Below are 57,671 nucleotides of genomic sequence, written 5' to 3'. Positions count from 1 at the left end.
CTGCCTTGATCTGACGATAAAGCTCTTTTGCTGCTGCAGCAGCTATATGCTTTTCGTAGGTGCCGCTTACTCCGATCGCGCCGGGATCTTTCCCTCCATGGCCGGGGTCGAGCATGACAACAGGCTTCGGTGGCTGTGCTTTCCCCGTGATGGCAGGAGCTTTTTTGCCCTTACCTCCATGAGTCCCGTGATGCACGGCGGCGAGCGCTGCCTCACCTGAGAGAAGAGATGGGCTCGCCATAGCCGCTCCGATCAAACCATGCATCTGGCGGCGGGTCGGCTTCAGGAAGGGCATGGAACAACCTTTGGGGAAGGACGGCGACAGCCCATTTTCTGGCATCGCAATGCGGTGTCAACATGGCAAAGCACGAGTCTTGCGCGAGGCCGTATTTTCGGTCATCCTGAAGGAGAAGGATTACGAGACGGTTGATCCGGCGACAGGGACAGGGCTCAGCTCTCCAACGCGCCGCTCCCGTCTTCCGTCATGCTTCGCGCGCCATCATGGTTTGCAAGAGCCCCTCCCTTCCGCCGGCCCACGCCGCAGGAACGTCAGGAGAGGATAGACTTCGAACCCCGGGGCGCAGATGACAACTCGTTGGGGCCGCATGAAATCTGCCAGTCTCGTTTTGTGGAAAACTACCGGATCGGGCGATGCCCGTCTTCCGACGCTGTTCCGCGAGCGCTGGCTTGATGGCTCCTTATTTTTCAAAAGTCCTCGACATTCTGCCGCACGCGCCGGAACAGCCACTGTGTCTCCACAGGGCCTGGAACCGGGCGTGACAAGGGCCGACCGGAGTTTCCCTTTATATGAACAAGCGTATGCTGATCGACACCACCCACGCGGAAGAAACCCGCGTCGTGGTTATGGATGGTGATCGTCTCGAAGATTATGACATCGAAACATCATCCAAGAAGCAGATCAAAGGTAACATTTATCTCGCCAAAGTAATCCGCGTCGAGCCGAGCCTGCAGGCCGCCTTCGTCGATTACGGCGGCAACCGCCACGGCTTCCTGGCCTTCAGTGAAATCCACCCGGATTACTTCCAGATCCCGGTTGCCGACCGCGAAAAGCTGCTCGCCCTTCAGGACGAAGATCTCCGTGCGGATGAGCGCGTCGAGGCCGAGAGCGAGAGCGCCGCTTCCGAAGAGCCCGAGACCGCAGAACAGAACACCTACGATGCGCGCCCCGAAACCGTCGGTGGCGAGCATGACACGGGTGACGAAGGGGCAGCCGCTCGCCGCACCGCCCGCTTCCTGCGCAACTACAAAATTCAGGAAGTCATTCGTCGCCGCCAGATCCTGCTGGTGCAGGTCGTCAAGGAAGAACGTGGCAACAAGGGCGCTGCCCTGACCACCTATGTTTCGCTGGCTGGTCGCTATTGCGTTCTGATGCCCAACGCCCTGCGCGGCGGTGGCGTCTCGCGCAAGATCACGTCTGACAGCGACCGCAAGCGCCTGCGCGATATCATTGCCGAGCTCGAACTGCCGCGTGGCATGGCAATGATCGTCCGTACCGCAGGCGCTCAGCGTCCGGGTCCGGAAATCACACGCGACTGCGAATATCTGCTCCAGCTCTGGGACGATATCCGCAACCACACGCTGTCTTCCGTTGCACCGACGCTCATCTATGAAGAAGCCAGCCTGATCAAGCGCGCCATCCGCGACGTGTTCAGCAAGGACATCGAAGAGATCGTTATCGACGGTGAACCGGCCTGGAAGAACGCGCGCGAATTCATGCGCCTCCTGATGCCGCACAACGTCAACAAGGTGAAACTCTGGCGCGACCAGAGCCAGAGCCTGTTCGGCCGCTATCATGTCGAGGGTCATCTCGACGCGATCTTCTCTCCGACAGCCCAGCTCAAATCGGGTGGCTATCTGGTCATCAACCAGACAGAAGCGCTTGTCTCGATCGACGTGAACTCCGGCCGCTCGACCGGTCAGCGTAACATCGAAGATACGGCCGTAAGGACCAATCTCGAAGCCGCTGACGAAGTCGCGCGCCAGCTGCGCCTGCGTGATCTTGCCGGACTTGTCGTGATCGATTTCATCGACATGGAAAGCCGCAAGCATAACTCCATGGTGGAAAAGCGCCTCAAGGATGCGCTGCGCTCCGACCGCGCGCGGATCCAGATTGGCCAGATTTCTCATTTCGGCCTGCTGGAAATGTCGCGCCAGCGCCTGCGTCCCTCGATTTCCGAGGCGGTTCTTGTCGCCTGCCCGCATTGCCAGGGCACGGGTCATGTGCGCGGCATCGAAAGTGCGGCACTCCACGTTCTGCGCGCGCTCGAAGAGGAAGGGCTCAAGCAGAAAGCTGCCGAGATCAGCGTTCACATCACCTCGGGCATCGCGCTGTATGTTCTCAACAACAAGCGTGAGTGGCTGGGCGAGATCGAACAGCGCCATCGCATGCGCGTCTTCTTCCAGCCGGATGACAGCCTGACACCAGCCGATCTGCGTATCGAACGCCTGCGCGCGCAGGTTCCGGCAGAGCCCCGTGCTCCGCAGGCCCACGCTCAGGTCATTGAGGCAGAACCGCAGGCAAAGGCTATTCCCTCGGTATCGTCTTATGAGGAGCACGATCAGGACGCCGAGATCGGTTCGGGAGAGGAAACTCATCACGAGACCTCGCTCAGCGACAACGCGCGGGAAGAAAGCCGGGAGGATGGGGGCCGTCGCCGTCGCCGTCGTCGTCGTCGCAATGGCCGTCGCTCGGACGACACACGTGACACCCACGAGGCAGCAGAAGCCGCTGTGGAACACCAGGAAGAGCCTGCCGAAGCAACCGCGGCACCTCAGGAAGAGACTTCCACAGACAACGCTGAAGCGCTGATCGTACCGGGACGTCGTCGCATGCGCACCCGTCGCGTGTCGCGTGAAGAGCGCGTTCCTGCCGAGCAGGTCCGCGAGGCTCGTTCCGGTGAAGAACGTCGTGACGACGAGCGTCGCACTACACCTGAAAAGCGTGAGAACCGCTGGGTCGGCCCGACACCGGCCAATCCCTTCGGTGGTGGCTCGTTCGATATCTTCGATATGATCGAACAGGCTGAGTCCCGTCTCGGCAAGCCGTCTGCGGTCAACACGGAGCCAAAGCCGACCGTCACCTCGACGACCGATGCCAATGTGGAAAAGGCAGAAGCCGTTTCGCCCGCTCCTCAGGCCGAAGTGTCACGCACCGGAGCGGAAAGCCAGAAGCCTGCGGGGAGAGGTCGCCCCCGTCGCAAACCCGCCGCTGCAGAGCAGGCTGAACCGGTTCCGACAGAGACGGTTGCAACTGACTCAGCCCCGGTTCCAGAGCCGGTTGCTGTTGCCGAAGCAGATCAGGACAAGCCCGCTCCCCGTCGTCGCGGTCGCCCCCGCAAGACGCCGGTCGCGGCTGTCGTCAGCGAAGGCAAAGCAGAAGAGGTTGCTGCGTCTGAACCCGTGGCCGAGGTAGAGGCACCCAAGCCTCGTCGCGGTCGCCCGGCCACCCGCAAGGTCGCTGAGGAAACGGCAGCCCCGGCAGCGAAAAAGCCGCGTGCGACGAAAGCCAAGCCCAAGGCTGAAGAACCCGCCGCAGCGCAGCCCATCAATGTCGATGAGGTTGCACCGGCGAAGCCGCGCACAGGCTGGTGGAAGCGCTGAGTCAGTCAGCCTTTCATTGAACACAACCAGAAAACGGGGCGGCCTCTACCGCCCCGTTTTTTTATGACTGAGTTTCAGGCATTATCCTTCAGCCATCCAGCGTCGCGAAGCCGGACGACATGGGCACGAGACACCGGCACACTGACATCGTTGACCAGATAAAGACGCAAGGACCTCGGAGCTCCTTCCCATCGTGCAACGGCTTTTCGCGCGACCCACCAGGAGCGATGCACCTGAAAGCCGTCACATCCGGCCTGACGTGCAAGAGCATCGCGAAACAGGCCATGAACGAACGGGAAGGCAGAAATACGAGATTGTCTGTATGGGCTGAGCCAACCCCGAGGTCAGTCGAGCCGGTTCGGGAGAGCCTTCCGAAGCAGCCGGAGTTCCATCTTGTGCCTCTCGCAGGCCACTTCGATCTTCTGGCCCCTTGCCGGGCAGGCTATGAGAGCCTGCCGATCTGCCGGAGCGCGCCAGAATTCAATCGTGTTCTATTCCACTCGGAGTTCAATGCTGCCTTGGTGCGCTTCTTTGACAGAAATTTGGCACCTCAGGTCAGAGCAACCAGGGAATAACCGTTTACCCTTTAGCGGCAGACGCTCCGTGCCCCCGACGCGGCGATATAGGTGCCGGTGAGCGGATCGAAGCAGGCATTCTGAGGACAGGCACTGCCCGACGCCAGACCATCACCGAAGACCTTCGCCCCCATGCGATTGGTCTCCTGCTGCACGGCACCGCAGAGCGGCGTGCTTTGGGGCGCGGAGGGGTCATTGGTCAGGAGCGCTTCATTGGCAGGAGGCGTCTCTGCCGTCATGCCGGGCGCAAAATCCTGCGAGGGCTGACGGGGCGAGATCTGGGCAGCAGACTGAGAGGGGCTGGGCTCTGAACATCCTGCAAGCAGAGCGATCGCGAACAGTCCGGCACTCCAGCCGGCAAGAGAGAAATGCTTCATAACCCGAGTGTCCCCTGTTCTTCCTGTTCCGTCCCGAGAGGATCGAGCCGTCCCTGACGGGCGCCGTCAGCAAAGCGCAATGAGATCGCTCCGCCACGAGGCCGTCCAGAGGCTGTCGTCACCGGTTTTCCGCGACTATCCTGCACCAATGCATAGCCTCGCGCCAAGACGGCCTCTGGCGAAACGGCTTCAAGCCGCCCCGCGATCCCGGCCAGCCTTGCATGATCGAGGCCCAGCCGCGCCGTAAAACTCTCCGTTCCGAGGCGAGCATGGGCAAAACCAGCCCGTTCCCGCTGCATGCGGTGCCTGATCCCTGAGGAAAGCGCGGCACTTGCAAGGCCGAGCCCCGCCTGTTTCTGCCCGAGAAAATGAGCGGCGGAAGGTAAACGCCCTTCCAGCCCCATGAGGCGTTGCCGCGCACGCGATGCCACCATGGGCAAAGCCAGCTCCAGACGCTGACCGCGCTCATCAAGCCGGAAACGCGCCGTTTCGAGCAATGTCGGTAAATCCGGCAGTCGCGCTATCACCTGATCGGCCCGTGCACGGGCGACCTGCAACTGGCGTGACAACGCGCCCGCCAGACGCGCGCCGCGATGAGCAAGATCGGCCACCATCTCCGAACGCAGCGGCACTGCCATTTCGGCAGCAGCCGTCGGCGTGGGCGCGCGCTGATCGGAGACGTAGTCGATCAGGGTCGTATCGGTCTCATGGCCGACAGCAGAGATAAGCGGGATCGGACAGGCAGCAACCGCGCGAAGCACAGTCTCATCGTTAAACGCCATGAGATCTTCGAGCGACCCGCCCCCGCGCGCCACGATCAGGAGATCGGGAATCAAATCGGGACGGCCAGGAACGCGGGAAAATCCCTCGATCGCCGCCGTGATCTGGGCCGCAGCCCCCTCGCCCTGCACGGCGACCGGCCAGACGAGGACCGAGCGGGGAAAGCGACGCGACAACGTGGTCAGAATATCATGCAGCACAGCGCCCCGGCTCGAGGTCACAAGACCGATCAGCCGCGGCAGGAACGGGATCTTCTTTTTACGCTCAGCGTCGAACAGCCCTTCAGCCAATAATTTCTGACGCAGCTTTTCGATTTTGGCGAGAAGAGCCCCCTCTCCGGCAAAGCTCATCTGATCGATCACAAGCTGGTAGCTCGAACGGTCGCCATAGGCCGAGACCCGGCCGGTTGCGATCACCTCAATACCGTTCTCCGGTGCCATCCCCAGACGGGAAACCGAACCCCGCCAGATAACGCCAGAAATCTTACCGCCCTGATCTTTCAGGGAAAGATAGACATGCCCCGAGGGGTACCGCTTGAGCTCGGTAATTTCGCCGCGCACGCGCACACGGGCAAATCCCCCCTCAAGCGTTCGCTTGATGGCGCCCGAAATTTCACTGACCGAATATTCAGGGACGTTACCGCCCGCACTCTGATCGTTTTCGCTCATGAGCGCAGTCTATGCTACGGAACGCGGGCTACGACCAGTCAGAACAGGATAGAATGACGATGCGGGTGTTACTTGTCGGATCAGGCGGACGCGAACATGCTCTGGCAGCCTGCCTCTCACGCTCTCCCGAGCTCGAGGCACTGTACATTGCGCCCGGAAATCCGGGTATGGCCCCTCTCGGCACACTGCTGCCAATCGCCGCCGATGATGTTGCCGCACTCGTCGCCTTCGCAAAAGAACAGCGAATCGATCTTGTCGTCCCAGGCCCTGAGGCACCGCTTGTCGCCGGGCTGACCGATCTTTGCATCGAAGCCGGAATTGCCTGCGCGGGGCCGAGCCAGGCAGCCAGTGCGCTCGAGGGCAGCAAGAGCTTCACCAAGGATGTGGCCGATGCCGCAGGCATTCCCACGGCACGATGGGAGCGTTTTGAAGAACCGGAGGCAGCGCTGGCTTTCGTCCGCCGTCGCGGCGCACCGATTGTTATCAAGGCTGATGGGCTGGCAGCTGGTAAGGGCGTTATTGTCGCCCAGTCTCTCGAAGAAGCAGAAAGCGCCATTATCGACATTCTGACCGATCGCAGCTTCGGCGAAGCCGGGGCGAGCATCGTGATCGAAGAATGCCTTGTCGGAGAGGAAGTATCCCTTTTTGCTTTCTGCTCGGACAACGACGCGGTGCTGATCGGGGCGGCGCGCGACCATAAGCGCATTGGCGAAGGCGATACCGGCCCCAATACCGGAGGCATGGGCGCAATCTCTCCCCCTCCCCAATTCGACCGCAACGCGCAGGAAAAAGCGCTCGACATCATGGTGCGGCCAATGCTGGCCGAAATGGTGCGTCGTGGCACCCCGTTCAGGGGGATCATCTTTGCAGGGCTGATGCTGACAGAGGATGGCCCTAAGCTTATCGAATATAATGTGCGTTTCGGCGATCCTGAGGCCCAGGCGCTTCTGATCCGTCTCGATTCAGATCTGCTCCCTGTCCTGAAAGCCCTCGCCGAAGGACGGCTCGACAACGCCGCGATCCGCTTTACGGACGAAGCGTCGATCTCGATCGTTCTCGCCGCAAGTGGCTATCCCGGCACCCCGACCAAGGGTAGCGCCATACGGGGCATCGACCGTGCAGAAGCCGTTCCGGGCGTCTCTGTCTTTCAGGCGGGAACAGCCCTTAACGAAAATGTTCTTGTGGCTTCGGGAGGCCGTGTATTGACCGTTTGCGCCAAGGCCGAGACTGCAGAGCAGGCACGTGCTCGCGCTTATGAGGGCGTGGCCGCTATCGAATGGACGGACGGCATCTTCAGACGCGATATCGGCCTCTGAATAACCCTCAAACCCAACGCCCCTGAGAAAAAACTCTCAGGGGCGTTGGCTTATTTCGCGTCATGAGGCCATGTCGGACTTTCTTGCCGGACTTGAGTGATGACGCGTTATTTGGAAAGAGACCGAGGGGCCAAATTACGCCGGGTCCATCTGAATTTCTTTTTCAAGCGACGTGTTCGCATAAGAACCTCCCTCTGAAACGCCCCTCATTTCCAACGGGGCATGATCGGTCAGAATCTTCCTCACCTTACTTTTCGGGACATGCGACGGCCCGACCGTCACAACGACCGGCTCATTGCGAGATCGACACTCCCGATAAAGGGCCACTTGACGGGATCGGCTTGAGGATGGCGGCGGATGATCGTTGATAAGCCACGCCCAGGGCTCATCGGGCGATGCAGCTCATTTTCAGGCTGAATGGCCATTTCCGGTTCGGCCCCGGCGACCAGACGATATTGGTGAATGGACGCTGAGGGGATCTCGGATCCCAGAAGGTCATCGACAGCAATTTGTGCATGACGGGCTGTGTCGAATACCGCAGTAATCATCTGCTGCATCATCCTATACTCCGTGTTGTCGTGAAGAAATCATCGACAAAAGAATGATAACCGATCCAGATGACGAATCCCTTTTCTCACATCATCTTGATGCGAGAAAAGTTCATACTCAGGCCTCATCACTGAAGAAACACCACGAATTTTGTGAAAGATAACCCCAGATCAGATTATTCAAGCTTCGGATCGCCTTGATCGACGACCGAGGGGTGTATCGTCGCCCTGATTTCGACTGAAAAATGAAACTGTTAATGGAGACTGAATTACGAGGGGATGCCACTTTGAAGACTTCTACCTTACCCCCTCCGCTCCCAGTCGACGGCCTTAAACGCAATAATGGAGTCGATTGCTTGCGCGGCATCGCCATTCTACTGGTGGTTATCCATCACCTGGCGCTGCGATTTCCTCTTACAGAGACCGACCTTTCCCGCTACCTGCCGCAGCGCCTGCTCAGGGCGCTCACCTGGGATGGCCCCAAAGGTGTCACCCTGTTTTTCGTCATTTCCGGCTTTCTCATCACGACTCATATGGTCCAACGCTGGGGGAACCCGGCACGCCTCGATCTTTACGACTTCGTCAGCCGACGTGTCGCCCGCATCATGCCCTGTCTGATCGGCCTGATCGTCATCATCTCCCTGCTTGGGGCTCTTCGCGTGCCCAGCTTCGTTCCGCTCTCTGCCGGTCAGAGCCTTGGCGGAGCTGCCTTCTCCGCCCTCTTCAAGCATCTCAACGTCTACGAAGCTCGCACCGGCTATCTTCCTGCCTATTGGGACGTCTTGTGGTCCCTTTCGGTCGAAAAGCTGTTTTACCTTGCCTTCCCCCTCGTCTGTCTGACCCTTGGGCGATACCGAGGCGGCTTACTGACCTGCGCCCTTGTGCTTGCTCTGGCGGCTCCGTGGTGCGAATGGATCCTGCGGAACTCTCCGGAAATCTGGCAGGAGAAAGCCTACGGGCCGGGCCTGTGCGCCATTGCGACAGGCGTCGTAACAGCCTTCTCTTCCGCTCCGCGGTCTCGGCAAACAGCCAAAGATCGACCGCCTTCGCCGGGTGGTGCGGCGCAGGCGGACTTTGCGCCTACTTATTTTGGGGCTCTGTCGTATGGTCCCTCTTTTCATGGGCGACGCCACTCTTTTTCAACGCGTCCATCGCTTTGACCTTATGGGCGTTCGCTCGGGACTGGGGGGCGACAGCAACGCGAAGCGGCACAGGGTGGCTCCGCCTCTGGAGCCAACGAAGCTACGAACTCTATCTCAGCCACATGTCGTCATCATGCCTATCGTCGCACTCGCGCACTGGGTGCGCCTCTCCCCAAAAGACGGATGGATTCTTTACCCTGTGGTACTCGTGGCCGCGTTCGCCTTGGGGAGTGCCCTCGACCACTTTATCTCCCGTCCCTGCAACAAGATGCTTCTCGTTCGCCTGAACGCTTTACGCCCCAGGAGCGCCTCTTTGTGAGACGCTGAACCACTCTATTGCACCCAGACTTGCGAAAGCAGCATGTGGTTGAGCAACGAATAATGATATTGGCACGCCTCTCACGACAGTTTTATATAATTGTCGGTAAATTCATTTTCTAAGTTATAATTAAATATAATCTGTATTTACAATGAATTGGATGGAGATTTCCATTTATTTTAAGAAAGCTCCGGATTGGGAAATAGCCATGTTCAGTGATGTCAAAAGCTCGCTCGCATTGTTTTCCGTTTGTCTTGCGGCTCTCATGTTCGGACTTGAGATATCATCGGTCCCGGTCATCCTTCCCACTCTCGAATCAACTCTTGGAGCGTCGATACGTGACATGCAGGGGATCATGGCCTCTTGCACAATTGGCTGTGCCGTAGTGCTGAACGTCTCAGGATCACTGGCAGATCGGTATGGGAGGCGCTTTATTCTCTGCTTGTCCGTCGGTGCGTTCGGAATCACGTCGCTCGCCTGCGGTCTATCAACGAGCCCCTTATCATTGATCATCGCTCGCCTCAATCAAGGTATAGCGGGCGGTGCAATGCTCACATGTGTCGTGGCAACCCTCAATAGCCAGTTTCCAGATGGGGCAAAGCGCTCGCAAGCATTCGGAACCTGGGGCACTGTGTTTGGCGCTGGCCTTGGTTTCGGTCCGATAGTTGGCGGTTTACTCCTCGAATTTTCGAACTGGAGATGGACGTTCCTCATCCACACCGTGATTGCCCTGCCAACCCTCTTCCTCTTAAAAAAAAGCGTCCGTGAAACAAAAGGCGTGTCGTCGAGGTCCCTCGACATCGTGGGGATGTCTCTACTGGCAAGCGCGATATTTATCATTTTATACTACGTTGTAGAAGGCCCAAGCCTCGGACGCCCAAAATTTACTTCTATATTTTCTGTATTTTCTGTATTTTCTGTATTTTCTTCTGCAGTATTTCTATCTACATTTTACTATAGGCAAAAACATATAGAAAACCCAACAATTGATTTTTCTTTATTTAAGGTACCCGCCTTTTCAGGGGAAATATTAGGCGCTATCGGCATGAACTTCAGCTTTTGGCCCTTTATCATCTACCTTCCACTATACCTTAAATTAGGATTAGGACTTCCCAGCCTTGATGCCAGCTTACTATTACTTAGCTACACCCTTCCTGCAATTCTATCACCACCTCTTGGCGAATATCTTGCACTACGTTGGCAGGCTCGGATTATCATCCCCCTTGGGTTATTGATAAGCGGTCTCGGGTTCTCGCTTCTGCTGGTCGGCGAAATATTCTCTCTTCAGATTACTTTTTCATTACTACCAGGAAGCATTCTTTCGGGCTTTGGTGTAGGCTTGATCAACACGCTAATCACGAATACTTCTACGCAATCAGTTAATCCGCATCAGGCCGGAATGGCTTCAGAAATTGATACCAGCGCCAATCTGATAACCCTATCCATCATAATTTCTTTGATGGGTGCCTTGCTCGTTGGAGGCATCGGTCGCCATCTCGCGCAGGATAGCCCATCTCACGAAAATGGCCTTGGCATTCACTCTGCGGCAGAAGCACTTGCTGCTGGAAATATCGACAATGCACTTGAGCAAATTCCGGAGCTTACTGCTGCGGGCGCACGCGAAGCTTTCACCGCTGGATTTCTTTGTTTAACAGCCTTCGCCTTCGTTAGTCTTTTGCTCTTTTCCGTTTTGAGCTTTGTCACGTTCCGGATACGAAGTCGCGATGTCACGTCAAAGGGGATTGGCCGAGAGTGATAACACGCCAGTCTGGCTTGGCCGCCGTGACACATCATGCCCTTTTTGATCGGCCTGATCGTCATCACGTCCCTGCTCGAGGCTCTGTCGTTTAGTCTCTTTGTTCATGAGCGCCGCCATTCGTTTCAACGCGGCCTCAGCCTTGACCCTCAGGGCGTTCGCTCGCGGCTGGCAGACTGGAACTACGCTTCTCGTTCGCCTGAACGCTTTACGCCCTAGGAGCGCCTCTTTGTGAGGCGCTGAACCACTCTATTGCACCCAGACTTGCGAAAGCAGCATGTGGTTGAGCAACGAATAATGATAATTGCCCAGACGTTTGGAGATAAAATCGACATAACGCATCTGGATCAACGGAATGAGAGCGCTCTGTTGCATGGCGACGGTCCCCGCATGCTCCCAGAGAGCCTGCGTTCGTTGCGGATCCAGACTTTTACGTGCCTGCGCCATATATGACTGCAACTCAGGGTAGCAAAACCCGCTCGCGTTGGTTGCGCCCTCAGTATGCGGGCGGGCATTGTCGCAGCCCAGAAGGGCATCGAGAAAGGTCGATGGCGAGGGATAGTCGGCATACCAATAAGCCAGACTGATCTGGACATGATTGTCCGAGTTCCGCGCATAACCCTCCGCAGTGGCAGGGGTCATGGGGCGCACACTCGCGACAAATCCGAGGCTCTGCAACATGTTACGGAGATAGACCCCCATTGCGACCCCGACAGCCTGATTGGGGACGACAAGGGTTACCTTCTGCCTGCCCTGCCACTCTCACGGATCAGCCTGCGCGCACGCTCAAGGTCCGGACCTTCCCACGCCCCTGAAGGCGTCTGGCGTCCGAACTGGCACGGGATATCCGCTCCGGGAATGCCGTGGGGAACGATCTGGCAAAGCGGCTCGGCAATAGCTGAACCACCATAAAGGATCGCCATGGCATGGCGATCGACCGCGTGGTTGATTGCCTGACGCACTTCAAGCGAGTCAAAAGGCGGCTCGTGTACATTGAGCGCCAGATAATAAAGGCCAAGCAGCGGCTGCAGATGAACCTGATCGGTGTACTCGGCACCTAACTCGCCGAGCCGGTCCTGAGGCTTGGCATCGAGCATCGAGTCATATTGCCCTTGCTCGACAGCCGTCACCTCCGCCTCATCCGAGAGGCCGAAATCGTATTGAATACGATCGACATAGCCTTCGCTCTGAGCCTGCGGATTCCAGACTCGGAAAAACGGATTGCGCTCGATCAGGAGCTGCCGGGACGGCTCATAATGCGCAATGCGATACGGCCCTGTACCGGGAAGCGGCGTCAGAGCCGACTCAGCCGGTGGGGAATCTTTCGGCAGAATGACGGCGTGAGGAAACGCCAGCTTATCCAGAAACTCGCCATCGGGCGCGTCGAGGCGTATCGTGACCGTTCGCGCCACCGGATCTGCCGTTACCCCCTCAAGCACGCAATGCGCGGGATCTGTAAGGCAGGTTTTCGCACCGCGAATGGCTCCGTAAAACGATGCGGCTGTCGGGCTACCGACTTGATACAGCCGCTTGAGCGATGCAACGACATCGTCAACCGTCACCGGGGCTCCGTTCGAGAACCGGATACCCTCTCGCAAGCGGAAAACCCAAGTGAGGCCATCAGGCTGATTTCAGGCAGAGCTTCCGCCAGATCGGGAACAACCTCCAGCCCTTTTGCGCCGTCGGCCTGCCGATAGGTCACCAGGCCGTCATACATATTGACGAAAAGCTGGATGTATTCACTGGTATAGTTGATCTGCGGGTCCAATGTCCCGCCAGAAGCATCTGCCGTCAGATGCAGGGTGCCTCCACGATGGGGACTACCTGCTGTCACACCCATAGAAGCCGGATCGGCCAGAGCCGGTAGCGCACTAAACGCGCCGAGCAGCACGCCTGAAACTCGACACCAATCTCCGCAGAATGACATGGCGCGTGCGAACGCACCGCGCCCCGTCGCGTGCAAAAAACGTGACGTCACAAGTCAGCCGCGATGCGCCAGTTGGTGAATTCTCGCCACAAGAGCCTCTGTCCCGAGCGTTGAGTCGATTGTTCCGGCGTAGCGACCCTGGGGATTCATGATGACGATCCGCGGTGCGGGCAGATGATAGCTTGTGCCGTCTTCGCCTTTGACCATCTCGTTGGGCGCGTGAAATTCCTTCGCGACACGGTCGATCATGCTGGGCGACCCCGTCAGCGGCACAACATGATCGCCCAGCGGCAGAGCGTATTTTTTGAGGTCTTCCGCTTCATCATGAAGGGGATCGAGCGTGATCGCTAGCGGTGCAACCCTGATCCCTTCGCTCGCCAGCATTTTCTTGGCGTCGCTCATGGTCTTCAATACTGGGCCACACTGGGCTTTCGGGCAATGCGTGTCGAAAAACCAGACAAGCGCCCACTGGCCGATAAAATCACCTTCGGTGACGTTGCCCTCACCCAAAGCAACAAGCCGGTAGCTTCCGCCGATCTCATTGCCTTGAGTCGAGATACTACCGCCGAATTTGTTCGAGAGCCGATAGGCGCTCCAGCTCAGAGCAAGAGCGAGGACGAGGACGACAAGTGCGACGCGCGGTGTATTCCACCTTGCCCGAGGGGATCCGTTCTTATTCATCGTTTAATGTGCTTCCGCCCAGTTTGAGCCAATTCCGGTTTCGACGACCAACGGCACACTGAGCGTCGCGGCCTGCTCCATTTCAGTGCGTACGAATTCTGCCAACGCATCCGCCTGATCAGCCCGCACCTCGAAAAGCAGTTCGTCATGCACCTGAAGCAGCATTCTGGCGTCCAGCCCCGTTTGTGGCAAGCGCTTCGCCAGACGCACCATGCACGCTTGATAATATCAGCGGCCCCGCCCTGAAGCGGAGCATTGATCGCCTGACGTTCCGCATAACCCCGGCGCGCGCCGTTCTTCTCGTTGATCCCCGGCACGTAGCAGCGACGACCCAGTGGCGTCGTGACGTAGCCGTCACGCTTGGCGTCTTCCTTTGTGCGATCCATGTAGTCACGGATGCCGGGATAACGGGCAAAATAGGCGTCGATATAGCGCCGCGCCTCGCCAGCAGGAATGCCAAGCTGACGCGACAGGCCGAAAGCCGAAATCCCGTAAATAATGCCGAAATTGATCGCCTTGGCGCGACGACGCGTCAGTGAGTCCATGCCTTCCAGCGGGAGGTTAAACACCTCCGATGCCGTGCGGGCGTGAATGTCCTGCCCAAGCGTAAAGGCCTCTTTAAGCGCGCCAATATCGGCGACTTCAGCCAGCAGGCGCAGTTCGATCTGGGAGTAATCTGCCGAAACCAGCACATATCCCTCTTCGGCGATAAAGGCGCGACGGATACGTCCGCCCTCCTCTGTGCGGATTGGTATATTCTGCAGGTTGGGATCGTTTGATGACAATCGTCCCGTCGTGGTAATCGCCATCTGAAAAGACGTATGCACACGGTGCGAGCGCGCATCCATCTGCTGGACTAACGCATCGGCATAGGTCGATTTCAGCTTGGCCAGCTGTCGCCACGAAAGGATACGAAGCGGCAGCTCGTGACCGACATCTGCCAGTTCCTGCAGAACCGAGGAATCCGTCCCCCAAGCTCCTGCCTTGGTGCGCTTGCCTCCAGGAAGAGCCATCTCGTCGAACAGAATTTCGCCGAGCTGCTTTGGTGAGCCCAAATTGAAGCTGCGCCCTGCAAGCTTATGGATCTCGATCTCCATTTCAGCCATGCGCGTGCCGAAATCAGCCGACATCCGACGCAACTCGGCAGCATCGAGCTTGACCCCGGCCTGCTCCATATCCCGCAGGATCCCGATCAAGGGCCGTTCCATGGTCTCGTAAAGAGCCAGAGCCTGACGATCACGCAGAGCGGGTTTGAGCTTGAGCCACAGACGCAAGGTCACATCGGCATCTTCTGCCGCGTATTCCGTCGCGCGTGCGATCGGCACCTGTGCGAAGGGAACGCGCGCACGACCTGTACCGGTAACGCTATCATAAGTAATCGGATCATGGGCCAGATGAAGCCGCGACAGCTCATCCATGCCCTGCCCGTGCTCACCTGCTGATTGTGCATAGGAAATCAGCATCGTGTCATCGATCGGCGCGATCGTCTGAATCCCCGCATGTGACAGGACGAGCAGATCGTATTTCGCGTTCTGGAAGATTTTCAGCACAGTGTCATCGGCGAGGATCGGCTTGAGCGCTTCGAGCACAGCATCGACCTCGAGCTGACCACCAGCCGGATGTTCGAGCGTTCCCTCGTGGCGCAACGGGACATACGCCGCCTCACCGGGCGCAACAGCCAGAGACAAACCGATCAGGTTCGCCTGACGGGCATTTAAGCTGTCGGTTTCGGTATCGAAGGCAAAATAGCCGCTCTTGCGCGCGCGCTCGAGCCAGGACTGCAGCACGTCAAGGGACTGGATCGTCTCATAAGGACCGTAAGCTTTCTCACCCTCTGCCAAGGGCTCGGGTGCGGTCTGCGCGCGCGGTGTCGCAAGTGCTCCAAGCCCCATGCGCTGGATGACGGAGTGGAACCCCATCTGCTCGAGAAACTCCCGCAGCACGGCACCTTCAGGCTCGCGGCATCCGAGGGCTTCGACAGGTTCAGGCAAGGGCACATCTCGAGCGAGCGTCACGAGCTTGAGCGAAATCCGTGCCGCTTCGGCATGATCGATCAGAGATTGCTGACGCTTGGATTTTTTCATCGTCGGCGCCGCAGCCAGAATGGCTTCGAGATCGCCAAATTCCTGCACGAGCTGTGCGGCACCCTTGGGACCGATTCCGGGCACGCCCGGTACGTTATCGGTCGAATCTCCCATAAGCGCCTGCACGTCGATCACGCGATCCGGTAGCACGCCGAATTTTGCCTCGACCTCTTCCGCCTTGATGGGTTTCTGCTTGATCGGGTCGAGCAGCGTCACACGCTCGGTGACGAGCTGCATCAGATCCTTGTCGGAGGAGACGATGGTGCAGCGCCCCCCTGTTTTCTCGATAACTTCGGCATATGAGGCGATCAGATCATCTGCCTCAAAGCCGGCCAGCTCAATCATCGGGACATTAAATGCCTTGGTGGCGTCGCGGATGAGCGAGAACTGAGGACGCAGATCTTCAGGCGCCTCAGGGCGGTGTGCCTTGTATTGCGGATAAAGATCGTTGCGGAAGGTATGGCGCCCGGCGTCGAAAATGACGGCAAGATGTGTTCCGACATGATCGCGCAACAGGCGTTGCAGCATGTTGGTAAAGCCGAATACCGCGTTGACCGGCACCCCTTGAGGACTGCTCATCGGGGGAAGCGCGTGGAAAGCCCGAAAAATGAAGCCCGAACCATCGACGAGAACGAGATGGGGTGTAGCGCTCATGCGGCAACCGATCGGAATGAAATCAACAAGATCAGCGTCTCCTTCTTGGGTCCGGCTCTGGCCAGCGCGCCCGGAGGACGCAATACTCTCTCGATGATACGAGAGTTCCGCCAGCATTCAAACCGGAGACAGAAAAGCGTGGGCGGCTCGTGGCGTGCTATCGGGCTTTTTTCCGCCCTTGCGTTTCTTTCCGCCTGCACCCCGCCCCAAACCCGAAAGGCCCCACAGCCTCACGGGCAGGAGGCGGCTCTCATCCCCGCCACCCAACATTTGACCCTTTCAGATGGCGCCATCGCCCCCCTGCGACTCTGGCCCGCCAAAGGTCAGACAAAAGCGATCCTTCTCGCCCTTCATGGATTTGGCGAGAGCCGCGACGCCTGGGAATTTTCTGCCCCCCAGCTCGCGGCATCGGGCATTACGACCGTCGCCCCCGATCAAAGGGGATTCGGCGAGACAAAGAGCCGTGGCCAATGGAGCAGCACCGCACGTCTTGTGAAAGATGCCCGTGAAGAGGCGCTCTGGATCCATCAGGATCATCCGACGTGCCGCTTTATGTCATGGGAGAGAGCATGGGCGGCGCGGTTACAGCCCTGCTCGCGTCAAACCCACCCGATTTCCCGATCAAGGGTGTCATCCTCGTCTCGCCTGCGGTCTGGCAGTTCGATCCGCTCTCGCGCCTTGTGCTTGAAGGACTGGACATATTGGCGCCGGACTGGGTGTTCACAGGCGCTCACGTACCCGGCGAACACGTCGCCACGAATAACATCGCGGCTTTGAGGCGGCTTTATTTCGACCCCCTCACGCTACACGGCTTCAGGCTGGACACGCTGCGAGGGCTGGTGACGCTCATGGCGGAGGGGCAGAAATCCGCGCCAAAAATCAACTTGCCCTCGCTCGTCCTTTACGGGGACCGAGATCAGATGGTTCCGCCCGAACCCATGGCGCGTTTCTGGCAGAACCTCCCGATTTCTGCGCGAAAAGACCTGATACCGGGCGGACATCATCTCTTGCTGCGCGATCTCGGTGGCCGCAATGCCATAGCCGATATCGCCTCGTGGATCCTCACGCCGGACAAACTCCTCCCGTCGGGCGGCGATGCCGCAGCGGCGGCCTGGGTCGCCGGTGATCCAGGCCATCCCGCCCTGTGAGGACGAAAGAAACAGTCCTGACGCCTCCCTACCATTTTCAACAACTGCCAAGCCTAAGAACCTGCCGGGCGGATTACACGCGCATGAGAATTTGGGACTGGCGCCCTCTGCTGAATCTGGTTATGAAGCGAACCAGCGGGACCCGTAGCTCAGCTGGATAGAGCGTCGCCCTCCGAAGGCGAAGGTCGAAGGTTCGAATCCTTTCGGGTCCGCCATATCCCCAAAAACAACCATGCCCGTCAGACAAAAAGCTTGGATCTGCAGGCTGATCCTGTTTCCATCAGATCAGCACCAAGGCGCGTCGCTAGCCAGATCGCCAAACGTATGACGCCAGGCTGGCATGCCGGGAATGATCGCCTGCGTTAACAGCCTTGCTCTTTTGTAAAAAATACGTGAATGTCAGTTACATCCCCCCTTCTTCGATTGAGCTCGCAGGAGCATGACCACCGGTGCCTGAAAGTCAGTATCAGACAGCGCTAACGGGTTTGTCCGACTATATGGACCAGTCCCGGATCGCGCTTTCCTTGGCCTCGTTAGGTGAGGACACCCCTCTTGTGAGGGTCAATCAGCCTTTCCTGGATCTATGCGGCTATTCGGCGGAAGAAATTATCGGGGAAAACTGTCGTTTTCTGCAACAGCGCGCGGATAACACACGCGCCCGGCAGGATATTCGGGCATTTTTGGCAAATCCCACCCATCTGGCCACGCGACAGACACTGATCAATTTCAAGGCTGACGGAACACCCTTCGTCAATCTCCTGTTCCTGTCGCGTCTTCGCGACAAGCACGGCCGAACGGTCTTTATTTTTGCGTCGCAGTTCGATGTGAGCCGCACTCAAAGCACGAAACTTGAGGCTTATGACGCAACGCTCGACAGGACGCTCAAAAGTATCGGTCCTATCGCGGCTGATTCAGGCCTCGTCATCGAAGGCACGCTGAACACAATCGCGAATTCAACGTCCATTATTGCACAAGCCAAGTTAATGCTGTCCGATCTTGACGTCGGAAAGACCCTCTAGTGGAAACAAACCAGCTGCGCGACGAAGCTTTTGCCCGATCGGGCTCCGAAGAACGTCCCAGAGCGATTATCGCAATCGGGGCGTCTGCAGGCGGTCTGGAGGCTCTTCGCGACATGCTGGCTTCGGCACGCATGCCGACCAATCTCGCATTTGTCGTCATTCAACATCTCGATCCAACCCATGAGAGCATGCTCGCCCAGCTCCTTGACCGGGCAACGTCCCTCGACGTCTTGCAATGCGAGGGCGGTGAACGCCTCCATGCCGACCGGGTGTATATCATCCCGCCGGGACGCGGGCTGGCAATCGAGGGTGACACGCTTCAGCTAACCGATTTCAAGAAGCCGCGCGGCCTCAGACGACCGATCGATGATTTTTTGCCTCTCTGGCTGCAGATCGTCAGGCAAGTGCGGCATGCGTCATCCTCTCCGGAACGGGGGCGGACGGATCCACAGGTCTGCGTGTCATCAAGGAATACGGCGGCGTCGCTGTCGCACAGACACCCGACACGGCAAAATATGACGGCATGCCCGCCTCGGCGATCGCGACCGGTCTGGTCGACTTCGTCAAACCGCCGTCTGAAATCATCCCTTGTCTGATGACGTTCTTCGAGCGCCTCTCCTCGGAAGACCAGATTCACGCAGCCGGTCTCGTCGCCGACCATGTCGACGATCTGTGTGTGGCCCTGCGTACAACCGTCGGTCATGATTTTTCACGGTATAAGCGCTCGACATTCATCCGTCGGGTGGAACGCCGGATGCATGTTCTGTCTCTGTCGAGTGGCAAGGCCTATCTCAATAGGGTTCGAAGCGATCCGAACGAATGCCATGCCCTGTTTCGTGATCTGCTGATTAACGTCACCCGGTTTTTCCGCGATCCCGAAATGTTCGATGTCCTCAAGGTCAAGGCAATCGAACCCCTCCTGCGTCAGCGCAAGGATGACGAGGATCTGCGTATCTGGGTTGCAGGATGCTCAAGCGGTGAAGAAGCCTATTCTCTCGCCATGCTTTTTCTCTCGGTCGCCCGTGACATCGGCGTCAGCTGCCCACTGCAGATCTTTGCAACCGACATCGACGAACAGATGTTGCAGGTCGCCCGTGAGGGAAGATACCCGGCCAGTGCTCTGGCAGATATTCCCGCACATATCGCGGCTGACTGGGTCATCGCCCAGAATGAGCACATCACCATCTCATCGCGTGTTCGCGATCTCGTACGCTTTTCCAACCATAATCTCGTCAGAGATCCGCCCTTCTCTCGCATCGATCTGCTCTCCTGCCGAAATCTGTTGATCTATTTCGACGATCAGCTCCAACAGCAGGTCTTCCCTCTGATGCATTATGCCCTGCAACCGAAGGGCTTTCTCTATCTCGGTCCATCCGAAACAATCGGTCGGTCCGAGAACCTTTTCACGCCGCTCGATAGCAATGCCCGCATCTTCGCACGCTCAGACGTTACAGCGCGTTATCCTCTGTATCTCCCGGCAGAACGTCCCCCTTATCAGCGCCGCGAGACCATGAGCTCTGGCGACCGCACGAAGATGGGAACGTCACGAGAAGATGTCGCGATGACGCGCATCGCAGAGCGCCACGCCCCGCCCAGCATGATCGTTAACGATGACGGCTCCGTGCTCGGCGCTTATGGCAGAGTAGGCCGTTATTTCGACTTTCCCGTAGCCAACGCAGGCGGCATCAGCGCATTCACTCTCGCCCGCCCGGGCCTGAAGGACGTCATCGGACAGCTGCTACGTCAAGCCAAGCAAACGCATCGCCGCGTGGTCGTCAAAAATGTTCTCGTCGTCGGCGAGTTCGGCACACAGCCCGTCGACGTCATCTGCGAGAGCCTTCCTGACCAGACCTATCTGTACATCTTCAGAGATGCAGGCCCCTTCGTCGCCGCTCTCGAAGACGATCTCGATGAGCTCGATACCAGCTCGGCTCATGCAGACCTACTCGAAGAAGAGTTGCGCATTACGCGACATAAGCTAAGGACAACGATCGAAGAACTCGAGACAGCAAATGAAGAGCTGAAAAGCTCAAATGAAGAAATGATGTCGATGAATGAGGAACTTCAATCGACAAATGAAGAACTCTCCACAGTCAACGACGAACTCAAAACGAAAATTATCGAAGTCACAACGGCGAATGACGACATCAGAAATTTTCTGACTTCGACCGAGCTTCCAGTCATCGTCGTCGACCGGGATCTTCGCATTCAGCGATTTACCGATGCCGTCAGGGCGATCTTTCCTGTCCAGCCTGCTGACAGGGGACGCCGCTTGTCGGAAGTGGCATGCCTCCTCAAAGACGATCATTATCTGCAGGATGCAACGGCGGTCGCGCACGGCGCCTCGCCGATTGAGCGCATCATCCAGATCGTCAACAGCCAGCGTTCGTATGTATTCCGCGCCCTGCCTTATCGGACCAGTGAGGGCGTTACAGGAAGCGTCCTGATCTTTACCGACATCTCGGAAGCGCTCGCGTTGGAACGCGCGCTTGCTGCCGAGCAGGAACGTCTGAGCATCGCGGTTGCCGCCGGCAGATCGGTATCTGGGACTACGATATCTCGACCGAAACTTTCCATTTCGATGCGGCAGGCAAGATCCCGTTCTCTACCGAGGCAGCTGGACGGGAAATAAGTCTGAACGACTTCATCGACCTGCTCGAAACGGAAGATCACGCTCCAGTTCGCGAAGCCCTTTCACTGGCGGCGACCGAGCAAGCCGATCTCAATGTCGGTCTCCGCATCAGGGCACCATCAGGAGAAATGCGTAAGCTGAATCTGCTCGCGCACGCCTCGGCCACACGCAAACAAGGGCGACTGATCGGTGCACTGATCGATGTCACGCCCGAATTCGTGGTCGCTGAAACACGCTCTCTTATGCTGCAGGAGATGAACCACCGCGTACGCAATCTCTTCGCGGTGATCGCCAGCCTCGTCTCGATTGGCGCCCGTTCTCACAGCGATATCAAGTCCTTTGCAACGGATGTCCGAGACCGCATCATCAGCCTGGGTCGCGCGCATTCTCTCAGTTCGCAAGGCGGTTTGCAGTCACCGATCAGCCTCATCGAACTGCTCGACACCATGCTGCTCTCTTACAGAGAGCGCACCAAGATCGATCTTCAAGGTCGGAATATTCAGATTCCTGAAGAGATTTTAACGCCTCTGGCCATGATTCTGTACGAATGGGCCACAAATGCCGCCAAGCACGGCGTCCTTGGCCCCAGAGAGGGCACACTTCAGATCCATTGGTTCATCGATACGACCGGTATCGCAATCCACTGGAAGGAAGTCGGTAAAGACCTTGCGCTCGTTCCGACTTCTGCGGGTTTCGGCACCCAGCTTGTTGCCTCTTCGGCACAGCAGATCAAGGGAAGCATTACGTGCGAAACTGACGCGGAAACCTATCACCTCACGTTAACGTTTCCTCTCTCAGTGAGGAAAAACTGATGTCGTACATCTTTATCGTTGAGGATGAAGCTCTCGTAGCGCTCGATCTGAAATACATCATCGAAGACACGGGATTAACGCCCTGCGGTCCTTACGACACTGTCGTGTCCTCCATGGAGGCACTCGACGAGCACCTCCCTGACTGCGCGATCCTTGATGTCCGTGTCAGCGATGGAGAGATTTTCCCTGTCGCCGACCGCCTCATGACAGAAGATGTGCCCATCATTTTCTATTCCGGGCATGCCGATAAACGCATGTTAACCTCGCGCTATCCCGACGCGCAGATCTGCGTCAAACCCTCCTCCCCGCAGGAATTGCTTCAGGCCATCAGCGACACATTGGGATTGAGCGTCGTCTAAAACTGCTGCCGCCTTACGCGGCAAGTTTCATGAGAGCGAGCCCTGCGACAATGAGCAGGGCGGCAAGGCATCGCAGCGGCTCAACGTCTCACCGAATAATGTAATGCCGATCAGAAAAGCGCCAACGGCGCCAATGCCTGTCCAGATCATATAGGCAGTGCCGAGTGGCAGGGTTTTCATGGCCCAGCCGAGCAGGGCCACGCTCACGCCCATCCCTACGATGGTAATCAGGCTTGGCCAAAGCCGCGTAAATCCTGCTGACTGCTTCATGGCGGCAGCCCAGAGAATTTCACAAAGACCGGCGAATAAAAGAGCAATCCACGCCATGACGAACCTCCCGATGGCAAGTTTCGCCGGGCCGTCCCGGTCTTGAGTCTCACGAGGAGGCAGGAACGTCGTCGCTGCTGCGTGCTCTATAGACGGCACAGGGTCGAATTTCAATTCGACCCTGTTTTCCGAAATATCCAGTATCTCAGTACTGTTTGTCACCAGTAGGAGATACTCCCTTGTCTACGCGGTGCAAACTCGTTGCACGCGTCAGAGCGTATCGCGGCGCATCGTCTTGTCGAGCGTGTAGGTTTCAAGACTGTCGATTGTAAAACCGAGCCCTTCGGTGCTCAGGCGGAGCATATCGAGTGGTTTCTCGGGGTAAACCAGCGCCGTGCCCGTTTCGAGATGCTCATTGGCATAGACCTCAAAGGCACACCCATCCAGGAACAGATGAAGGTCGAGACTGCGAGCGTTGTCATAGAATGCCGTATTGATCGGGGCCGCGAAGCGCCCTGTGAAAAACGGATGATCGAAGCCACGCAGCTTGCTGCGATCGAGCCAGATCTGTGTGCTCGACAGATCGTATCCGACCGACAGTTTTTCGCCCTCATCATTCGCAAAAGCGAGTTCGAAGCGATTGCTCTGAAAACCTGTCTGCGTCGTCTCGGTCTGACGCGGCTCGTCCGCAGTAAGACGGATAACCACTTCGATCGCCTTCCCCTTGGGGAGAGAGACCGTGCGATGCGTGTCCTTCGGCAGGTAGACAGCGTGCTCGCAGGAGAGCGCGCGCCGCAGCTTCTCAACGCCTCGCGGCTTCTGAACGAGGCGCGGATAGCCATTCGGATCCTGACGGATCGAGAGGTCGCGCGGCAGCGACATGGCGCCACGCCAATCCTGCGTCGGCAGTTCCTGACAATATTGCCAGTTGCCCATCCAGGCGAGAGTCACCGCCTCTCCTGCGGGCAGGTTGCTGTAGACCTGCATCGCATAGGAATCCTTGGCGAAGTCAAAGAGACGCAGAATACCGTCAGACGGCGTAAAGACGGCCCCGTCAAAGTCGCCAATGAAGTATTGCGTGACACTCCCGCCCATCGGGCTGCCCGGGTTGATCGAAACGAACAGGACCCAACGCAGGTCGCCACTCTCATCACGAACCTGAACAAGATTGGGACACTCATAATTAACGGTCGGCAAGCCGGCCGGACCGAAATGACTGAGATGCGTCCAGTGAATCAGATCGGTCGACCCGTAAAACCCGATCCGATGCTTTTCGACCTCGGCGATAACCATGACCCATTTGCGCGACGGCGCGTGGTAGATTACCTGCGGATCACGGAAATTAGGGTTGTCGATGTCAAGGACAGGATTGCCCGGATATTCCTCGAAGCTCTGTCCGTTATTATGACTGATCGCGAGATACTGGCTCTGCCGGGTCGGCAAGGAACGCGTGTAAAGCGCCACGAGATTCGTGCCGTGGCAGTTGGCAAACAGGCCGGAGCTGTTTTCATGATCGAGCAGAGCACAGCCCGAGAAAGCCTGGCCGTCGACTGTATTGGGCAGAGCGATCGGCTGGTCTTTCCAGCTCAGCAGATCGGTACTGGTCGCATGCCCCCAGCAGATATCCGCTGAGTAAGCCGCGCTGGGGTTGTGCTGATAATAGAGATGATATTGTGCCCCGTCGAACACGAGACCGTTCGGGTCATTCATGAAACCGGTCGGAGGGGTGAAATGAACTGAGGGCCGATGCTGACGGCTCACCTTCGAGAAAACGCAGTCGTTTTTCTTTTCAGTCATTTTATTCCAGAATCTGTTGGAAAGGTTTTATTAAATCGCGTCGGAACGACCCTTCGCCAGTTTCTTATAGTGGCAAAATGCCAATATTTCAATAAAAATAGGCGTCTCCCGTATTTTTACTTGAGAAATAGACTTTATTTACGGTTGCGAGGCTTTTGACCTCGCAGCTCAATTTGTCGGCTTGGCGGGCAGTCGCCCCTCATTGATCGCATCGACAAAGCCTTTCCAATCTTTCTTCGTCTGATCGGCATAGGCCTGCGAGAACTCGACAATGGCCTCAGCGAAGCTGTCACTCGAGCCAAGATATCCGGCAATCATTACAACGTCGCCTGAGCGCGCATGCGCTCGTGCCAAAGCACGCCCGCAAAGCCCTGCGTAATCATCGAGCCCTTCCTGAGCGACATCGGCGCCGATCGCCGCGAGACGGCTATCCTTGAGACGACGCACGTAAAACTGCCGGTTTGATCCGTCACGCTTTTTGACACGGCGTCCCGGCGTAACAGGGTCGCTATGCGTCCAGCCCAGAAACGTGTCGGAGCTCGCCTGCATCAGCCTCTGTCCCATAACAACGCGCTGGCCCTGATTGTCGTAGCTCGGCCCCGACAGATACGGTGCCAGAACCGATTCCTGCGCTTCCTTGATCTGCAGCAGCAAGGTCTCGCCGTCTGGGGTCGCGAAGAGCCCGATCGCGCAATAGGTGCCGACACTGCCGACCCCAACGACCTTGAACAGGATATCCTGCAATCTATAGCGAGAGAGCAGCACTGCCCGCTCTGGCGGCTGCGTGGCAGCATAGCGCGCAAACGCGTCGCGAATGGTGTCGTCCTTGGCGGGAAGTCGGGTGACCAAAGGCGGCTTAACCTTGAGCTTAGGAACGTTCTTGTCGAAAGACACCAGTCCGAAATGATCGCGCGCGCTTTCAAGCCGCTCTTCCAGACGCGCACTGACTCCCTTGCGCGTATGCTTGTCCGAGAACCCCTCAATCGCCGCAGCGAGATCGATCCGATCAGACCAGATTTCAAGCGGGCTCATGGGAGCGAGACGTGCCATCTCACTCTGATAAGTGGTTGCCATGATCAGAGCGTTGCGACTTGCCTGCTTGTCAGAAGATCCTCCCTCCTGCGACGCCAGTATAAAGGATGTTCCTAAACGCTTGAGGTCCCACTCGAAAGGCGCCGGATAAGTCTCGTCGAAATCATTGATATCGAAAATCGCAATCCCTTCGGCAGAGGCGTAACTCCCGAAATTCGCGAGGTGGCAGTCACCACAACTCTGGACGATCGGTCCGGCAACAGGCGTCCGGGCGAGATCGGCCGCCATCACCGCAGCACTTCCGCGCAGGAAGGCAAAAGGAGAAGCACTCATCCGCTCATAGCGAATAGGCAGCAGGTCCTGAATTCGGCTCTCACCCTGTTTGACTAACAGGCTGACAGGATCAGTACGCCCTTCGGCTGGCACCCACTCACCATGAGCGCTGCGCGGCGTCTTCTTACGCAATGCCTGCCCTGCTTCATGACGCGCCTGCCTCGTTTCCAGAACAGAAGACGCCATAACGGAAGGGACAGTCGCAGAGTCAGCCATGAGAACGCAGCCTTGAGTTTCGTGGAGGAGGATCGATGCCATGACATCGAATGACACAAGGTCATCGTTAACCGTTTCTTTTACGCAACGCTAGGAACAACCAGCCCCAAATCCAGTACGCGCGAGCGGATCAGGGACATCGTCTGACGCGCAACCATGCCGAAAATCGTCCAGAGTGCCACTGACCAGCGCGAGACCACGCGCGCCCTCTCGAAGAGGCGCCTCTTCTATCCCGGTGGCCTTAAGCAGCCCGAGGCGCGTCTTGCTCGCGCCCCTCAGCATCCTGCGTCTCGGGCATCAGCGTCAGAAAAAAGAAGAAAGCCAGAACGGCCACAGCGGTCAGACACAAGAACCCGACATGATATCCCTCACTCTGGACGATATACCCGCCAAGAAGATTGCTGAGCCCGCCGCCGATGCCGACGCTCAGTGCCACCATGCCCTGAAGAAAGTTGAAACGTCCTGTGCCGCGCGTCAGGTCGGAGGCTATGATAATGGCGATAACGCCAAAAATACCCGCAGCGATTCCGTCCAGTATCTGAATGGCCACGATCGCTGAAGGGGCTGTAAACCAGGCAAAGAGCAAGCCACGCAAGGGCAGGATCGCATAAGCCAACAGGAAGATGGGTTTACGCCCCACCCCGTGCGCCATCATGCGCCCGACACCCCAGGCAACAATCATCATGACAAACTGAGCGACAATAACGCAGACGCTTAGCGTGATCGCTTCGGCGCCCGGATGGCTTTTGGCCATGACCTGCCCGGCGAAAGGCAGCATGGCGGCATTGCCCAGATGGAAAAGAATGATCGCTGACAGAAAAACCCAGACCGGGCGTCGCGTCATCAATCGCCCGATCGCGACAGGCGGATCATCGGAATCATCCTCGCTGCCACGCGCTATTCTCTGATCGATCTCGTTGGGACGGATCAGCAACTGGGCCAACGCACTAGCGAGGGCTGACCCGCAGACGAGATAGAAGATCCAGTTCAGCCCCCAATAGTGCCCGCAAAGGCCGGCAAGCAAAGCGGCGACAAAAGACCCGCAATGATTGATCCCCTGATTGCGACTGATGCGCCCCGGCAGTTTTTTGCGCCCGACAAGCCCAAGCGAAATCGCCGCGAGCGCAGGGGGAAGCACAGCCGTCGCAGCCCCCATCATGAGTTGCGCCGCCAGAACAGGCGCCATCCCCGACACGGACACAACGAGAAGACACGCCAGAGCGGTTACGAGCGCCGCCCCCACCACCAACGCACGTTTATGGCGGGTCGAATCAACAAGCAGACCAGCCGGGATCTGACAAAAAGCCGCGGCAAAACCTGCCAGAGCCATGGCCACGCCAATCGGACCGGCCTGCCAGTGACGCACTCCAGAGAGATAGACGGTCAGGTATGGCCCGACGCCTCCCTGAACGTCAGCCAGAAAGAAATTCGTCGCATCGAGCCCGGTAATGCTCGCGGCCGAGACCCCTTGCTGACCGGTCGATCTGGCCTGATTTTTTCCCGCCTGTTGCGCAGTCACTTTATACGGTCATCCCTCATTATCCGATCGAGCGCCTCGTGACGAAATCCGGAACAACCAGCCTCCCAGATAGATCATCGTGAACCGACGACAAGTATGTCGAAGTGCCGGATAATCGGGGAATTGAACCGTTTCGAAAGTGCTCTCGGGTCGAAATTCAGGCCCTACTCCTCAGTAAGTCAGGCCGTGGCGTTAACGTGCATCCAAAAGCAGATGTTCCGCCCGATCCTGCTTCGCTCTACCTCAGAGATCAGTGTGACGGGCTGCGGCTCTCGGTGAAATCCACCGCGCTGCAAAAGCGAGACAGAGTCCGAAGATCAGCGCCGAACATATGACGCTCGCAAGAGCTGCACCGATAACGCCGCAAAGCCTCAGCAATCCGGCGAGGATCACGAAATACAGAGCGATCACCCCGAGACGATATCTGAGAATAACGGCGAGACGCCCCATTACCGTCAACAAGGTCTCGAGTGGGATAATGCACACCTCGAGCAGGGCACTGCAGACCATGAGCAGAATAATCACGAGCTCATAATCGAAACTGTGATGCAGCATGAGAGTCACGATCGTTTTTCCGCCAAACAACGCTACCAGCATCGCGAGGCTGAAAAGCCGATAATCACAAGCGTCAGTTTACGCGCAACATGCCGCAATTCCTGCCAGTTCTGACTATCCCGAAAACGGACAAATTCGGGGTAGAGGCTCGGGATCATCATTTGAGCGGGTTTGGCGAGACCATCGCAGATCTGCTTTGTGACACGATAAATGGCCACGTCCCGAGCACCCAGAAGAGCACCGATAATCAACGTGCCTCCCTGCCTGAAAACAGCATCGAGAACCTGATTCACGCTGACTCTGAGAGTGAAGCCCCAGATCCCGGAGATTTCCGAAGGTGCCAGCAGACAAGGGAGAAGCCGCGTGTCTTTGCCCATTTGACGCCGCAACAACACCAGACCGCCCAGGCTCGACAGGATGAACAGGGCGAACTGATGCAAAAACCAGACGAGCAGGAAAAATTCCAGCGAGGCGTGACAGAGATCGCCAATCAGATATCCCAGCGTCCGCACACAGGTCGATGCGAAGTCGAAAAGTGCCGCCAGACCGAACCGGTTGCATAGTCTGATCAGTCCTGTCGACCATCCCGTATTCATGACCGCAGCGGTGAGCATCATCCAGCTTGCGTCCCGCTTCACCGGTTCGGACCACCCCAGGAGATGCGTGCCCCCCAAAGTGATCGCCACGACCCCCGCGATCAGACCGACACAGGCACTGATCATATCCGAGCGGATACAATAGCCGAGTATTGGCATGAAACGACGCTTGTCTCTCGCCTCGAAGGAGGCGGTTCCATAGTGCAACAAGGTCTGCCACGACTGCAGATGCGTCATGTCCGAGACCAGCATGACAAAAGTCGTGATCAGCAGAAGAACACCGAAGCTCTTCAGTCCAAGCGCATGCACAGCCCAGGCCACATAGGCAAAGCTGCAAATGGCGTTGATAATCCGACTGGAAATCAGAAAGCCGGTATTGCTGAAGATACGGTGGAGTGCCGAGCGTGGTTTAGAAGCCATAGAGGACAACCAGACCGTGCGAGATCGTGTTTGTCAAAGGGCTGCACGCAGAACAGGCTGCCTCCAGGCACGAGAACCTGTTTCGCGCTGCATCAGCGCAAGAAAAACCTCGCCCCCGTGCGACACATGGAAAGGGGCGACGAGCCGGGCCAGCTCCGCACCCTCGGGCGGTGTCTCGGCCAGAAGAGCCGACAAGGCCTCTGCCAGAGCCGCCTCATCCCTGGTCGGCACAATGAGACCAGTCAGGGGGCTCGTCATCAGACTCTCTACGGCGGGAGAGCACCGGGTTGAAACGACCTGACGCCCGGCAGCAAGCGCTTCGAGAAGCACCGCACCGAAACTCTCGCAATGTGACGAGAGAACGAAGAGACGCGCCTGATCGAGAAAAGGGCGAATACTGGGAACGTAACCGGTAAAAGTGACCCTTCCGCTGAGATCGAGCGCGCTGACTAACGCCTCAAGCGTGCTGCGCTCCGGCCCATCTCCGCAGATCGTCAGACTGGCGTCGGGGTCGGCGCTCGCGACACCGCGAAACGCTTTGATGAGCAGGTCAAAACCCTTGATCCGCACGAGGCGCCCCGCCGCAAGGATGGTTTTGCAGCCATCCGGCACGGGGCTGCGTCGTCCCTCGTCCCACAAGGCAGGAAGCGGCACAACTTCGACCCGAGCGCATCCGACAATGTCGCGCGTTTCACGCGCAAGAGTATCACTCAGCGTGGTGATGGTGTCCGCCTGCTTCAGCAGCCAGCGCATCCGCCAGTCGTACACCCGCTGAGCCAGACGCGAGCGATTGGCGCGGCATACGGGCGAACTTACCTGAGCAACAATCCGGGGGGCACATGCAGGGGGAAGCGTTTTCAGCAACGGCACGACCGGCCAGTGGCTATTCCCCGGAATGTAACAGGCATCGACGGGTTTATTACAAAAGACCCGACGCGCGCCAAATGCCAGAGACCAGGCAAGACGCTTGTCCCCTAGCCTCGGCTTCAGTCCCAGATCGACAATCCTGATCGAGCGATCAACCAATGCTGACAAGGGGCCCTCGAGGCGTCCAACCACCAGCGTGACCTCAATCCCCCGCGAGGACCAGTAATTGGCGAGGCCAATCGCGACACGTTCACTCCCGCCAAGTCGGAAGTCACGCAGAACAACACCGATAGAGCCTGGGGCGGGTCGAAACGACTGCCTTTCAGCAAGAGAAATGACAGACATGAAAGACAGCCGATCTGACTCGTGATGAGAGATCTGCACCGCTTGTCATAGTTTGACACGAGATACAATGTGTTACATCGATCTTTGCCAAATCTTAAGATTTGGCCCTCACCGACCGAGGTCAGGTGAGGACATTTCAGTCAGAGACAGGGTGGCCTTAGTCTTTCGAGGCGGAGTCCGATTTACCCGGTTGAGTGGAATGCTCGACGTCGTATGCCGTCGCTTTCTCTTCATAGCTGCCCTTCGCGCCCGGATGCTCCTTGTCGTAGAGCGCAGCCTTTTCACGGGCTTCCTTGCGGTATTCGTGACGCTTGTACATGCCTGTTGCACAACCGCCCATCGCACCGAGCACGCCATGCTTCACCAGATGACCGCCAACCGCACCCGCAGCCCCATATTTCAGACACCCGCCAGGCTCGGCATGGGCAAGCGGCGCGGCCAGAGCCATCGCGATCAAGGGAAGACCAAGAAGAAGACGCATGAGGAATTTCCTTAACAAGACATCCCTCCCCCATTCGGGAGGAAACGCCAGAGATACAATTATGCAACGACGCCGGAATCAGATCTCGACCTGATGTCCGATCTCGACCAGACGCTCACGAGGCAGGGTAAATCTGTCTGAAGCCCGCACCGCGTTACGATACAGGAAGCCGAACAGGATTCGGCGCGGCTCTACCATTTTGGGCTTCTTCAGGTCAGGAACGACGTCGTCATCACCGGCAAAGAAGACCACCTTGTCCAGATCGATCGTACAACCCTGCTCCTGCGCCTGACGGAGCACGTAATAAAGATTGGGGATCTCGACAAACCCGAAGGTCACATTGATCTGCCAGAGCCCTTCGCCCAGATCCTTCACTGTCATGCGCTCATCGGCAGGAATACGGGGCACGGTATCGAACTTCACGTTCAGCGCCACAACCTGCTCGGGCAGACACTGAAAATCGGCAACATGGCGCATGACGATTGGCGGCAGGGCGCTCTCGTAGCGAGAGAGGAAAACGGCAGCCCCCGGGGTGCGGATCAACTGTCCATCGCGCAGTTTCTGCCGCACCTTGTCTGTGCGCTCGCCCAGAGGCGCGAGCCCGGCACGGAGCAAGATCGTGCCGCGATGCCACGTCGTCATGATGACGTAGATCAGCAACCCGATCAGCAGAGGCACATAACCGCCCTTGTCGATCTTGAGCAGATTGGCGACAAAAAACGCGATATCGACCACGAAGAAGCAAAATGCGATGGGCAGAGCCTTCCAGAGGGCCCATTTCCAGCGCTCGCGCATAACATCGAAGATCAACAGCGTCGTCATGAGCATGGTGGTCGAAACCGCAGTGCCGTAGGCCCCTGACAACGCGTCAGAACTCTTGAAGCTGAAAGCAATGAGCAAGGTCACGACCATCAGCAGCCAGTTCACGACCGGAACATAAATCTGGCCGTACTCACTATCCGAAGTCTGGCGGATATTGAGGCTTGGAAACCAGCCAAGCTGCATCGCCTGACGCGTCAGGGTGAACGCCCCCGTGATAATGGCCTGGCTCGCAATAATTGTTGCAAAAGTCGCCAGCACGACCATCGGCAAAACCAGCCCGTGCGGCATGGTTGCGAAAAAGGGATTATCCTTGACCTGTGGATGACTGACCAGAAAGGCCGTCTGCCCCGCATAGCTCAGAATCAACATCGGCAGAACGATCGCGGCCAGAGCCAGACGGACGCTTGGACGTCCGACATGGCTCATATCAGCATAAAGCGCTTCTGCACCGGTGACGGACAAAAAGACCGCCCCCAGAATCACCAGACTATTGGCACCATGCTCATAGAGAAAATGCAGACCGTAGAACGGGTTCAGTCCAACGAGTACAGAAGGATCATGCAGGAGCGAACTTAGACCGATCCCGCCAAGAGCAAGAAACCAGAGCAGCATGATCGGGCCGAATACCGCGCTGATCCGCGCTGTACCCAGAGGCTGGATAGCAAAGATCGCAAACAGGATAACGGCGGCAACCGGCAGGATATAGGGTTGGAGGGATTTGGTGACGATCCCGATCCCTTCTACCGCACTCAGAACCGAAATAGCCGGTGTGATCGCGCCATCGCCATAGAGCAGAGCGGCACCGAAAAGACCCGCAGCAGCAAGCAACGTGCCCTTCGTGTACCAATGTTTGCCGAAGGATCGACCAACCAGCGAGAAGAGCGCAAGAATGCCACCTTCGCCCTTGTTATCGGCGCGCATGACAAGCGTCGCATATTTGAGCGCGACCACCGTTATCATGGTCCAGACCAGAAGGGAGAACCCACCTAGAAGCGTGGTTCTGTCGGTAGACCCCGTGTCGCTCAGGACGGTCTGCAGGGTGTAAAGCGGACTGGTGCCGATATCACCAAAAACGATACCAAGGGCTGCCAAAGCTCCGGGCAGCACCTTCCTGTGTTCTTCGGCCATACGGCTCCCCGTTAAACTGCCGGGCCCTCATTCATGATGACGGGCGTCGGCATTCAGAAGTTTGACGTCAATGATCATCGCGCCTGAAAAAAACATGGGCTTGACGAGATGCTTGATGACGTGATGTCCATCGCCCCCCTGAATCTGCACCGGCACCGTAATATCGTAGCCGGAGAGCCGGGCGTCGTAGGTGGCATCGGGACCATTAAGCGCGACCAGAGCAATCAGTTCATCGTTTGTCATAATTTCTTCCAAACCAGCAGAGACTGCCATGCAACGACAAGCCCTGCTGGCCGGTTGCAGTCCTCAGCTGGTCTGCCAGCCATGCCCGATAAAGGCGATGCGCCGACCCGCTGGCATATCCTGAACGACAATGATCTGACGCTCTTCGAGATAGGCAAGTTGACGGCGTGCACGGCCTAGTGAATGGGTGCCATAAGCCTCGGCGATCGCCTCGTCACCTGGGCAGGAGGCGCCATCGAGAGCCGCGCGCGCGAGAAGCAGCACAACACCCTGAACGTCTTCCGGCACCGCACGGGCGATCTCCAGCGCCTGCTCCCAGCTCTCTTCCCGCGTCTGCTCGAATGTCGAACCCGAACGCACGCTTGCAAGCAACAGACGAAATGCCGCCAGATCAAGCACGTCGCGGTCAAGCCTCTCGATACGCGCTCTGAGCTGGAAATCCTGGTAGAGCGTTGCCAGCGGACGATAGGCCGAGTCAGTCTCTGCAACGACGGCCTCTGTCAGACGCCAGAGAAGGTCGGGAGCCGCTTCGACGGAAGCAATAACGTCCTCCACCGGAGCAGCCGCCGAATAGGCATCGAGCTGAGCGAGAAGATCGGGCGCTGGTGCCCGGCGCTCTCTTGGCCGAGGAGCCGCTTCAACCACGGGCTCGAGGATCAGGCTGTAATTGTCTTCCGCAGGACGTGCTTCGAACGGGGTCAGGAGCGGCCCATTGGCATGGCTTGCTGTCTCGACCGAACCGATCGACACCATCAGCGGCCTGCGGCTTAAGGCAGGGCCGAGCGCCATGAACTGCCCGCGCGCCAGATCGCGAAATCCTTCTGCCGTCCGCCGCTCCATTCCCAGAAGATCGGCCGCACGCAGCATGTCGATATCGAGAAACGTGCGCCCCATAAGAAAATTCGAGGCTTCGGCTGCAACATTCTTGGCGAGCTTTGCCAGTCTCTGTGTCGCAATCACACCGGCAAGGCCGCGCTTTCGACCACGGCACATCAGATTGGTCATGGCCCCCAGAGAGAGACGACGGGCCTCATCAGACGTATCGCCGCCTGCGACCGGGGCAAAAAGCTGCGCTTCGTCCACCACCACAAGCACCGGGTACCAATGAGCACGCGGTGCTTCGAACATCCCGTTCAGGAATGAGCCGGCAGCGCGCAGCTGCATCTCGGCCTCGACCGATTCCAGATTGAGCACCACAGATGCCCTATGGGCACGAGCCCGCTCGCCAGCCGCTCTCAGCGTAGCCTCTGTCTGCTCTGACGCATCGATCACCAGATGGCCGTATTTCTCGGCGAGCGTAACGAAATCACCTTCGGGATCGATGATGACCTGCTGAATGAGAGTGGCTGTCTGCTCCAGAAGACGACGCAAAAGATGCGACTTCCCCGAGCCCGAATTTCCCTGAACGAGCAGGCGGGTTGCAAGGAGTTCTGTCAGGTCTAGCTGGACATCCGCGCCGTCTCGGCCACGGCCCATGGTGATGGATACGCTCATGGGGTGTCCCTAGCGCACCTTGCCCCCAAAGTCAGCCATTACCCGGCTGATCGCTGCCCTTGACCAGCCAAGCCCTGACCCCGTCCGCTGCGGCGCGCCCGGTCGCGAAACAGGCCTGAAGCAGATACCCGCCTGTCGGAGCCTCCCAGTCCAGCATTTCGCCCGCCACAAACACGCCAGGACGGTGTTTCAGCATCAGGCCATGATCGAGCGCATCGTATCGGATACCGCCTGCCGTCGAGATGGCACGAGCCAGTGAGTCCGGTGCGGTCAGGATAACGGAACAGGCCTTGATCTCCCGCACAAGCTCTTGCGGGGTCACATTGGGCGCTGTGTTCTCTCGCAGGAGCCATCGTGCGGCGGGAGAGAGCCCCAGACGACGCAATCTGTTGGACTGACTCTCCCGCGCACGAAAGCTCTCGAGCCTTGTGAGCAGCGCGTCAGGCGTCACGCCCGGACGCAGATCGATCGAAATCTCCAGCCGCCCGTCCCGAAGCAGCGCCTCGCGCCAGCAGGCCGATAAGCGATAGACCGGCGCGCCCTCGATCCCCTGCCGAGTGATCGTGACATCACCCCGAGCCTTCTGACCCGCGCCACTCAGCGTGACCGAATGCAGCACCTCACCCTGAAACTGCTCATGAAAGGCGGGAGAGAGCGCTGTCAGAAAACCACAATTAGCGGGTCTGAGCCGCGCAACAGCGTCGGGCGGCACGAAGCCGGCCCAGTCACCATCGCTCCCAAGACGCGGCCATGACGCGCCGCCCAACGCCAGCACAACAGCATCGGCACGGATCTCTCTCTCGCCTTCTGTCGTCAGAAAACGAAGCGCCCCTGCCTCACTCCAGCCCAGCCACCGATGACGCAGCGCAAAGCGCACCTTCTGGACAGATAGCCGCGCAAGCCAGGCGCGCAGCAAGGGAGAAGCCTTCATGGCCTGAGGAAAAACGCGGCCACTTGTGCCGGTAAAGCAGGGCTGCCCCAGTTCCTCCGCCCAGTGACGAAGCGCCTGAGGCGGGAACCGACGCACCAAAGGCGCGAGCCACGCCGTAGCCTCTCCGTATCGAGACAGAAAACTGTCGAGATCCTCTGCATGGGTCAGATTCAGACCACTCCGACCTGCCATCAGAAACTTGCGCGCCGGCTGGGCATCTGATCGTAGACAACGACATCGTGCCCTTCAGCGGAGAGGCTCTCTGCTGCGGCAAGACCGGCGGGCCCGGCGCCGATCACGGCGATGGTTTGGGGTGACTGCATGACGCAGAGTTAAGCCTCTTCACCAAATAGTGCCAGAAGACTTGGCTTTTAGGCCTTGAGCCTCCGAGGGGAACCGCCACATCTCCCCGCGCGCTGCACTTCACACCTCCTGTTCCGATGGAGCCCGCTCCTCGGACCCTCGTTTCTCCCTCTCCAAGCCTTGTGATCCTTCAGGACAGCCCATGATCGCTCTCTCCTCAAAAACTCTCTCGACCCTCCCTGCCAGCGTCGAGGTTTTTGCCTATGATCGCGCCTCCCTGAAAGCCGGGATCGTTCATCTGAGCGTCGGGAATTTTCATCGCGCCCATCAATGCTGGTATGTGGACCGGCTTCTGGAGCACCCTGGCAATGAAGGCTGGGCCTTTTGCGGCGTCGGCTGATCGACGATGCAACCGAGCGTCTCAAGCTCGAGGCATTTCCCGCTCAGGACAATCTCTACACCCTGACGCGCTATGCCCCGGATGGCAGCAAACGCCATCAGGTGATCGGCTCGATGCTCGATTATCTGTTCGCTCCGGCTGACCCGCAGGCCGTACTGGCACGCATGTCTAATCCTGAGACCCGCATCGTCTCGATGACGATCACCGAGGGTGGCTATAATCAGGATCATGCAACAGGCGAGTACCGCCTGGACAATGCGCTCACCAGGCGCGAGCTCGCCAATCCTGGCCAGCCCGAATCCGCGTTCGGCTATATCGTGGAGGCGCTGCGCCTGCGCCGTGCTGCCGGCATTGCGCCGTTTACGGTCATGTCCTGCGATAATCTGCGCGACAACGGCGTGGTGACGAAGCGCTCCGTTCTGAGCCACGCCCGCGCCCTCGACCCCGCCCTTGCAGAATGGATCGAGAAGGAAGTGACCTTCCCCAGCTCGATGGTCGATCGCATCACGCCAGCCGTTCTGAAAGAGGACGCCGATCACGTGAACGCCGAATGTGGCGTCCATGACCGGCTTCCTGTCATTTCTGAAGAATTCGCTCAATGGGTGATCGAAGATCGCTTCGTCAACGGACGACCCGCGCTGGAAAAAGTTGGCGCCCAGATCGTCCCCGACGTGCACCCCTACGAGCTGGCCAAGGTGCGGATGCTCAACGCGTCGCATTCGGTGCTCGCCTATCCCGGTCAGCTCGCCGGGCTCGAGACCGTACGCGACGCCATCACCGACAAACAAATCGGTGCCCTCGTCGAACGCTTCATGAGCTGCGATGTCATTCCTCATCTCAGCGCACCGGCAGACATGCCCCTTCCCGCTTATCGCGACCTGATTATTGCGCGCTTCAGCAACCCCGATGTCGGCGACCGTCTGGCTCGTATCACGGGCGATGGTGGCAGCAAATTACCGGTCTTCCTCGCGCCGAGCTGGAACAAGCTCGTCGCCTCGGGCGGTCAGCTCGATCGGATGATTTTCGTTCTGGCCTGCTTCATCCGTTATCTGCGCGGACGTACCGATCAGGGAGAGATATTCACGCCTTTCGAGCCGTCCATCAGCCCGGATCAACGCGTGCTGGCAAAGAATTGGGACACGGTCTTTTCAATGATCGTGTTCGAGAGCTTCACCCTCAGTGACGACCATCGTCGTGAGATTCGTGAAATGGCGGAAAGCTTGGAACAGCGTGGCACGAGCGTCGTTCTAGCTGAACTCCTCGCGGCAGAGCCTGCCGGAGCCTGATGGGTTCGGGCCGGGGCTAAGACTGCCGCCTTCCTCTTTCAAGGCGCTTCCATGTCCCTGCGGCACTCGTTTTTGCGATATTCCGGTCTCACCGTTTCTCTCGCGCTTTTGGCTACAGCCCCTCTCGGGGCGAGCGAGGCGCGAGCAACCCCTCTTGCTTCGCTTTCCGGCGCAACGTCGTGGCTGAATACGACCCCGCTCTCTGCTGACGCTCTCAAGGGTAAGGTGGTTCTGGTCGATTTCTGGACCTATTCCTGTATCAACTGTCTGCGCGAGCTGCCCTATGTCGAAGCATGGGCCACCAAATACAAACCTTACGGACTGGTCATCATTGGCGTTCACGCGCCGGAATTCGCGTTCGAGAAGAATGTCGATAACATCAAGAAGGCCCTCGATCGTTTCCACATCACCTTCCCTGTTGCGGTCGATAACGACCGTGCCATCTGGAACGGCTTTAACAACGAATACTGGCCAGCTGCCTATTTTATCGGTGGGGATGGAAAGGTGCAGACGCATCATTTCGGCGAAGGCGATTACGATCGCTCCGAGCATCTGATCCAGTCCATGCTCCGTGAGAACGGGGCCCAGAACCTGCCGGACGATCTTGTTCATCCCACGGGCACCGGAGAACAGGCCGAGACCGATCTATCTGCCAATCTCAGCCCTGAAACCTATATCGGCTACTCACGCGCGGCGCATTTCATCTCGACAGGCGGTGCCATTCAGGACGCGCCGAACGAGTATGTCATTGAGACGAAGCCGCTATTGAGTGACTGGGGCCTTACCGGAAACTGGACGGTCGGGCCGGAATCGGCGCGCCTCAACAAGGCGAATGGATCCATTACTTACCGCTTCCATGCGCGGGACCTGCATCTGGTGATGGGCTCCACCCAGAGCAACACCCCTGTGTCCTTCAAGGTGACGATCGATGGTCATCCGCCCGGAGATATGCATGGCACTGATTGCGACGCAAACGGCGTCGGCACGGTGACCGGCCAGCGGCTCTATCAGCTCGTGCGTCAGTCCAGCTACTCGGTAGACGACCATGTCTTCAAGATCGAATTCATAAGCCCTGGCGTCGAGGCCTTCTCCTTCACCTTCGGCTGAGATCAGGACGTTTCAGGGGGCACGAAGGCCCCCTGAAACGCGTAACTCAGAAGCTGGTGGAGACCGTGCCCGTCATCGTAAACCGGGCGGCGGTCATGAAGGAATTTCCATACCCGGTATAGGATTAAGGCTCCCGCTATAGACCGTGCTCGGGTCCTTGGCGCTGTAGATCGCGCCCATGGCGCCCGTACGAACGATCGATCCCGTAACATTGGCGAAATTCAGCTTGATCGTCGGCGATTGCGCAAAGCGACCGGTTTGAAACGATAGCCCAGTGAGATCGTATTGGTCACAAATCCCGGCATGCGCTGGTCGCCTGCCACGCTGACCGATTGCGGACCGGTATAATGCAGGCTCGCATTGCCGAAAAAGCCCGCATATTTGTAGGTCAGGCCGAAATTGGCGAGGACGCGCGGCGCCATGATCGCCTGCGTCCCCTTCGAATTCAGCATCGTATTGGTGTACGGATCGAGCACATTGCTGTCCTGCACAGCATGCAGATACTCGACCGATGCATAGGGGCTGAAACCGTGGATCGGCCGCGCCGAAATCATCGCGTCAAACCCGCGCATATGCTGATTACCGATCGAGAACGGCCTGAACTGGTTCATGCCGAGATACTGGTTCACGATGCGGTTGGTCACATTATAGTTGAAGAACGAGGCATCGAGAATGATGTGCTCATCGTGGTAGCGATAACCGAGTTCTTCCTTGATCGAATACTGATTTTTCGGGATGGGCATGCTGGTATAGAGCCACCCCAGATCGACCGCGCTCGGCTGACGATAATCGCCTTCGGCATTCATGTAGATCTGGCTGTGCTCATCGATCGTGTACCCGACCGAAAGCTGCGGCAGCGGCTCGGTACGATTGACGACCATGCGCCCGTAGAGATCCTTGTTCCACGTATTGGCCATAACGAACTTGAACCCGGCCTGGATATCCAGCCTGTCGTTCAGATATTTCGCGTGGTCTTCGATAAACAGGCTGTGGATCTCGGTTCCGGCATTCTGCTGATCGCCAGCAGCAATCTGGTACGCAGCCCAGTTCGGGCTCGGAGCCGCCCCGTTCTCCATCGTATAACTGGTCGGGTAGGATTGCGCAGTATAGTTGTTTTCGTACCAGTAGCCGACCGCGACATGATTATGGCGATCGATATCGTAACCGAGCTTGGCAACAGCCCCTCTACGCTCGGTCGCCCCCTGCAGAAAGTAGCTTGTCACATTGCGCACGCTGCCATCGGCCTGAGTCGCCGTTCCGCCGGGAGACGCATCCCAACCACGACCGAGATTGTAATAAGCCTGCAGGTCGAACACAAAGCGATGCGGCAGGACGATGTGGATCGGCGCCGATATAAAACCTGATTCCAGTAATCGGTATTGTTCTTCCAGTAGTTGATATTGCTGGAATCCGCTGACCGGCCGTAGCCCTGCCCGGTATGCTTGTAGCGGTAAAACTGCTGCGCCGTCGGATAGTTATCAATCGTGAAATCTTCCCAGTTCCACGAGACAAAGGTCTTTGCGTAAGAGCCGTTTTCCCACAGCTTGTTAAGCCCGAAATCGATATGCCGGCGATCATTGATGCCCGCGCCCATCCAGCTGCGCGTATGGGTATTCGAAAACGAGAAATAACCATGCACGCCGGTATGTCCGATCTCTCCGGTATCGAGACGAATAAATTCGCGCGAGAGATTATTCGTGCCGTAAGAGAAATCGACCAGCCCGCCAAATTTCTTCGCAGGCGTATGGGTCTGTTCATTCATGGTGCCGCCCGCTGCCGACATCACAGGCAGCGCCGTCTCGGAACTTCCGGGCGTCAGGGAAACGGATTCCAGATTTTCCGTATCGACATTTTCCGTGATGTATTTCGCCGCAGCCGCCGGTGCGCCATCGACGAGAAGCGCCATGTCCAGATCGGTCAGACCACGGGCCTGAATCTGGCCCCCCTGCATCCCGTAAGGATCCGGCGTGCTGATACTGACACTCGGCAGATTCTGGATAAGGTCGAGCGCCGTGCTCGAGGGATTGCGCATCGAGATATATTCATGATCGACCGTCTGCACGGTCCGTGGCGCGCGTTCGATCCGCATCATGCCTCCACCGCCATTCAAAGCCTGACGGGAGGTCGTGACAGAGATTTCCTCTTCACCCTTTGCCTCGACAGGCTTGGCGCTTTTGTGAGGAGCGCCAACCGGATGTTTCTTGCCGGGCTGGGCCTGAGCCGCGAGGGCTGAGCCGGAAAACGTCATGATCGACACGAGGCTTGTCGACATCATCAGACGGGCAAGAGCCATAAAGCGTGGCGAGGTGACTCCTGACGTCATGCGGGATCCTATCTTTACGAATTCTGATACGCTTTCAGTCGCTCCCGAACGTTACCAGCCAAGCTGTCTGCCGCCCGTCGAGCGTGAACTGAGAGCGCCCATTCGTATACAAGACGAAATGATCTCGCAACGAATCATTTCCGTTATGAATATCTCCTATTTCGATAAATCATGTTGAGTGATCGATCGATCCGATCAGCCTTTCTCAGCGAAAGGGACATGGCCCGCTCTCTCGGTGGGGAGAGCCAGAAGCATGTCGGGGCCGGGATAGAAATCACCTGACCGCCTTGCGACCATAGGCTTTATCACCTCACTCCGGGCGTATCCCCCGCAGAGTGAGGCAGCATGTCACAGATCGATGTCGAGCCCGATATCGAGCGCCTTGACACTATGGGTCAGCCAGCCGAGCGACAAAACGTCCACACCCGTTGCGGCAATGGCAGGCGCCGTTTCTGGCGTAATCCCGCCAGAGGCTTCGGTCACGGCACGCCCATCGACCAGCTCCACGGCCTGGCGCAACAAGGCAGGTGCCATGTTATCGAGAAGATAGGCATCGGCGCCGCCACCAGACATGGCTTCCTTGAGCTGTTCGAGCGTATCCACCTCGAGTGCGACCGCCATCAAATGCCCTGCTCGGCTCCTCGCAGCACGGAGCGCTGCCTCCACGCCACCGCAAAGCGCGATATGATTATCCTTGATCAGAATTGCATCATCGAGGCGATACCGATGATTGCTTCCGCCTCCGGCTTTGACCGCATATTTCTGGATGGCGCGCAGTCCGGGCAGGGTTTTGCGCGTACAGCAGATCCGCGCTTTCGTGCCCTGCACCGCATCGACAACCTGCCGCGTCGCCGTCGCGATCCCACTCAGATGCGAGAGAAGATTGAGGGCTGTACGCTCTCCGCCCAGAATGGTCTCGGCATACCCCTCGACCTCAGCGAGGATATCGCGTGGCACGATCCGGCTGCCGTCGTCCTTGAAGAGGGTAAACTCCACCTGCGGCTCGAGCAGGGAAAACGCCAGACGCACAGCGCTCATGCCGGCCACCACACCTTCGTGACGTGCGCGAAAGACTGCTCGTAATCGCTGACCGGGACGGGCAATCGCCTGGGTTGTGGCATCACCCCCCACGCCAAAATCCTCGACAAGCCCTGCCCGAACGATCGGCTCCCACATCAGATCGGGGAGAGGTGAAACAAGTGACGTCATGCGCAGACAGTGCTCCGTTCCTGAAGGCCGATATCTTTCAAGGTGAAATGGTAACGTCCGACCGCAGAGGGCTCCTGACAATCGAGACGCCAGTGGCTCCCCCGGCTTTCGCGACGACGCAGGGCAGCGGCGGCGATCGCTGCGCCAACCAGAGCGTGATCGTCGCGCTCGGCCAGCGGTGCGAGACTGGCCAGCAATGCTTCGATCCCGTCATGATCGCGCAAAATCCCGGCGCCCCGGTCCATGCGCTGACCGAAACTGGCGGCACCCAGACGCGCGGGACGAGACGGATTCTGGCAGGAATGGCGCTCGCGTGGCGCGTTATTGACGTCCCATGCGACCGCTCGCCCCATGACGAAGGCTTCGAGCAGAGAATTACTGGCCAGTCTGTTGGCCCCGTGCAGCCCGGTGCAGGCCACTTCGCCACAGGCCCAAAGCCCGGTGAGGCTGGTGCGCCCATGCAGATCTGTCGCGACACCGCCCATATGGTAATGCACCGCCGGGCGCACCGGGATCGGCTCCCGATCCGGATCGATACCAAAGCTTCGGCAGGACCGTGCAATTCCGGGAAACTGACGCGAAAAGAGCTGTCTCAAGCCCTTCCCCGCCCTGCCGCTTCGCGCATCGAGAAAGACGCGATGTCCGTCCAGACGATGTCGGGCAATCGCGCGAGAGACCCGGTCCCGCGATTGAAGCTCCTCGGTGAAACGCCCCCCCGTTTCATCCACCAGCACCGCACCCGCACCGCGCACGGCCTCGCTGATCAGAGGCGCGCGTCCTCCTCCCGTCTCGACATCGAGCGCGGTCGGGTGAAACTGGACGAATTCCATATCGGCCAGTCTGGCGCCCGCGCGAGCCGCCGCTGCGAGTCCTCGTCCCGTATTGCTCCCGGGGCTCGTTGCCACGGCATAAAGCGCCCCGGCTCCCCCGCTCGCCAGAATACAGAAATTTGTCGGAATGAACTGCCCTGTGTTGAGCCAGACGCCGCGTATCTCTCCCTCAACCTCATGAAGGTGATCCAGCGTCACCCCTTCGAGCACGACAATACGCGGCAGCGCTTTTACACGGGCGATGAGGGCCTGCATGATTCCGGCACCACTGCTATCCCCTCTCACATGGGCGATGCGCGCACGAGAATGCGCGGCTTCCAGGTGCAGATCAAGGGCGTCTTCTCCCTTGCGGTCGAACGCCACCCCCCATTCGAGCAGGGTCGCCAGAGCAGAGGGACCTGCTGCAATGATCTCTTCGACGGCTTTGGCATCGCACAGCCCGTCACCTGCATCGAGCGTGTCTTTTATATGCAACGAGACGTCATCATCGTGACCGACAGCTGCCGCTAGCCCGCCTTGTGCCAACATGCTGGCAGCCTCGTCCCCAAGAGGGGTCGGGCTTAACACAACACAGGGACGATCGAGGTGAAGCGCCGCCGTGAGCCCGGCCAGACCGGCCCCTGCGATTACCGGCCAGCCAGCAAAACGGGTCAGCGTCATCATGGGCGCCTCAGATCGCCAGCATGCGTTCGACTGCACGCCGCGCCTGCGGAAAGAGAGCATCAGGAATGGTCACTTCCTCCCCCATCGTCTCCAGCGCGCGCCGGATGGCTGGCAGTGTGATGCGCTTCATATGCGGGCAGAGATTGCAGGGCCTGACGAAGTCGACCGCCGGGTTCAGAGCGGCAAGATTATCGCTCATGGAGCATTCGGTCACGAGCAGCACTTTCTTTGGCTGCTTCACGGCAACAAACTCCATCATCCCAGCAGTCGACCCTGCATAATCGGCTTCCGCCACCACGTTGGGGGGGCATTCAGGATGAGCGAGCACCACCACACCCGGATGCATACGTCGATATTGGCGGATCTCCAGCGGCGTGAAGCGTTCATGCACTTCGCAATGACCGGGCCAGGTCAGCATCTCGATGCCGGTTTCATTCTGGATATTCTGCGCCAGAAACTCATCCGGAATCATGATGACACGCGGCACACCGAGGCTCTCAACGACTTTCTTTGCATTGCCTGACGTACAGCAGATATCGGTTTCCGCTTTAACGGCCACCGAGCTGTTCACATAGGTCACGACCGGAACGCCCGGATAGGTCGCCTTGAGCGCACGCACATTTTCAGCCGTGATCGATTCCGCCAGAGAACACCCGGCCATGGAGTCGGGAATAAGCACCGTTTTCTCGGGGTTCATCAACTTGGCGGTCTCAGCCATAAAATGAACGCCTGCCATCACGATGACCTGCTCTTCGGCACGCTGAGCCTCACGCGCCAGCGCCAGACTGTCACCACGGATATCGGAGATGCAGTGGAAGATTTCCGGTGTCTGATAATTATGGGCGAGAATCACGGCATTGCGCTCGCGCTTGAGCCGCAGAATTGCCCTGATATCGTCAGCAAAATTCTGCTCCCAGTCCTCGCGCGTCATCAGGCGGGAAACGGGCTCGAAAAGCTCATCGCTGCGATCTCTGACGAGGGTCATCTGATCCATGAAGATCCACTCCGCTCATTTATACTCTCATTGAGCATAATAGGGGTAAAGCTGTTACGCCAGTCAACACTGGAATGAGGCGTCCGATTAGCAAAGCCACATTCCTGTGATCCCCGCGGCGCCGTTCGGCTTCAGACCGATCGTGCGATGGGCAGTTTGGAGCCCATCAAGTGACGCGTCCCGATCACCGTCCCTTTGAAGCGATAAAGACGCGCAGGACGACCCTGCGCCTGCATCTCGGCCTTCCCAGTCTCCTCGACCAGATCCTGCGCGAGAATGAGCCGACGGAAATTCTGTTTGTGCAGGGGGCTGCCCGCAATGGCTTCGACCGTGCGTTGCAATTGCCACAGGGTGAAGGTCTCGGGCATGAGTTCGAACACAACAGGTCGGTAGCGTATCTTGGCGCGCAACCGGGCCAAAGCTGTCGCCAGAATACGCCGACGGTCCGAAGGCATCGACCGACCGGGCGCCAGCCAGGAACCTGGCTGCTGCGACTCAGGGAGTAGACCCGCTTCCCAGAGCAGCTCATAGCGATGCAGAACCAGCTCATCGCTCCAGGGCTGTCCATCCAGACCGAAAGTCTCCGCACATCGCCACAGACGGGCAGCATCTCCCTTGGCCCACACCGTCAACGCACGGGCAATTTCGGACAGCAGAGGATCGGCACCGTGCTCACGCCGGTTTTCCCACGGAAAATACTCATAAAGGCCACGCCAGCCCTGCTGCGCCTCTTCGAGACGGGTCAGGCCCATATACGAAATACGGATCAGACGTGGATGATCCTGCACGCCTGTCTCAAGCCCTGCCGTTTCGGCAAAGGTATAGAGCTGCTCGATATGACCCAACCGGCACTGGGTCTGCTGCTCAACCCACAGCCTCATGCCACGCTGCAAAGAACGATGCCGGGTCTCGAGAGGCCCTGAGGGCAGGTTACGGCCCTGATCGAGGGTCAGAACGAGCGGCACCTCATCCTGCACGGCAATCAGCACGGCCACCAGTTCCGACTGGATCTCGTTCATGCAGAGACCACGCGCCCGGTTGTCAACAGCAAAAGCCCCCGCAGGATTTCAGCCGGAGAAGGAGGACATCCGCGCAAGGCAACATCGCATTGCCTGACGCCCGCCAGATCTGCCTCGAGGATCCCTCCAAGCACGGCATAATTGCTGGCGAAAGGCCCCTGTCCCAAGGCGCAGTCTCCGATTGCAACAACTCCTTTCGGCGATGGCATGGCCGCCCAGCGCGCCCGAAAGGCCGGAACCATGGCACGGGTGATGACACCCACGACAAAAAGGAGCTCGGCATCATGAGGCGTCTCGACAAAACGGATATCGTGACGCGCCAGGTCGTAGGCCGCCCCCTGAAGGGCCATGGTTTCGACAAGACACCCATCGCATCCCCCACCGGCAACCAGATGCAACGTCAAGGGACGCGGTGCCGGTGGGAGGGCACTGCGGGGCCGCCAGCGATGGGCGTCCAGGAGTGCACGCAGGAAGATCATTCAAGGGTCCGCTCAGGTAATGGAGACCAAGATATGGCCCCAAATGCGCCATTCGACAAACTTGGCTCCATGGTCACAACTCAAACGCCAGAGGCCCTCCCGAAGTGTCAGGCGTCATCTTCTGTCCTAGCCAGCAATAACGAGCCGTCAGTCCGTCACATCAGATGAGCAAATTATTCCCTTCGGTCGTTTTGCTCATGACGATGCCTGGAAGTTGAGGTAAGCGGAATGGATGACTGAGCTTGCCGCCCTCCCTTTCGATGCCGAAGCCCTTCTCGCTCTTGCCGCCCGTCTGGCGGATGAAGCGGCGGCGCTCATCAATGATATTCGCGACAACGGTTTCGAGACGATCATCAAGGCAGATAAATCCCCGGTGACCGAGGCCGACAAGGCCGCAGAACGCCATATCCTCGCCGGTCTGCGTGCTGCAACGCCCGATATCCCCGCCATCGGAGAAGAAGAGGTCGCAGGCGGCACGTTTGTAGAGCCGGGTGTAACCTACTGGCTGGTCGATCCGCTGGACGGCACCCGTGAATTCGCAGCAGGTCGTGACGACTTCACCGTCAATATCGGGCTCATCCACAAAAATCGCCCGCTCCTCGGCGCCATGGCCCTGCCCGCTTATGACCAGCTTTATACAGGTCTGGTCGGACGGGGCGCCTGGCGCCGGGACGTTGATGGCCTGACCGAAATCACGACGGCTCCTCCGCCGGAAGACGGCTTGCGGATTCTGGCCTCGCGCCATTATGCCGATGATCCCCGCCTGAAAGACTGGCTCGCTGGGCGTAAAGTCGCCAAGCTGGGCAATATCGGTTCCGCCGCCAAATTTGCCCGCGTGGCCGAGGGCGAGGCTGATTTCTATCCACGTCTCGGCCCCACCATGGAATGGGACACGGCAGCACCTCAGGCAATTGTGGAAGCTGCGGGAGGTCGCGTACTCGATGAGTCAGGCGCCCCTCTCAGCTACGGCAAGCCTGGCTGGTTCAACCCCCCCTTCCTTTGCACTGGCCGTCCTCTAGAGAACGAGGACCGCACATGACCGATATCCTGAAGGCCGATCCCGCAAGCATTGCCCGCGCCGCTGAGCTCCTCCTCGACGGGAAGCTCGTCGCTTTCGGCACCGAGACCGTGTACGGCCTCGGCGCGCTGGCCACATCGAGCAGCGCTGTCGCGCAGATTTTCGCTGCCAAGGACCGGCCACGCTTTAATCCGCTGATCAGCCATTTCGCCAGTACCGAAGCTGCTTTCGCGCATGTCGAACCGACCGAACTTGCCTACCGGCTGGCTGAAGCGTTCTGGCCCGGCCCTTTGACCCTGATTCTGCCGCGCAAAAGCAGCTCGACCATTTGCGATCTCGCATCAGCCGGTCTGCCGACGATCGCCGTGCGTGTGCCCCGCGGCAACACGGCTCTGGCCCTGCTTGAAGCCGTAGGCGAGCCGGTCGCCGCGCCATCGGCAAACCCCTCTGGACGCGTCAGTCCGTCGGACGCCTTCCACGTGCTGCGCAACATGCATGGACGCGTTGACGCCATTCTGGATTCCGGCCCCTGCTCGGTCGGGCTTGAGAGCACCGTGATCGACCTCTCGCGTGAGGTGCCCTTCATGTTGCGTCCGGGCGGCATCACTCTTGAACAGCTTGAACCCATCTGTGGTGTCCTCCGCAATCCGGATGATTACGCGAGCAAACTGCCCTCTTCACCTGGCATGCTGGCCTCGCATTATGCCCCCGGTCTTCACGTGCGTCTCAATGCGGAGAACGTGGGCAATGACGAAGCCCTGCTCGCTTTCGGACCGAACCCACCAAAGACCGGGCTGGTCTTCAACCTGAGCGAGACCGGCAATCTCGAAGAAGCCGCAGCCCGTCTTTTTGCAGGGCTGCGTTTTCTCGATAGTGAGGGACAGCGCCGAGGGCTCACCACCATCGCCGCCATGCCTGTCCCTCGGCACGGTCTCGGCCTCGCCATTCTCGACCGGCTGCGCCGTGCGGCAAGCCCCCGCCCTGCAGTCGCTGGCGGGGATGACGATCTGGAGAGCATGATCGGCTGATGTCCGGTTCTTTCGACCTAAAGAACTCAAGGTTCTTTCCGACATCCTTGCGCTCGTCCTCGAGGAGCAGGAGGGTCAAGCAGAAGCGGCACTGAACGCTCTGCGCTCACGCGCCAAAAGAAACGCGATGACGGGCGGGGCTCTGAAGAACCTCTTCGTGGCCATTGCACCCAATCCGCCGCCTAAAGCCAAACCACGGTCGCGCACCTCCAAAACAGCCGAGAGCGGTCCGGACGCGCTGGCTGCGCGCCAGCAGATCGTCACTCTGACCAATAATCTCCGGCAGATGGATCTTGAACTGCGCAATTCACGCGCAAAACTGGATGCTGTGCGGTCAGAATTGTTCCAGACCCAGCAATCCCGCGCCGAATTACAAACGCGCCTAGTCACCCGCGATGCACGCAAGCCCTATCTGAGCATTCTGGTCTGGTGCGGCTTTGCAGCCGGCATCCTGATTGGGATCGCCGGTACACAGTTCATCCACTCGATTGCGGACACGCCGCATATGGATCGCTCGATCTACCTGCGTTGACCGAGCGCGTTATTCTTAGTCTCTCAGACCACCCATGATCGGGCGCAGCTCAACCCGGCTTTTGCTCGTGCGCCGTGAAGGCGGGCGAGGCTGACACGAAACCAGATAAAGACCGATCACAAAGATCAGGTTTGAAATCATCACAAAAAGATCGGCCAGCATCAGCGGGCCCGTTCCCGTGATGCCGCTCCAGAAAGAAATCACCAGCCAGACGACATTGAGCGGCCTCATTCCCAGCAAGAAGGAGCGCAGCGGATTGGCCTGGCCGGGGCGGATCAAGGCGCGCATCTTCATGACGGCGAGATAGAAGGCGACGAACAGCACCCAGTTCAGGATGTTGAACATTGAGCTGCCCAGAGAGACCTGACCGCTGAACACCAGGATCGCAATGGCAGAGAAAAAGAAGACGATGGCCCCCAGCTGCAAACTCATGCCGAGTTCAGCCGCAGGCAGCCTTTCGGGCAACCTGTCAGAAGCCGGTTGGAAGACTTTATCGAGCAGCCAGAGATCGGCCTGATTCACGCGTTCGACGAATGTGGACATGGTCTCCGATTTAGCCTGCCCTTTTCTCCCACGCATCTCTTTTCTGCAGCTCTGCCACGAAACGCTCTGTCTGCCCGTTTCTCGGTTCTTTGAAGCGCCTGCTTTCGTAACAAAACGTTCTCTTAGTCTTTGACTCCGCAGCAGTTAGGTAAAAAGATAGTCGTTTCGATTTATTAAGGATTTTTTGAGCATGCCTCTTCCTGTTGCATTCGATCGTCTCTGCAAGACCTACGATGACAGGAATATTCTCGACGACATTACTTTTTCTCTCACCCCGGGTAGCGTCACCGCTCTTCTGGGCCCGAACGGCGCCGGCAAAACAACCCTGATCGGCTGCCTCCTCGGACTTCTGGCCCCGAACTCGGGCTCCGTTCACCTCTGGGGCGAGCCTGCCGGAGCCCTCAGTCCCGAAACCCGCCTTCGTGTCGGATTCGTTCCCCAGACCCTTACCGGCCTCACCTGGTTTCGCGTGCAGGAACTCAAGGATTATCTGGCCAAGTTTCAGGAAAGACCAGAAGATCGGGAAGACAAAAGATGGGCTGACTGGGCGGCGCTCGACCCCAAGGCGCGGATCAATTCTCTCTCCGGGGGAGAGCGACAGCGCCTGGCGATTGTTCTTGCACTGCGCTTTTCTCCTGACCTGATGATTCTCGATGAGCCCGTTGCAAGCCTCGATCCCCTAGCCCGCCGCCAATTTGTCGAGCTCCTTTCAGAGACTGCGCAAAGACGCGAGACAACGGCGCTCATTTCTTCTCACATCATCTCCGATCTCGAGCAGATCTGCGATCGCTTTCTGGTCCTGCACAAAGGGCGCCTTATCAGCGACCTGAAAACCGAAACTTTCACCAGAGAGATCCGCCGTCTCGGCGCCTGGCCGGATGCGAGCCTTGGCCTACAGGTTCTGGCGGACCTTCCGGACGGGAGTGTCTGGGTGCAAGGCTGGCGTCCCGATTTCGAGACAATGAACCTGCCTGTCCTGCCAGGAGATATGGAAGCGCTCTTTCTGGCGTTGACGCGATGAGTTCCGTCATGAAAAGCCACTCATCCCGGACGATCCGTGATTGCCTGACCGCCGCAAAACTCTATGTTTCCCCGGTTTTTATCAGGGAAAACCCCGCGTTCCTGATCAGTGCACTCTATTATGTGCTCACCTTGGGCATCGCGTTGACGATACGGCACCGTCACGCCTGGCACGACGGCCATTATGCCATTCCCGCTTCTCTCGGGTTCATCTGGTGGTTCGTGATTTCCAGCGCGGTTCTGGCGACCAATATCCATTACTGGCGTCAGATCCGCCCCACGACAACCTACCTTCTGCCGCGCCTACAAAAAGCAGAATATCACGCAATCCATCTCGTCACAGCATGTCTGCTCCTGCTTCTTGCTCTGCCTCCCGTTCTGACAGGCGCGCCCCTCCTCAACTGCCTGGCCATCGAAGCCATCGCTTTAATGTTGTGGACAGATCCAGGCAGCCTGGAGCGAGCCTCCCTGCTTAGCGCCAGGCGCGCGCCTCGTACCCTCGTCAAACTGATCGGTTTTTTCGTTCTTCTCGTCCCAAAATGGCAGAACGCCCTTTTTTCGGCACCGTGGTTCGTCGCTCTAGCGATCTGCCTCCTGTGCCTCACTATGGTGATGCACGCTCTCCGCGTCACGAACGACAAATACACACCAACGCCGTCGCAAATTGTACGGAGAAAGCCGCCCGGGTTCCTGAAGGCACCCCTTCGCTCTCTCGGGACCTTTATTAAGTGGCAACCCTCATGGATGGTTCGTCTGCCTCTGACCGACCCAATCCTCAGCGGCTTTCCAATTGCGACGGCGATCCTTGTCGTCGTTATGTCGTTGAGCCTCTCCGGCATGGCCGAGCTTATCTCATGGCTCAGCGACGGCGCCGTACCTTCAGTAGCCGCTTTCCGCCACCACCTCGCCCCTTCAACCCGGCACAGCCTGCTGATCATCGCGATCGGCGTCAGCGCATGGATGCGTCAGCGTGGGGACTGGCCTTTTCTCTTTACGCTCGGGCCATATGGCGAAAAACTTGCTTTCGCCCGCACGGCTTTTCGGCTCCATCTGCAACGCGCCCTTCAGGCCGAGCTGATCGCAGGCACTTTCCTCGGAACCATGTCCTGGATCGGCGGGGAAAAGCCGTTCGTTTCTGCCCTGATCTCTGGACTGAGCAGCGCGCTGATGGTTGTCGGCTTCTCCTTCACGCCTGCCATCGCCTTCCTCATATCAAGGCTGAACCGTCCATCGATTATCTCCCTTGTCACTGTGACCGTAGCAATTTTCGGCGTGCAACTGACAACCAATCTGATGATGGAAAGTCAGGTCTGGTGGCGTTGGCTGCTGCCACCTGCCGTGCTTTTGCTCGCTGCGCCGATCTACCACCTGATCCCGGGGCGACTTGCCAAACAGGATTGGCCGATCGAACCATTACGGTGACAGGCCACTCTCAAGTGGGAGAACGCCTCTGAGCGCAGCGACAAGCCACGCCCGGATCTGACCGGGCGAGCATAGACAGGCCGCGACAAACTGTTACGCTGCCCTCTTTCCCTCGTCTTTCCTGCCATCAGGAGTTTGTCATGGTCGTGCTGCCTCATCTGCGCAAAATGCTTCTGGCGTCTAGCTGCTTGTCGCCCCCGCACTTTCTCTACCTGCTCTGGCCGCTCAAGACGCCCCGACGGCCCATGCCTCCACAGCCATGAACAGTGCCGTACGGACGACCCTGCCGAACGGTCTGCGCGTCGTGATCGTCCCCGATCGCCTCGCTCCTGTTGTGCAGACACAAATGATCTATCTGACGGGCTCTGCCGCTGCGCCCAACGGTTTTCCGGGCACGGCGCACGCGCTGGAACACATGATGTTCAACGGCTCGAAAGGGCTGAGCCGCGACCAACTTTCCACCGTGAGTGCGCGCATCGGCAATGTCAGCAACGCTTTTACGACCGAAGACACGACGCAGTATTATTTTCAGGCACCCGCACATTATCTCGATGTGCTGCTGAAGATCGAAGCCGACCGTATGCGACATGTTCTGCTGACCGATGCCGACTGGTCGCATGAACGCGGCGCCATCGAGCAGGAAATCGCCCGCGATCTCTCGATGCCCTTCGAGCGCTTCCTGATCGAACAGAACAAGGCTCTTTTTGGCGGCACACCCTACGACCACGATGCCCTCGGCACGCGTGAGTCCTTCGACAAGACCGACGCAAAGCTCCTGCGCGGTTTTTATGACAGCTGGTACCAGCCTAACAACGCAATCCTGCTGATCGTGGGCGATGTCGATCCCACTGAGACGCTCGACAAGGTGCGTGCTGAATTCAGCGCCATCCCGTCAGGCAAGCTCCCTCCGCGCCCTGTCATTGACCCGGCACCGGTCAAGGCCAAGACGATCAAGGTCGACAGCGATTATGCAACGGGCATTTTGAGTCTCGCCTGGCGTCTGCCGGGCTCGGACAGCCCCGACTACGCCGCCGCCCAAATTCTGGCCGACGTTCTCGGAAGCAACGTGGAGCGCTTTTTGCTCTCGTCCCGCAAGGCAAGGCCCTCGAGACCGAGTTCTCCTATAATTCGCGCAAGCACGCAGGTGTTGGCAGCGCTTTGGCCGCCTTCCCCAAGGGACAGGACCCGACCGCCCTACTCAACGAAGTTCGTTCCATTCTGGAGACGATCCGTCAGAAGGGTGTTCCCGCCGATCTGGTTGACGCCGCCAAACGCAAGGAAATTGCGGCCCTCGAATTCAACGCCAACGGGATCACCGATCTGACGCAAAGCTGGGCTGACGCGCTCGCCTATAGCGGTGTCGACTCCCCTGCGGATCTGGTGAAAGCCTATCGGGCCGTCACACTGGAACAGGTCAACGCGCTGGCAGCCCGCATCCTCGATCCGGCTCATACAATCACTGGCATCCTCACGCCTTCAGGCGGCAAATCTCCGAGCATTGGTGGCAATAAGGGCCCCGAATCACTCCTGCCTCCTCCGAGCAAGGATATTGCCCTGCCGGAATGGGCCGCGACCGCACTGGCCGACCTGCCCAAACCGGAGCCTTTGTCTCAGCCCGCGCGCTACACCCTGAAAAACGGAATCACCCTGCTGGTGCAGCCGGAGCATGTCAGCCACACGATCCGCCTTTATGGCAGCATTCGACATAATAACGACCTGCAACAGCCCAAAGGAAAAGAAGGCGTTGCAGGTCTGACGAGCGATCTCTTCCTGTTCGGCAGCACCAGCCATGACCGCCTCGCCTTTGCCGCCGCGCTCGATGCGCTCGCCTCTGACGCCAATGGCGGAATTTCCTTCTCGCTCAGCACGCTGAGCTCGAATTTCGACAAGACCCTGTCTCTGCTCGCAGAAAATGAATTGCATCCTGCCTTTCCGGCGCAGGCGTTCTCTGTTCTCAAGCAACAGGCCATCGCCAGCCAGGGAGGCCTGCTGCAATCCCCCGGCTATCGCTTTCAGCGTGCTGTGACCAAGGCTCTCAACCAGCCGGGGGACCCGTCCCTGCGTGAAACAACACCTCAGACTCTCTCATCCATCTCGCTTGCCGATGTGCAGAGCTTTTACAAAGCGGCCTATCGTCCGGATCTCACCACCATTGTCGTCATCGGTGACATCACACCGGAGAAGGCGAAGGCGTCGATCGAAGCTGCTTTCGGCGACTGGAAAGCGACCGGGCCTAAACCCGTCGTCGATCTGCCCGCCCGCCCGCTCAGCAAGGCATCCAAAGCCGTTATCGACGACCCCGGACGCGTGCAGGACACTGTATATCTGGCCCAGACCATCGCCAGCGGCATCGACAACCCTGATCGCTATGCTCTTGAAGTCGGTAACGAAGTTCTGGGGGTCGGCTTCTCGTCACGACTCATGCAGGATCTGCGTGTGCGTACGGGCATGGTCTATTCCACAGGCAGCGATGTCGCCTGGTCGGCCAATCGCGGCGCGTTCCTGATCAGCTACGGCTCGGATCCGGACAAGACCGGCAAGGCTCATGATGCCGCGCTGCATGACGTCACCGCCATGCAAACTGCTCCCGCCTCAGAAAACGAACTGACCAATGCAAAGGCGGCGATCCTGCGCGCCATACCGATGGAGCGTGCCAGCTTCGGCGGCATTGCGGGTCAGTATCTCTCGTTGATCGATCTCGGTCTGCCCCTGACCGAGCCCGATCAGCGCGCGCAGGCTGTTTATTCGATGAGTGCCAAACAGGTGCAGGACGCTTTCCACCATTGGCTGCGCCCTTCAGAAATGGCGCAGATCATCCGCGGTCCTGCCTCGAAATAAGCAGGAAATACGGTTCCCTCTTCCTTATCGGGAGAGGGAACCGAGCAAAGGGATTTCAGAAGTCTGCGGGGGCTTCGTCCGAGGCCTCAGCAATCGCTGCAGCCTCTTCCTGCAAATAAGCAGCGAGATCACCGCTAGCCGCCGCGTTGAGATCGCGTTCGCTTATCCCTGCTGACGCGGCTTCTGCGAGACAGGCTTTCGCCGCATTCTCGGGCGTGTCCCAATTTTGATAGTGAGCCTCAACCCAGCTATCGAGCCATTCATCGACATCTTCGCTGGTCATTTTCAGCGTGTCCCGAACAGGCGATCACCCGCGTCACCCAGACCGGGACGGATATAGCCCTTCTCATCCAGCCCACGATCGACCGCGCAAGTGACGATACGCACATCGGGGTGGCTCTTGCTCAGGAAGGCAACCCCTTCCGGTGCGGCCAGAAGGCAGACGAAAACGATATTTCGGACGCCATTGGCTTTAATCCGGTCTATCGCGGCAGAAGCGCTATGACCAGTGGCGAGCATGGGATCGACCACGATGCAGTCGCGCTCGGCCACATCGTCGGGGAGCTTCATGTAATACTCGACGGCTTCGAGCGTCTCATGATCGCGGTAAAGCCCGACATGGCCCACACGCGCCGAAGGGATCAGATCGAGCACGCCGTCGAGGATCCCGTTCCCCGCACGCAGGATGGAGACGAAGCAGAGCTTTTTGCCCGAGAGCTGACGCCCCTCCATACGCTCGAGGGGGGTTTCGATCTCGACAGGCTCGGTGCTGAGGTCACGTGTCGCCTCATAGCACATCAGGAGACTGAGCTCGCGCGTGAGGCGCCGGAACCCGGCAGTCGAGGTTGAAGCCTGACGCAGACGCGTCAGCTTGTGTTGAACGAGCGGATGGTCGAGCACGACCAGAGAGGGAGGAAGGGCAGTCATGTCATCATCCCTAACGAAAAAACGTTGCGCTGTCAGCTCGGCTCGAAACGAAGCGAGAGGCCATTCATGCAAAAGCGCAGCCCGGTCGGTTTGGGACCGTCCGGAAAGACATGCCCGAGATGCCCCTTGCACTTGGTGCAATGCACTTCGATGCGTGTCATGCCATGAGCCTTGTCGACGGTCGTCTCTGTGACCGCATCACGGGGCCGGAAGAAAGACGGCCAGCCACTGCCACTCTCATATTTGGTCGAAGAGTCGAAGAGAGGGGTGTCACAGCCCGCACAGTGATAAACGCCCTCGCGCTTTTCATCGTTGAGCGGGCTTGAGCCCGGGCGCTCGGTGCCGTGCTCGCGCAACACGCGATGCTGTTCGGGGGTCAAAGGCAGGCTGCAGCTTGGCGTCTGGTTATCGTCACTCATGAAATCGACCTTTCTCAGTACGACCATGCGGGTATCTGCCCGCGTCATCATGCGCATTATCCGTCTCTAACGCGCAGAATTCAGCCGGTTTTCCCTTAAGGCTCCGATTTCAGATCAGTTCAAGAGGGAACCGAGAGCGATCGCGACGAACCAGCGAAGAGGGCTCCATGCTCCTTCCATCACCCGGTCTTTTGATTGATCGATAGGCAGCTAAATTGGGACATGCTGGCTGGGTAGAGTTCGCACGGACGCTGATATGGGGCATAATGTCTCCAAATTTGCAGGAGATTTTTCATGTCCGCATCGCATTCTGGCACCCCCCGCCCTGTCATGCTCGTCATTCTCGACGGGTTCGGTGACAGTGCCATCCGTGAAGACAACGCGGTTGCCCTGGCCAACACGCCGATTTTCGACCGTCTCTGGGCCAGTTCGCCCCACGCCTATCTCAGAGCCTGTGGCGAGGATGTCGGCCTCCCCGAAGGCCAGATGGGCAATTCGGAAGTCGGTCATCTCAATATCGGTGCCGGACGCGTGGTGATGCAAAACCTGCCCCGCATCAGCCGAGCCGCCCGCGACGGCTCTCTTGCCGAAAACCCGACCCTTCTCGCCTTTATCGACGCGCTCAAGTCCAGCGGCGGGACGTGTCATCTTGTCGGGCTGGTGTCGACCGGTGGCGTTCACTCTCACATGGATCACGTCGTCGCTCTGGCCAGGATCGTGTCTGCGGCAGGCGTCAAAGTGGCCGTGCACGTCTTTTCTGACGGGCGCGACACCGCTCCGAACTCTGGCACAGGCTTTGTCCAGACCCTTGCTGCCGATCTGCCCGAAGGGGCCTCGATTGCGACGATCAGCGGGCGTTATTATGCCATGGATCGCGATAATCGCTGGGAACGTGTCAGCCTTGCCTATGACGCCATCGTCTCGGCGAAGGGAGAGCATGCTGCCGATGCGCTCTCGGTTCTTCCCGCCAGCCAGGAAAAAGGCGTGACGGATGAGTTCGTCATCCCGACGGTCATCGGCGACTATGCCGGGATGAAGGATGGGGACGGCATCCTCTCAGCCAATTTCCGCGCCGATCGTATCCGCGAATTGCTGGACGCATGGTGTTCCCGGAATTCGACGGCTTCGAACGCTCGAAAACGATCGAGTTTGCTTCGGTTTGCGGCATGACGGCGTATAGCTCGGCGCTTGCCCCGTTCATGGGCGTGCTCTTTCCCAAAGAATCGATGGACCAGCTGCTTGGCGATGTCGTGTCTCAGGCGGGCAAGACGCAGCTTCGTATGGCCGAGACGGAAAAATATCCACATGTCACCTACTTCCTGAATGGCGGGCGCGAAGCCGTGCTTTCAGGCGAAGAGCGCATTCTGGTGGCATCCCCCAAGGTCGCGACGTACGATCTTCAACCTGAAATGTCGGCCCCGGAACTGACAGATCACGCTGTTGCCTCGATCGAAAGCGGCAAGTTCGATCTGATCGTTCTCAACTACGCCAACCCTGACATGGTCGGTCATACGGGCGTTCTGTCTGCCGCGATCAAGGCCTGCGAGGCGGTCGATACAGGTCTCGGACGCATCGTCGCTGCCATCGACAAGATGGGAGGCGCCCTGATCGTGACGGCTGACCACGGCAATTGCGAGACCATGCGCGACCCGGAGACCGGTGGCGCCCATACGGCGCATACGCTTAACCGCGTACCCGTGATCCTGCATGGCGGCCGCGATGTGACGGCGATCCATGACGGACGTCTGGCCGATCTGGCACCGACGCTGCTGGCCCTGATGAAGCTTGAACAGCCCGTCGAGATAACTGGCAAGAGCCTCATCGGCGGCTGACCCGGAATGCCGGTC

General features: G+C 58.5%; 46 protein-coding genes, 1 tRNA gene and 7 pseudogenes (2 of these 54 running past the window's edge). 23 read left to right on the top strand and 31 right to left on the bottom strand.

All coding sequences use genetic code 11. The annotated features are described in order from the left end of the window. Window positions 1-265 (bottom strand): annotated as a pseudogene (locus JCM15831_RS15695) (N-acetylmuramoyl-L-alanine amidase family protein); it reaches 571 nt to the left of the window's first position. 542 nt (window positions 266-807) lie between these two features. Between JCM15831_RS15695 and JCM15831_RS01320 the strand changes: the two are divergent. Further along, on the top strand, window positions 808-3,621 hold the full coding sequence (locus tag JCM15831_RS01320; RefSeq protein ID WP_025822153.1) for an Rne/Rng family ribonuclease: 2,814 nt from the start codon (window positions 808-810) through the stop codon (window positions 3,619-3,621). A gap of 74 nt (window positions 3,622-3,695) precedes the next feature. Here JCM15831_RS01320 and JCM15831_RS20745 read toward each other — a convergent pair whose 3' ends face one another. The 3 genes from JCM15831_RS20745 to xseA form a co-directional block, all read right to left on the bottom strand. Continuing rightward, window positions 3,696-3,854: a LytTR family transcriptional regulator DNA-binding domain-containing protein gene (locus JCM15831_RS20745; RefSeq protein ID WP_232227916.1), complete on the bottom strand. Its 159-nt coding sequence runs from the start codon at window positions 3,852-3,854 to the stop codon at window positions 3,696-3,698. Between the two features lie 353 nt (window positions 3,855-4,207). Beyond that, window positions 4,208-4,573: a hypothetical protein gene (locus JCM15831_RS01305; RefSeq protein ID WP_025822149.1), complete on the bottom strand. Its 366-nt coding sequence runs from the start codon at window positions 4,571-4,573 to the stop codon at window positions 4,208-4,210. Then, window positions 4,570-6,021 carry an exodeoxyribonuclease VII large subunit gene (xseA, locus tag JCM15831_RS01300; protein WP_025822147.1) on the bottom strand — a complete coding sequence of 484 codons (1,452 nt, stop codon included), beginning with the start codon at window positions 6,019-6,021 and terminating at the stop codon, window positions 4,570-4,572. The genes JCM15831_RS01305 and xseA overlap by 4 nt, the downstream gene beginning before the upstream one ends. Window positions 6,022-6,080: 59 nt before the next feature. On the opposite strand from xseA, the gene purD reads away from it, so the two are divergent. Next, on the top strand, window positions 6,081-7,337 hold the full coding sequence (gene purD, locus JCM15831_RS01295) for a phosphoribosylamine--glycine ligase (protein WP_025822145.1): 1,257 nt from the start codon (window positions 6,081-6,083) through the stop codon (window positions 7,335-7,337). Between the two features lie 278 nt (window positions 7,338-7,615). Here the strand turns inward: purD and JCM15831_RS01285 are convergent, their stop codons facing one another. Next, window positions 7,616-7,897 carry a hypothetical protein gene (locus JCM15831_RS01285; RefSeq protein ID WP_025822143.1) on the bottom strand — a complete coding sequence of 94 codons (282 nt, stop codon included), beginning with the start codon at window positions 7,895-7,897 and terminating at the stop codon, window positions 7,616-7,618. Window positions 7,898-8,130: 233 nt separating this feature from the next. On the opposite strand from JCM15831_RS01285, the gene JCM15831_RS15690 reads away from it, so the two are divergent. After that, window positions 8,131-9,045: an acyltransferase family protein gene (locus tag JCM15831_RS15690; RefSeq protein ID WP_084490492.1), complete on the top strand. Its 915-nt coding sequence runs from the start codon at window positions 8,131-8,133 to the stop codon at window positions 9,043-9,045. A gap of 461 nt (window positions 9,046-9,506) precedes the next feature. Then, window positions 9,507-11,102 (top strand): MFS transporter, encoded by a 1,596-nt coding sequence (locus JCM15831_RS01275; protein ID WP_051528228.1) that lies wholly within the window; start codon window positions 9,507-9,509, stop codon window positions 11,100-11,102. Between the two features lie 249 nt (window positions 11,103-11,351). Here JCM15831_RS01275 and JCM15831_RS23800 read toward each other — a convergent pair. The 3 genes and pseudogenes from JCM15831_RS23800 to polA form a co-directional block, all read right to left on the bottom strand. Continuing rightward, window positions 11,352-13,029, bottom strand: a pseudogene (locus JCM15831_RS23800) (ABC transporter substrate-binding protein). A gap of 54 nt (window positions 13,030-13,083) precedes the next feature. Then, complete coding sequence (locus JCM15831_RS01260; RefSeq protein ID WP_025822137.1) at window positions 13,084-13,710, bottom strand: SCO family protein; 627 nt, start codon at window positions 13,708-13,710, stop codon at window positions 13,084-13,086. Between the two features lie 3 nt (window positions 13,711-13,713). Further along, a pseudogene (polA, locus tag JCM15831_RS15680) lies at window positions 13,714-16,448 on the bottom strand (DNA polymerase I). On the opposite strand from polA, the pseudogene JCM15831_RS15675 reads away from it, so the two are divergent. From JCM15831_RS15675 to JCM15831_RS01230, 7 genes and pseudogenes are all read left to right on the top strand, one after another. Beyond that, window positions 16,431-17,596 (top strand): annotated as a pseudogene (locus JCM15831_RS15675) (alpha/beta fold hydrolase). The pseudogenes polA and JCM15831_RS15675 overlap by 18 nt on opposite strands. A 138-nt stretch (window positions 17,597-17,734) precedes the next feature. After that, window positions 17,735-17,811, top strand: a tRNA-Arg gene (locus JCM15831_RS01245). Between the two features lie 234 nt (window positions 17,812-18,045). Next, complete coding sequence (locus JCM15831_RS01240) at window positions 18,046-18,615, top strand: PAS domain-containing protein (RefSeq protein WP_025822135.1); 570 nt, start codon at window positions 18,046-18,048, stop codon at window positions 18,613-18,615. Window positions 18,616-18,728: 113 nt separating this feature from the next. Beyond that, window positions 18,729-19,144, top strand: a pseudogene (locus JCM15831_RS23795) (chemotaxis protein CheB); the annotation flags it as partial. Beyond that, window positions 19,139-21,247: a CheR family methyltransferase gene (locus JCM15831_RS21785; RefSeq protein ID WP_198024210.1), complete on the top strand. Its 2,109-nt coding sequence runs from the start codon at window positions 19,139-19,141 to the stop codon at window positions 21,245-21,247. The pseudogene JCM15831_RS23795 and the gene JCM15831_RS21785, both read left to right, overlap by 6 nt. A 128-nt stretch (window positions 21,248-21,375) precedes the next feature. Continuing rightward, window positions 21,376-22,059 (top strand): sensor histidine kinase, encoded by a 684-nt coding sequence (locus JCM15831_RS21780; RefSeq protein ID WP_198024209.1) that lies wholly within the window; start codon window positions 21,376-21,378, stop codon window positions 22,057-22,059. Beyond that, entirely contained in the window at window positions 22,059-22,418 is a 360-nt protein-coding gene (locus tag JCM15831_RS01230) for a response regulator (protein WP_025822133.1), read from the top strand. Before JCM15831_RS21780 ends, JCM15831_RS01230 begins: the two co-directional genes overlap by 1 nt. 27 nt (window positions 22,419-22,445) lie before the next feature. Here JCM15831_RS01230 and JCM15831_RS23530 read toward each other — a convergent pair whose 3' ends face one another. From JCM15831_RS23530 to JCM15831_RS23790, 13 genes are all read right to left on the bottom strand, one after another. Continuing rightward, on the bottom strand, window positions 22,446-22,907 hold the full coding sequence (locus JCM15831_RS23530) for a DMT family transporter (RefSeq protein ID WP_306301790.1): 462 nt from the start codon (window positions 22,905-22,907) through the stop codon (window positions 22,446-22,448). 48 nt (window positions 22,908-22,955) lie between these two features. Next, the gene (locus JCM15831_RS01220) at window positions 22,956-24,482 is read right to left on the bottom strand and encodes a glycoside hydrolase family 32 protein (RefSeq protein ID WP_025822131.1); all 1,527 of its coding nucleotides are present in this window, start codon (window positions 24,480-24,482) and stop codon (window positions 22,956-22,958) included. Between the two features lie 168 nt (window positions 24,483-24,650). Then, a complete protein-coding gene (locus tag JCM15831_RS01215) occupies window positions 24,651-26,063 on the bottom strand; it encodes a DUF2252 domain-containing protein (RefSeq protein WP_025822129.1) in 1,413 nt (470 codons plus the stop codon). Window positions 26,064-26,304: 241 nt separating this feature from the next. Beyond that, entirely contained in the window at window positions 26,305-27,582 is a 1,278-nt protein-coding gene (locus JCM15831_RS01205) for an MFS transporter (protein ID WP_025822127.1), read from the bottom strand. A 243-nt stretch (window positions 27,583-27,825) separates the two neighbouring features. Continuing rightward, window positions 27,826-28,146, bottom strand: coding sequence for a hypothetical protein (locus JCM15831_RS19785; RefSeq protein WP_156938680.1), 321 nt, complete (start codon window positions 28,144-28,146; stop codon window positions 27,826-27,828). A gap of 23 nt (window positions 28,147-28,169) precedes the next feature. After that, window positions 28,170-29,153, bottom strand: a complete 984-nt coding sequence (locus tag JCM15831_RS15660) for a lipopolysaccharide biosynthesis protein (RefSeq protein ID WP_051528226.1) — start codon at window positions 29,151-29,153, stop codon at window positions 28,170-28,172. A gap of 33 nt (window positions 29,154-29,186) precedes the next feature. Further along, complete coding sequence (locus JCM15831_RS01195) at window positions 29,187-30,365, bottom strand: glycosyltransferase (protein WP_156938679.1); 1,179 nt, start codon at window positions 30,363-30,365, stop codon at window positions 29,187-29,189. A 157-nt stretch (window positions 30,366-30,522) separates the two neighbouring features. Next, entirely contained in the window at window positions 30,523-30,846 is a 324-nt protein-coding gene (locus JCM15831_RS01190; RefSeq protein ID WP_025822124.1) for a hypothetical protein, read from the bottom strand. 78 nt (window positions 30,847-30,924) lie between these two features. After that, window positions 30,925-32,796, bottom strand: coding sequence for a potassium transporter Kup (locus JCM15831_RS01185; RefSeq protein WP_025822122.1), 1,872 nt, complete (start codon window positions 32,794-32,796; stop codon window positions 30,925-30,927). A 27-nt stretch (window positions 32,797-32,823) separates the two neighbouring features. Further along, entirely contained in the window at window positions 32,824-33,039 is a 216-nt protein-coding gene (locus JCM15831_RS01180; RefSeq protein WP_156938678.1) for a hypothetical protein, read from the bottom strand. A gap of 63 nt (window positions 33,040-33,102) precedes the next feature. Beyond that, complete coding sequence (locus JCM15831_RS01175) at window positions 33,103-34,533, bottom strand: ATP-binding protein (protein ID WP_025822118.1); 1,431 nt, start codon at window positions 34,531-34,533, stop codon at window positions 33,103-33,105. 31 nt (window positions 34,534-34,564) lie between these two features. Then, window positions 34,565-35,656, bottom strand: coding sequence for a TIGR03862 family flavoprotein (locus JCM15831_RS15655; protein ID WP_373277593.1), 1,092 nt, complete (start codon window positions 35,654-35,656; stop codon window positions 34,565-34,567). After that, window positions 35,656-35,787 carry an NAD(P)-binding protein gene (locus JCM15831_RS23790; RefSeq protein ID WP_373277592.1) on the bottom strand — a complete coding sequence of 44 codons (132 nt, stop codon included), beginning with the start codon at window positions 35,785-35,787 and terminating at the stop codon, window positions 35,656-35,658. The genes JCM15831_RS15655 and JCM15831_RS23790 overlap by 1 nt, the downstream gene beginning before the upstream one ends. 182 nt (window positions 35,788-35,969) lie before the next feature. Between JCM15831_RS23790 and JCM15831_RS23180 the strand changes: the two genes are divergently transcribed. The 3 genes from JCM15831_RS23180 to JCM15831_RS01160 are packed head-to-tail and all read left to right on the top strand — an operon-like array spanning window position 35,970 to window position 38,560. Next, window positions 35,970-36,167, top strand: a complete 198-nt coding sequence (locus JCM15831_RS23180; protein ID WP_051528225.1) for a hypothetical protein — start codon at window positions 35,970-35,972, stop codon at window positions 36,165-36,167. Further along, the gene (locus JCM15831_RS23175) at window positions 36,152-37,453 is read left to right on the top strand and encodes a mannitol dehydrogenase family protein (protein ID WP_051528224.1); all 1,302 of its coding nucleotides are present in this window, start codon (window positions 36,152-36,154) and stop codon (window positions 37,451-37,453) included. Before JCM15831_RS23180 ends, JCM15831_RS23175 begins: the two co-directional genes overlap by 16 nt. Before the next feature lie 51 nt (window positions 37,454-37,504). Next, complete coding sequence (locus tag JCM15831_RS01160; RefSeq protein WP_025822117.1) at window positions 37,505-38,560, top strand: redoxin domain-containing protein; 1,056 nt, start codon at window positions 37,505-37,507, stop codon at window positions 38,558-38,560. 46 nt (window positions 38,561-38,606) lie between these two features. On the opposite strand, the pseudogene JCM15831_RS15645 reads toward JCM15831_RS01160, so the two are convergent. The 6 genes and pseudogenes from JCM15831_RS15645 to JCM15831_RS01130 form a co-directional block, all read right to left on the bottom strand. Next, window positions 38,607-40,808, bottom strand: a pseudogene (locus JCM15831_RS15645) (TonB-dependent receptor). 423 nt (window positions 40,809-41,231) lie between these two features. Further along, window positions 41,232-42,092 (bottom strand): carboxylating nicotinate-nucleotide diphosphorylase, encoded by an 861-nt coding sequence (nadC, locus tag JCM15831_RS01150; protein WP_025822116.1) that lies wholly within the window; start codon window positions 42,090-42,092, stop codon window positions 41,232-41,234. Continuing rightward, the gene (locus JCM15831_RS01145) at window positions 42,089-43,585 is read right to left on the bottom strand and encodes an L-aspartate oxidase (RefSeq protein WP_198024208.1); all 1,497 of its coding nucleotides are present in this window, start codon (window positions 43,583-43,585) and stop codon (window positions 42,089-42,091) included. The genes nadC and JCM15831_RS01145 overlap by 4 nt, the downstream gene beginning before the upstream one ends. 7 nt (window positions 43,586-43,592) lie before the next feature. Next, window positions 43,593-44,570 carry a quinolinate synthase NadA gene (gene nadA, locus JCM15831_RS01140; protein ID WP_373277594.1) on the bottom strand — a complete coding sequence of 326 codons (978 nt, stop codon included), beginning with the start codon at window positions 44,568-44,570 and terminating at the stop codon, window positions 43,593-43,595. Window positions 44,571-44,710: 140 nt separating this feature from the next. Continuing rightward, a complete protein-coding gene (locus tag JCM15831_RS01135) occupies window positions 44,711-45,598 on the bottom strand; it encodes an NUDIX hydrolase (RefSeq protein WP_035773548.1) in 888 nt (295 codons plus the stop codon). Next, window positions 45,595-46,077 (bottom strand): NADH-quinone oxidoreductase subunit B family protein, encoded by a 483-nt coding sequence (locus tag JCM15831_RS01130; RefSeq protein ID WP_025822109.1) that lies wholly within the window; start codon window positions 46,075-46,077, stop codon window positions 45,595-45,597. The genes JCM15831_RS01135 and JCM15831_RS01130 overlap by 4 nt, the downstream gene beginning before the upstream one ends. A gap of 232 nt (window positions 46,078-46,309) precedes the next feature. Here JCM15831_RS01130 and JCM15831_RS01125 point away from each other — a divergent pair, with 232 nt between their 5' ends. The 3 genes from JCM15831_RS01125 (at window position 46,310) to JCM15831_RS15640 (ending at window position 48,655) form a co-directional block, all read left to right on the top strand. Further along, window positions 46,310-47,116 (top strand): 3'(2'),5'-bisphosphate nucleotidase CysQ family protein, encoded by an 807-nt coding sequence (locus JCM15831_RS01125; RefSeq protein WP_025822107.1) that lies wholly within the window; start codon window positions 46,310-46,312, stop codon window positions 47,114-47,116. Continuing rightward, the gene (locus JCM15831_RS01120) at window positions 47,113-48,123 is read left to right on the top strand and encodes an L-threonylcarbamoyladenylate synthase (protein WP_025822105.1); all 1,011 of its coding nucleotides are present in this window, start codon (window positions 47,113-47,115) and stop codon (window positions 48,121-48,123) included. Before JCM15831_RS01125 ends, JCM15831_RS01120 begins: the two co-directional genes overlap by 4 nt. A gap of 127 nt (window positions 48,124-48,250) precedes the next feature. Beyond that, window positions 48,251-48,655 carry a hypothetical protein gene (locus JCM15831_RS15640; RefSeq protein WP_025822103.1) on the top strand — a complete coding sequence of 135 codons (405 nt, stop codon included), beginning with the start codon at window positions 48,251-48,253 and terminating at the stop codon, window positions 48,653-48,655. A gap of 15 nt (window positions 48,656-48,670) precedes the next feature. Here JCM15831_RS15640 and JCM15831_RS01110 read toward each other — a convergent pair whose 3' ends face one another. Further along, complete coding sequence (locus JCM15831_RS01110) at window positions 48,671-49,198, bottom strand: hypothetical protein (RefSeq protein WP_035773547.1); 528 nt, start codon at window positions 49,196-49,198, stop codon at window positions 48,671-48,673. 190 nt (window positions 49,199-49,388) lie between these two features. Here JCM15831_RS01110 and JCM15831_RS01105 point away from each other — a divergent pair, with 190 nt between their 5' ends. The 4 genes from JCM15831_RS01105 to JCM15831_RS23525 all read left to right on the top strand — a co-directional run bounded on the left by JCM15831_RS01105 (window position 49,389) and on the right by JCM15831_RS23525 (window position 54,478). Continuing rightward, window positions 49,389-50,219: an ABC transporter ATP-binding protein gene (locus JCM15831_RS01105; protein ID WP_035773546.1), complete on the top strand. Its 831-nt coding sequence runs from the start codon at window positions 49,389-49,391 to the stop codon at window positions 50,217-50,219. Window positions 50,220-50,227: 8 nt separating this feature from the next. Then, the gene (locus JCM15831_RS01100; protein ID WP_156938676.1) at window positions 50,228-51,640 is read left to right on the top strand and encodes a hypothetical protein; all 1,413 of its coding nucleotides are present in this window, start codon (window positions 50,228-50,230) and stop codon (window positions 51,638-51,640) included. 259 nt (window positions 51,641-51,899) lie between these two features. Beyond that, the gene (locus tag JCM15831_RS22125; protein ID WP_232227915.1) at window positions 51,900-52,964 is read left to right on the top strand and encodes a M16 family metallopeptidase; all 1,065 of its coding nucleotides are present in this window, start codon (window positions 51,900-51,902) and stop codon (window positions 52,962-52,964) included. Window positions 52,965-53,020: 56 nt separating this feature from the next. Beyond that, window positions 53,021-54,478, top strand: a complete 1,458-nt coding sequence (locus JCM15831_RS23525) for a M16 family metallopeptidase (protein WP_306301795.1) — start codon at window positions 53,021-53,023, stop codon at window positions 54,476-54,478. Between the two features lie 55 nt (window positions 54,479-54,533). On the opposite strand, the gene JCM15831_RS01085 is transcribed toward JCM15831_RS23525, so the two are convergent. Genes JCM15831_RS01085 through msrB form a run of 3 tightly spaced genes read right to left on the bottom strand, consistent with a single transcriptional unit; the run spans window position 54,534 to window position 55,824 of the window. Then, window positions 54,534-54,761, bottom strand: a complete 228-nt coding sequence (locus JCM15831_RS01085; RefSeq protein WP_025822095.1) for a hypothetical protein — start codon at window positions 54,759-54,761, stop codon at window positions 54,534-54,536. 2 nt (window positions 54,762-54,763) lie between these two features. Next, window positions 54,764-55,405 carry a uracil phosphoribosyltransferase gene (upp, locus tag JCM15831_RS01080; RefSeq protein ID WP_025822093.1) on the bottom strand — a complete coding sequence of 214 codons (642 nt, stop codon included), beginning with the start codon at window positions 55,403-55,405 and terminating at the stop codon, window positions 54,764-54,766. 32 nt (window positions 55,406-55,437) lie between these two features. Continuing rightward, window positions 55,438-55,824, bottom strand: a complete 387-nt coding sequence (gene msrB / locus JCM15831_RS01075) for a peptide-methionine (R)-S-oxide reductase MsrB (RefSeq protein ID WP_035773594.1) — start codon at window positions 55,822-55,824, stop codon at window positions 55,438-55,440. Window positions 55,825-56,118: 294 nt separating this feature from the next. On the opposite strand from msrB, the pseudogene gpmI reads away from it, so the two are divergent. Next, a pseudogene (gene gpmI, locus JCM15831_RS15630) lies at window positions 56,119-57,656 on the top strand (2,3-bisphosphoglycerate-independent phosphoglycerate mutase). A 6-nt stretch (window positions 57,657-57,662) separates the two neighbouring features. Next, a protein-coding gene (locus JCM15831_RS15625; RefSeq protein ID WP_025822090.1) for a murein hydrolase activator EnvC family protein crosses the window boundary here: on the top strand, window positions 57,663-57,671 show its 5' end (the start). It continues 1,275 nt past the right edge of the window; 9 of the gene's 1,284 nt are visible here — the first part of the coding sequence; its start codon is at window positions 57,663-57,665; its stop codon lies off the right edge, out of view.

Origin of the sequence: Asaia astilbis JCM 15831 (genome assembly GCF_000613845.1) — a bacterium.
GTDB classification, from domain to species: domain Bacteria; phylum Pseudomonadota; class Alphaproteobacteria; order Acetobacterales; family Acetobacteraceae; genus Asaia; species Asaia astilbis.
Note: the sequence above shows the minus strand (reverse complement) of the source record. Positions and strands in the feature narration are given on the sequence as shown.

Bases quoted from the DNA above. Each gene is read 5' to 3' on its own strand.
- xseA (WP_025822147.1), bottom strand. From the start codon at position 6,021: ATGAGCGAAAACGATCAGAGTGCGGGCGGTAACGTCCCTGAATATTCG.
- JCM15831_RS01220 (WP_025822131.1), bottom strand. From the start codon at position 24,482: ATGACTGAAAAGAAAAACGACTGCGTTTTCTCGAAGGTGAGCCGTCAG.
- msrB (WP_035773594.1), bottom strand. From the start codon at position 55,824: ATGAGTGACGATAACCAGACGCCAAGCTGCAGCCTGCCTTTGACCCCC.
- JCM15831_RS15660 (WP_051528226.1), bottom strand. From the start codon at position 29,153: ATGGCTTCTAAACCACGCTCGGCACTCCACCGTATCTTCAGCAATACC.
- JCM15831_RS01275 (WP_051528228.1), top strand. From the start codon at position 9,507: ATGGAGATTTCCATTTATTTTAAGAAAGCTCCGGATTGGGAAATAGCC.
- purD (WP_025822145.1), top strand. From the start codon at position 6,081: ATGCGGGTGTTACTTGTCGGATCAGGCGGACGCGAACATGCTCTGGCA.
- JCM15831_RS01260 (WP_025822137.1), bottom strand. From the start codon at position 13,710: ATGAATAAGAACGGATCCCCTCGGGCAAGGTGGAATACACCGCGCGTC.
- nadC (WP_025822116.1), bottom strand. From the start codon at position 42,092: ATGACGTCACTTGTTTCACCTCTCCCCGATCTGATGTGGGAGCCGATC.
- JCM15831_RS21785 (WP_198024210.1), top strand. From the start codon at position 19,139: ATGCCCGCCTCGGCGATCGCGACCGGTCTGGTCGACTTCGTCAAACCG.
- JCM15831_RS01110 (WP_035773547.1), bottom strand. From the start codon at position 49,198: ATGTCCACATTCGTCGAACGCGTGAATCAGGCCGATCTCTGGCTGCTC.
- JCM15831_RS01105 (WP_035773546.1), top strand. From the start codon at position 49,389: ATGCCTCTTCCTGTTGCATTCGATCGTCTCTGCAAGACCTACGATGAC.
- JCM15831_RS01230 (WP_025822133.1), top strand. From the start codon at position 22,059: ATGTCGTACATCTTTATCGTTGAGGATGAAGCTCTCGTAGCGCTCGAT.
- JCM15831_RS01130 (WP_025822109.1), bottom strand. From the start codon at position 46,077: ATGATCTTCCTGCGTGCACTCCTGGACGCCCATCGCTGGCGGCCCCGC.
- JCM15831_RS01125 (WP_025822107.1), top strand. From the start codon at position 46,310: ATGACTGAGCTTGCCGCCCTCCCTTTCGATGCCGAAGCCCTTCTCGCT.
- JCM15831_RS01180 (WP_156938678.1), bottom strand. From the start codon at position 33,039: ATGACAAACGATGAACTGATTGCTCTGGTCGCGCTTAATGGTCCCGAT.
- JCM15831_RS01145 (WP_198024208.1), bottom strand. From the start codon at position 43,585: ATGATGACGCTGACCCGTTTTGCTGGCTGGCCGGTAATCGCAGGGGCC.
- JCM15831_RS01175 (WP_025822118.1), bottom strand. From the start codon at position 34,533: ATGAGCGTATCCATCACCATGGGCCGTGGCCGAGACGGCGCGGATGTC.
- JCM15831_RS21780 (WP_198024209.1), top strand. From the start codon at position 21,376: ATGCGTAAGCTGAATCTGCTCGCGCACGCCTCGGCCACACGCAAACAA.
- JCM15831_RS01215 (WP_025822129.1), bottom strand. From the start codon at position 26,063: ATGGCTGACTCTGCGACTGTCCCTTCCGTTATGGCGTCTTCTGTTCTG.
- JCM15831_RS22125 (WP_232227915.1), top strand. From the start codon at position 51,900: ATGAACAGTGCCGTACGGACGACCCTGCCGAACGGTCTGCGCGTCGTG.
- JCM15831_RS01135 (WP_035773548.1), bottom strand. From the start codon at position 45,598: ATGAACGAGATCCAGTCGGAACTGGTGGCCGTGCTGATTGCCGTGCAG.
- upp (WP_025822093.1), bottom strand. From the start codon at position 55,405: ATGACTGCCCTTCCTCCCTCTCTGGTCGTGCTCGACCATCCGCTCGTT.
- JCM15831_RS01100 (WP_156938676.1), top strand. From the start codon at position 50,228: ATGAAAAGCCACTCATCCCGGACGATCCGTGATTGCCTGACCGCCGCA.
- JCM15831_RS23180 (WP_051528225.1), top strand. From the start codon at position 35,970: ATGATCGCTCTCTCCTCAAAAACTCTCTCGACCCTCCCTGCCAGCGTC.
- JCM15831_RS01160 (WP_025822117.1), top strand. From the start codon at position 37,505: ATGTCCCTGCGGCACTCGTTTTTGCGATATTCCGGTCTCACCGTTTCT.
- JCM15831_RS23790 (WP_373277592.1), bottom strand. From the start codon at position 35,787: ATGCAGTCACCCCAAACCATCGCCGTGATCGGCGCCGGGCCCGCCGGT.
- JCM15831_RS01190 (WP_025822124.1), bottom strand. From the start codon at position 30,846: ATGCGTCTTCTTCTTGGTCTTCCCTTGATCGCGATGGCTCTGGCCGCG.
- JCM15831_RS01285 (WP_025822143.1), bottom strand. From the start codon at position 7,897: ATGATGCAGCAGATGATTACTGCGGTATTCGACACAGCCCGTCATGCA.
- JCM15831_RS01120 (WP_025822105.1), top strand. From the start codon at position 47,113: ATGACCGATATCCTGAAGGCCGATCCCGCAAGCATTGCCCGCGCCGCT.
- JCM15831_RS01320 (WP_025822153.1), top strand. From the start codon at position 808: ATGAACAAGCGTATGCTGATCGACACCACCCACGCGGAAGAAACCCGC.
- nadA (WP_373277594.1), bottom strand. From the start codon at position 44,570: ATGACCCTCGTCAGAGATCGCAGCGATGAGCTTTTCGAGCCCGTTTCC.
- JCM15831_RS15640 (WP_025822103.1), top strand. From the start codon at position 48,251: ATGACGGGCGGGGCTCTGAAGAACCTCTTCGTGGCCATTGCACCCAAT.
- JCM15831_RS15690 (WP_084490492.1), top strand. From the start codon at position 8,131: ATGAAACTGTTAATGGAGACTGAATTACGAGGGGATGCCACTTTGAAG.
- JCM15831_RS01195 (WP_156938679.1), bottom strand. From the start codon at position 30,365: ATGTCTGTCATTTCTCTTGCTGAAAGGCAGTCGTTTCGACCCGCCCCA.
- JCM15831_RS01305 (WP_025822149.1), bottom strand. From the start codon at position 4,573: ATGAAGCATTTCTCTCTTGCCGGCTGGAGTGCCGGACTGTTCGCGATC.
- JCM15831_RS01185 (WP_025822122.1), bottom strand. From the start codon at position 32,796: ATGGCCGAAGAACACAGGAAGGTGCTGCCCGGAGCTTTGGCAGCCCTT.
- JCM15831_RS15655 (WP_373277593.1), bottom strand. From the start codon at position 35,656: ATGGCAGGTCGGAGTGGTCTGAATCTGACCCATGCAGAGGATCTCGAC.
- JCM15831_RS01085 (WP_025822095.1), bottom strand. From the start codon at position 54,761: ATGACCAGCGAAGATGTCGATGAATGGCTCGATAGCTGGGTTGAGGCT.